The sequence below is a fragment of the Labrenzia sp. R5_0 genome (assembly GCF_017743835.1).
GTDB classification, from domain to species: Bacteria; Pseudomonadota; Alphaproteobacteria; order Rhizobiales; family Stappiaceae; genus Roseibium; species Roseibium algicola.
The window spans coordinates 112,395-170,065 of record NZ_JAGHRK010000008.1 but is presented as its reverse complement, the minus strand read 5'-3'; the positions used below and the strand labels follow the sequence as shown (position 1 = coordinate 170,065).

Sequence of the window (57,671 nt, the reverse complement as noted above, 5' to 3'; positions counted from 1 at the left end):
GGCCGGCACTCAACTACTATCTGGTTTCCGACTGGCCGGATGAATATGCGGATGATTACCAGTCCCGTTTCATCAACGAGCGTGTCCACGCCAACATCCAGAAGGACGGCACCTATTCGGTGGTCCCGCGCATGTGGGGCGGGATGACCTCGTCCAAGGAACTGCGGGCGATTGCCGATGTGGTCGACAAGTTCAACATTCCGGCGGTGAAATGCACCGGTGGCCAACGCATCGACATGCTTGGCATCAGGAAGGAAGACCTGCCGGCAGTCTGGGCAGACCTCGGCAAGGCCGGGTTCGTTTCCGGGCAGGCCTACGCCAAGGGTCTGAGAACGGTGAAGACCTGCGTCGGCACGGACTGGTGCCGGTTCGGCACGCAGGATTCCACCGGTCTCGGCATCAAGCTGGAAAAGTTCATGTGGGGCTCCTGGACCCCGGCGAAGTTGAAGATGGCGGTGTCCGGCTGCCCGCGAAACTGCGCGGAAGCCACTTGCAAGGATATCGGCATCATCTGCGTCGACAGCGGTTACGAGATCCACTTCGCCGGAGCTGCCGGTCTCGACATCAAGGGCACGGAAGTTCTGGGCCTGGTGAAGACCGAGGATGAGGCGATCGAGCATGTTGCTGCGCTCACCCAGATGTACCGCGAGCAGGGCCACTACCTGGAGCGGATCTACAAGTGGGCGAAACGCATAGGTCTGGAGGAGATCCGTCGCCAGATCATGGACGATGAGGCGATGCGCGTGGCGTATTTCGACCGTTTCGTCTTCTCCCAGAAATTCGCCCAGGTCGACCCATGGTCGGAGCGTGTCTCCGGCAAGGACAAGCATGAATTCAAGCCGATGGCTGTTCTGACGAAGGAGGCTGCCGAATGACTGCCGACATCCGTAACTGGGTCCATATCGGCACCCTTGAAGACATTCCCAGGGAGGGAGCGCGGTGCGTGAAGAATGGCGACATGACCATCGCCATCTTCCGCACCGCCAAGGACGACGTCTTTGCGCTGGAAGACAAGTGTCCGCACAAGAACGGGCCTCTCAGTCAGGGCATTGTGCATGACGGATGTGTGACCTGCCCGTTGCACAACTGGGTGATCTCCCTGGAAACGGGAGCCGCGCAAGGAGCTGACGAAGGCCGCACGGCAGCTTTCCCCGTCCGGCTGGAGGACGGCCGGATCCTTGTCGACCTTTCCTATTCCCACGAAGCCGTCTGACCGGCCGAGCACTCTCGCGAAAGGAATTCAGATGTCATATGTAACGCCACAGGAATTTGCCACCAAGATGATCGACGCCGGTGAAGCGAAGATCTTCATGTCCACAAAGGACACGCTCATCCGGGCCTATATGGCAGGCGCCATCCTTGCCCTTGCCGCCGCCTTCGCCGTGACCATCGCCGTCAATACCGGTAATTTCCTGGTCGCCTCGATCCTGTTCCCGGTCGGCTTCTGCATGCTCTATCTGCTCGGCTTCGACCTTCTGACGGGCGTGTTCACGCTGGCGCCACTGGCCGTGATCGCTAAACGTCCGGGCTGCACCTGGGGCGGTGTGTTCCGGAACTGGGGCCTGGTCTTTACCGGCAACTTTGCAGGTGCCCTGACCACGGCGGTGTTCATGGCGATCATCTTCACCATGGGTTTCAGCCAGGAACCGAACGCCGTCGGCCAGAAGATTGGCCAGATCGGTGAAACCCGGACGCTCGGCTATGCCGCCGCCGGCTGGGCGGGACTGCTGACGGTCTTTATCCGCGCAGTGATGTGCAACTGGATGGTTTCGACCGGTGTCGTGGCCGCGATGATGTCGAACTCTGTCTCCGGCAAGATCATGGCGATGTGGATGCCGATCCTGGTGTTCTTCTATCTCGGCTTCGAGCACTCCATCGTGAACATGTTCCTGTTCCCCTCGGGCATCATGCTCGGCGGCAACTTCACCTGGTTCGACTACTTTGCCTACAACGAAATTCCGGTTGTTGTCGGCAATCTGGTCGGCGGGCTGACCTTCGTCGGCGGCATGATCTACGCCACCCACTACAAGACGTCGCCATCCCGCAAAGCAGGCTACGAAAAGGCGCCGGTCGCAGCGCCTGCCGAATAAGTGCGACGCTCCGCCGTCACTGGCGGCGGAGCGTCTTTTCCCGAGGAGCCTTTTCCCGTGCTGATGCAAGTCCGCCATACCACCTTGAGCGTCGAAACCGGCCAGTATTCGTCTGCCGGACGGAAAGCCCTGAACCAGGACTTTCATGGCGCCATGGTGCCGGACGGCCCGGCCCTGGTGCACAAGGGCATCGCACTTGCTGTCGCGGACGGCATTTCCTCCAGTCCGGTTGCGCATGTCGCAGCCGAAACGGCCGTCAAATCCTTTCTCTCCGATTACTATTGCACCTCTGAAGCCTGGACAGTGAAGACCTCTGCCGTTCGGGTGATCTCTGCCGCCAATTCGTGGCTTTTCAGCCAGACGAAACAGGTCGACGATCTCGACAGGGGCCATGTCTGCACCTTTTCTGCCCTGGTCCTGAAGGGGCGTAAGGCACATCTCTTCCATGTCGGTGACAGCCGCATCTGGCGTCTTTCCGGCCAGAGCCTGGAACAGCTGACGGAAGACCACACTGTCCGGATTTCCGAACAAGAGAGTTATCTCGGCAGAGCTCTGGGGGTCGGGCAATCTGTCGATATCGATTATGCCGTGTTCGATCTTCGTCCGGGCGATCTGCTTGTTCTCACGACGGATGGCGTCCATGGCTTCTTGCGGGCTAAGGATATGGCCGACGCCGTGCTGGCTGGCGAAGTTCTCGACCAGACAGCCAGGACACTTGTCGAAAAGGCGCTGGCTGCAGGCAGCAACGATAATCTGACCGTTCAGATCGTGCGGGTGATCGACATTGCGGAACCCGGTGCAGATGATCTCTTGAACGGGGAAGGCACCTTGCCACCGGCGCCGCTGCCGAAGGTGCCTGGCACCCATGAAGGGTTTCGTTTGATGCGCGGCCTGCACGCCACCAGCCGCAGCCACATCTATCTGGCGGAAAATGAAGAAACCGGCGAACCGGTGGCGCTCAAGTTTCCGTCGCTCGATTTACGCGGAGAGGAAGACTATCTGCGCCGGTTCGCGCTGGAGGAGTGGGTTGCACGCCGGATTTCATCGCCGCATGTGTTGAAGGCTTCCACCTATCCGCAGGGCCGTCAGACGCTTTTTCTGGCAACGGAATTTGTCGAAGGCCAGACGCTTCGCCAGTGGATGATCGACAATCCTCACCCCAGCCTTGAGACCGTGCGCGGGATTCTGGAGCAGGTGGCCAGGGGATTGATGGCCTTCCACCGCAAGGAAATGGTCCATCAGGACCTGCGGCCGGAAAACATCATGATCGACACGTCCGGCACGGTAAAAATCATCGATTTCGGGTCGGTGCGGATCTCCGGCGTGATGGAAGCCGCTCCTTCGCTCGACAAGGGTGAGATCCTCGGCACTCACCAATATACCGCGCCAGAGGTGTTTCTCGGCTACCTCGGGACTGAGTACAGCGACCAGTTTTCACTCGGTGTGATCGCCTATGAAATGCTGACCGGGCGTTTGCCCTATGGTGCGGCCGTTGCCAGGGCAACCAGTGAGCGGGCTCAGGCTGCACTGCGCTATCGCAGTGCGACAGCTGTCACGGAACGAGTGCCGGACTGGGTCGATGGTGCGCTATGCCGCGCGGTTCATCCCGTGCCGGGCAAGCGCTACGAAGCGCTGAGCGCCTTCCTGGAAGATCTTCGTCGCCCGAACCCGGCCTTCAGTTCAGATCGTTTTGTCCCTCTGGCGGAACGGGATCCGGTCCGCTTCTGGCAGATCGTCTCTGCTGTTCTCGCGGTGCTCTGCGCCATCCTCTTGTTTCAACTCTTCGGCAATTCATAGGAGATTTTCATGTCCGCTCTTACCCGTGAAGACGTTACCAGCATGATCCTGTCGGCGAAGCGCCAGGCGGGGCTCACATGGGAAGGCATTGCCGAAGCGATCGGCATGTCGCCTGTCTGGACCCATTCGGCGGCCATGGGCATGAACGCCATGCCGGAAGACAAGGCGAAGGCAATCACGGAGACACTCGGTCTGCCGCAGGAAGCGGCTCTGGTTCTGCAGGAGAGCCCCACAAAGATCTGGTCGCAGACCGTGCCGACGGATCCATGCATCTACCGTCTTTATGAAATCGTCGGTGTCTACGGCCCGACAATCAAGGCTTTGATCCATGAGAAATTCGGCGACGGCATCATGTCGGCCATCGATTTCGACATGTCGGTAACCCGTGTTGAGAACCCCAAGGGAGACCGGGTGAAGATCGAGATGTCGGGCAAATACCTTGGCTACAACGCCTGGTAAATCAACAACCGGGATTGATGGCATGACCGAACAAGAAAAAACAATCCGGACCACCTGTCCCTATTGCGGTGTCGGCTGCGGCGTCCTCGCGACCCGGCACCCGGACGGGACGGTGACTGTTGCAGGTGACCCCAAGCACCCATCCAATTTCGGCCGGCTGTGTTCCAAGGGTTCGGCCCTTGGAGAAACGCTTTCGCTGGATGACAGACTGCTCTATCCGGAAATCGACGGCGAACGCGCCAACTGGAATGACGCGCTCGATCTTGTCGCGCGCAACTTTCAGGATGCCATTCGGGAACATGGACCAGATAGCGTTGCGTTTTATGTGTCCGGCCAGATCCTGACCGAAGACTATTACGTCGCCAACAAACTGATGAAAGGGTTCATCGGTTCGGCGAATATCGACACCAATTCCCGCCTTTGCATGGCATCTTCGGTTGCCGGGCACCGGAGGGCATTCGGCTCGGACACGGTTCCGGGAACCTATGAAGATCTTGAACTGGCAGACCTTGTTGTGCTGGTCGGCTCCAATCTCGCCTGGTGTCATCCGGTCCTGTTCCAGCGTCTTGAAGCGGCCAAGGCTGCCAACCCGGCGTTGCGGGTGGTCGTAGTGGACCCGCGCAAGACAGCGACCTGCGCCATCGCCGATCTGCACCTGCAATTGAAGCCCGACACGGACGTTGCCCTCTTTAATGGGCTGCTCGCCTTTCTGGCGGAAGCGTTTGTCGTGAATGACAGCTATGTCAATCGCTTCACTCAAGGACTTGAGAAGGCAGTTGAGGCTGCAGGACCCTGCGAGATCGGCCAGATCGCCGAAAAGACCGGCCTGTCACGCCAGGACATCGCGCTCTTCTACAAGATGTTTGCCCGCACGGAAAAGACGGTCACCGTCTATAGCCAGGGTGTCAATCAGTCAGTCGTCGGGACTAACAAGGTCAATTCCATCGTCAACACACATCTGGCAACTGGACGGATCGGAAAGCCCGGCATGGGCCCTTTTTCCGTCACGGGTCAGCCGAACGCCATGGGCGGCCGGGAAGTCGGCGGACTGGCCAATATGCTCGCCGGCCACATGGCTTTGGAAAATGCCGAGCACCGCGGGATCGTGCAGGATTTCTGGCAAAGCCCGGTCGTGGCTGATCGCTCCGGCTTGAAAGCTGTTGAGCTTTTCAAGGCCGTGCGGGAAGGCCGGATCAAGGCGCTCTGGATCATGGCGACAAGCCCGGTGGACAGCCTGCCGGATGCAGATGGCGTGGCAGAAGCCCTGGAAGCATGTCCCTTTGTTGTCGTTTCGGAAGTAACGCGGGCAGCCGACACGGTTCCTTATGCGAACGTGTTGCTGCCTGCAGCTGCCTGGGGTGAAAAGGACGGAACGGTTACCAACTCCGAGCGCCGGATCTCAAGACAGCGTGCGTTCCTGGAGCTTCCCGGCGAGGTTCGCCCCGACTGGTGGCACCTGAGCGAAGTCGCAAGACGCATGGGCTTTGCCGGGGCCTTTTCCTATGAAGGGGCTGCGGCGATTTTCCGTGAGCATGCGGAGCTTTCGGGCTATCGGAACGAAGGCAGCCGGGATTTCGATATCGGCGCTTATCGGGACGTGACCGATGCCGCTTTCGATGCCCTGGAGCCCTTTCAGTGGCCGCAACCGGCGGGGATGCCACCGGCCGATACGAGGTTCTTTGCCGGAGGTGGGTATTTCACGGAAAGCGGCAAGGGACAGTTCGTGCCTGTCGTTTTCAAGGCTCCGCGGCAAACAGAGCGCCGCTATCCGTTCTCCCTGAATACGGGCCGGATCCGCGATCAGTGGCACACCATGACGCGCACCGGCAAGACGCCGCGCCTGACCGCGCATTTCGCCGAACCTTTTGCCGAACTCAACCCGATCGATGCCGAAAAGCTCGGGATCGACCCGGCAGACCTGGTGACGGTCAAAAGCCCTTATGGAGCCGTGGTGGTGCGGGCGCTGCTGACAGACCGGGTCGCCCCGGGAGAAGTCTTCGTGCCGATGCATTGGACCGACCAGCTTGCATCGAAAGCCCGCATCGATGCGGTCATGGCGCCTGAGACAGACCCCCATTCCGGACAGCCCGGATCCAAGTTCACGCCTGTGGCGGTGGCAAAAGCGAAAATGGCCTGGTTCGGTTTTGCCGTCTTGCGCCAGCGACCGGAGAAAATCGCTGCCGACTACTGGGCCCTTGCTCCTGTTCCTGGCGGTTACCGGCTTGAGTTCGCGGCGAAAGCCGATGCGGATTTCGCGGAAATCGCAGCTGCGTTGACCTCGTCCAGCAACGAGACGACCGATATATCGGACGGTGCCGCTGGCTGGAGACGTTTGGCCGAGTGGCGGGACGATGTGCTGCAGGCAGCGTTCTTCTTTTCCGCATCCCCGGTGGAAGTTTCGCGCCAATGGGCTTGCGGGCTTCTGGATGAGGGGCCCGTTTCGCCGCAGGAGCGGGCACGGGTTCTTGCCGGACGCGTGCCGGCCGACAGGCCGGATCCGGGGGCGCTTGTGTGCTCCTGCTTCCAGATCGGCTGCAACCAGATTGCCGAAGCCGCACGCTGCGGTGCGACGAGTGTCGGTGCAATCGGTGAAACACTGAAAGCCGGCACAAATTGCGGCTCCTGCCGCTCGGAAATCCAGACGCTTCTCGATGAAATTGCAAAGGAAAGCCTCGATGATGCCGACATTGCGCAAGCCAGCTGAGGTAAAGCGCCGGAGCCGTCCGGCACGCGTGGGGGCTCTTGCAAGCCTGCCGCTGTTCTTTCCGCTTGAAGGAAGAAAAGTCCTGCTGGCAGGCGGCACGGAAGCTGCCGCCTGGAAGGCGGAGCTGCTGGCCGCTGCCGGGGCAGACGTGCATGTTCATGCACAGGAGCTGGAGCCGGCTTTCGAGGCACTTCTTGCGGCCGGCAGCATCAAGGGGCGTTTCGTACATCACCGGTCCTGCTGGTCGCAGCAAGACTTCGAGGGCGCAGCCCTTGCGATTGCCGATGCAGAGAGTGACGAAGAAGCAGAAGCGTTTGTTTTGGCCGCGCGGCGCACGGGAGTTCCGGTCAATGTGATCGATAACCCCGCCTATTGCGACTTCCAGTTCGGGTCCATCGTCAACCGGTCACCGGTCGTGATCGGAATCTCGACCAATGGGGTCGCGCCGATCCTTGGCCAGGCGATCCGACGGCGGATCGAGACGCTGATGCCTGAAAGTCTGCAAGGATGGGCGCAGCTGGCAAACCGTTTGCGGGAAAAGACGCTTTCCCTGCTGGACGCAGGGGCACAGCGGCGCCGGTTCTGGGAGCGGCTCTCCGATCTTGCCTTCTCGGGCAGTTCGGCGCCTGAAGAGGAAGAGCATCTCGCCGAAGCACTTCTGGAGGACGCGAGGACGTCTGGCGCAGGCAAAGTTACCCTTGTGGGGGCAGGGCCGGGCGATGCCGAATATCTGACACTGAAAGCCGTGCGTGCGCTGCAATCGGCTGATGTCATTCTCTTCGATGATCTGGTCGATGACGCGGTTCTCGAACTTGCGCGTCGAGAAGCCAGGCGGATGCTCGTCGGAAAAAGAGGTGGCCGGGAAAGTTGCCGCCAGGAAGACATCAACGACATGATGGTTTTGCTGGCACGACAGGGCAAACACGTGGTGCGGCTCAAATGCGGAGATCCGATGATCTTCGGTCGTGGTGGCGAGGAGCTCGACCGTCTTGCTGCCGAAGGCATCCCGGCAACCGTTGTTCCCGGCATCACGGCGGCTTCTGCCATGGCGGCACGCCTGGGCGTTTCCCTGACGCACCGCGACCATGCTCAGTCGGTCAGGTTTGTCACCGGCCACTCGCGCAAGGGAGACTTGCCGGAAACCGTAGATTGGGCTGCGCTCACAGACCCGGCCACCACGACCGTTTTCTACATGGGGGCGCGCATGGCCGGTCGTATCAGAGACCGGCTTGTTGCCGAAGGCTTGTCCGCTGCGACCCCCGTCGTTGCCGTTTCGGGAATATCCCGCACCGACGAAAAGCGTTGGTCGGGAACGCTGGACGAACTTGAACGCGGTGTCGATTGGCTTGGACTGGAAGGTCCGGTCCTCATCGGAGTGGGGCAGGTCTTTCGGGCAACAGGCCGTCAGATCGGGCAAGGTGAAGGATTTGAATTCCATCAGGTCTTCTCTGTGCGAGGGGAAATAGCCGGAGCTGAAAATCGAGGCATTCGGACACTTGGCAAATCTGCAGCTATTTGATTTGTTTGAGCGGCAAATCAGCTGGTGATCCGAAGCACTGATGAATCGTTCCGAACAAATTTGCGCAGCCCTGCGCAGTGCCATCCTTGAGCGTGCCCTGTTACCGGGCATGAAATTGCCGGAAGATTCGCTGGGTGAGCGTTTCGGGTCGAGCCGGACGATCGTGCGCCAGGCACTGGAACGGCTCGCAGCGGAAGGCCTTGTCGAACTGCGACGGAACAGGGGAGCCGTTGTCGCAACCCCCAGCCTGGAAGAGGCGCGGGATCTGTTTGACCTGCGATGCCAGATCGAAGACCTCGTGGTGTCCCGGCTGAGCGCTGAATTCTCCCAGAAGCACCTTGATGCACTGAATGCGCATCTCGACAAGGAAATCGCCGCTGAAAAGGGACCAGAGCCTGTCTCCATACGGCTTGCCACGGAATTCCACATTCTCATGGCGCAGCTCACGGAAAGTCCGGTTCTGATCCGCTACGTGGAAGATGTCGGCTATAGATGCGGGTTGACGCTGGCGCTTTACTCGCGGCCGCATTCCACTGATTGCGGGATCCAGGAGCACCGGGAAATTATTGATGCTCTTTCCAAGGGCGATGAGGATCGGGCCAGAGATCTCATGCGACACCACCTGGGGGCCGTGGCTGACCGGGCGCTGATCAAGCCCGAAAACAAGGGGCAGGGCATCTATCTCGATGCCCTGGAACCTTACGTTCGCGCGGTTCGAGGAGACGACTAGGCTTCAATGCCCATGCGGGTGAGAATTCGCTCCGCGCTGTCGTTCCAGACATCCATCTTTGTGATCTTGCCGTCATGCACTTCGAACCGGTCGACATACCGGTTGCCTTCGAAGGCGGTTCCGTCCGGCCATTCACCGTAAAGCGTCCCGACAGAGTAGACGACAACCCCGTCCGCCCCGCGGGCAACGTCGAAACGGTCCATCTTCTTCTTCACCCACTTGTACCGCTTCGCGTTAAAGCCGGTCGGACCTGAGGGATGGTTGAATACCCGTCCGCCCGTAAACGTGATCGTCACATCGTCGGCAACGTATGTCGCAGCGAGATCCGGATCGGGTTTCATGGAAGCGTCGAGATATTCCCTGACGATCTGCGCTTCCTCGGGAAGAGTGTCTTTGTTTTCGTCCTGCATGGGGCGTCCTTTTCAAAATGGCCTTCCGGAGCATAAATCCTGTCCGGTTTTTTGCATGCAAGTTTTGTATGCAAAGATTGCATGCAATTTAAGCGAAATTCTGATGTCATCGAAGGTCTGCAAAGGCCGAAATTAGATAAGTAATTGAAATATATAGAGATCAGTAAACTGGCATCTGACTTGCTCTTGATGTGGCGTTCGGACGTGTCGTCCGGAAAACCAGAGGAGCCGTTCATGAAATCCGCTTGCAAATTTCCGAAGGTGACACGCCGAGTCCTGATGTCAGGTGCTGTCGGCCTCGCCCTGGCCACCAGCCTGCCGGCCTTCGCCGCCGATACAATCAAGATCGGCCTTGTTGCCGCGCTCAGCGGTCAGTCCGCCAAGTCCGGACAGGCAATTACACGTGGCCTGACCATCGCAATTGACGAGATCAACGAGAAGGGCGGTGTCCTTGGCAAACCGCTTGAACTTGTAAGCCGCGATGATGAAAGCAACCCGGGCAAGGGGCTTGTCGCCGCACGTGAGCTTGTCCAGCGCGAAGGCGTTGCGGCTCTGATCGGCGGTCTGGACACGCCGGTCTCCTTTGCAATCGTTCCCTTTGCAAACCAGTCAAAGGTGCCTTTTGTCGGCCCGTGGGCTGCAGGCACCGGCATCACCAAGAACGGCGCTGAAGAGAACTACATCTTCCGCGTCTCCGCCGTTGATGAATATGTCGATGAAGCGATCACCGAGTATCTGGTCACCAAATACGGCTCCAAGAAACCGGGCATGATCCTCATCAACAACCCATGGGGCGAGTCCAACGAGAAGGGGCTTTTGAAAGCGCTCGAGAAGCGCGGCATGGAGCATGCGGGTATCGAGAAGTTCGAGTCCAATGACGTCGATGTCGTACCGCAGCTCACGCGCCTCAAGGAAAACGGCGCGGATGGCCTGTTTGTGGTGGCGAACGTTGCCCCGACCGCACAGGTGGTGAAATCACTCGACCGGATGGGCTGGGATGTTGCCATGGCATCGCACTGGGGCCCGGCAGGCGGACGGTTCACGGAACTGGCCGGCAAGAGCGGCGAGAAGCTCCACTTCATCCAGACCTACCTGTTCCGGGAGGGCGATGCGAAGGGCGAGGCCATGTTCTCGAAGCTTCAGGAAAGCTTTCCCGAAATCAAGACCATGGCCGATGTGACACCCGCAACCGGTATCGCCAATGCCTATGACGCCATGCTTCTGCTGGCTGCTGCCATCGAGAAGGCCGGTTCCACCGATGGTCCTGCTATCCGACAGGCGATGTACGATATCGAGAACATCGAAGGCCTGATCAAGACCTACACCGACCCGTTCTCGCCGGAAGACCAGGATGCGATCGCGCCTGAAGACTATGTCTTCGCGCAGTTCGTCGAAGGCGAAATCATCCCGATCGAAGATTGATGATGTCACCTCCCGCGGCAGGCCCGCGGGAGGTTTCTTTCCTTTGAATTAGCCCTGATCCCGTTTCACCCGCCAGGACCTACCCATGACCCTCTTGATCGCCGCCCTTGTCACCGGCATTGGCCTTGGAAGCATGTACGGGCTGATCGCGCTCGGCTTTCAGATCACCTATTCCGTTTCTTCCACCGTCAATTTCGCGCAAGGCAGCGTTGTCATGCTGGGCGCGGTTCTGGGCTTTGTCTTTACCGAACGGCTCGGCTTGAACTGGCTGATCGCCTATCCGCTTGCGATCGCCTGCTGCGGCCTTTTTGGCGTGCTTGTTGAAATACTTCTGGTTCGTCCCTTCGTGGAACGCAATTCGGAGGCCTGGCTGATGGCGACCGTCGCGGGCGGCATCTTTCTCGACAACGCCGTTCTCTTCAGCTTCGGCAACGAACCGCGGACATTGTTTTCGCCTTTGGCGCAGACCACCTGGCAGTTCGCCGGCACGGGCATCTATCCGCAGCAACTGCTTATTCCGATTGCCGCCATCGGTGTTGCTCTGGCGCTGCACTTCCTGTTCCGCAAGACCTTGCAGGGCAGGGCGCTGCTTGCCGTCGTCCAGAACAATCAGGCAGCACGGCTCATGGGGATCAACACAACCATGATGGTGTCCGGTTCCTTTGCGATTTCGGCCATGCTTGCCGGATGTGCCGGTCTTTTGATCGCGCCGCTGTTTTCTGTGCATTCGGACATGGGAACGCTCTTTGGGCTCAAGGCCTTCGCGGTGGCAATCCTGGGCGGCATGACATCGGCAGCCGGCGTCATGCTGGCAGGCTTTCTCTATGGGGTGACGGAAGCCCTGGTAACGGCCTACCTGGGCTCATCTTCCACCTACATCGTTGTCTTTGCGCTGATCATCCTTGCACTGACATTGAAGCCGGACGGTCTCTTCGGTCGTCCCGCCGTAAAGAAAGTCTGAGGAAGAGCCGTGCCCTTTCTGAACCAGCGAATTCTTCTCGACAGCGCGTTGCTCGTTCTGACTGTTGCAGCCTGTGCGATGGCCGTGACAAGCGGTGGCTACACGCAGTTCGTCATCGGCCTTGTTGCAATCACGACCATCCTGGGGACAGGTCTCAACGTTCTTTATGGTTTGACTGGTCTGGTCTCACTTGGCCAGGTGGGTTTCTTTGCCATCGGCGCTTATGGTGTGGCGGTGATGACCCTGTCTGGCCTGAGCTTCTGGCTGGCACTGCCCTTGTCCGCACTCGTGGCGGGGATCGCGGGCGTTCTGCTGGCGGTGCCTGCCGTCCGTATGGCGGGGCCGTTCCTGGCAATGGTCACGATTGCCTTCGCGTTCATTGTCGAACACGGCGCAGTGGAATGGCGTTCCCTGACCGGCGGTCAGAATGGCCTCATGGGCTTTCCGATGCCGGAGATCCTGGGCTTCGTGTTCAGCGAGCGGGAACTGGTGGTGCTGGCCATCCTGCTTGCCGGATTGTCTCTCTACCTGTTTCGCCGATTGGCCGAAAGCGGCTGGGGCATGGCAATGACGGGCGTACGCGATGCTGAAACCGCAGCTGCCTCGCTTGGATATCGGCCCTTCGCGGTCAAGGCGGCCGCGTTTGCCATTGCTGCGGCGATGGCCGGGCTTGCGGGCGGTCTGTTTGCACCGTTGATGATGTTCATCGCGCCGAGCAATTTCCCGTTCTCGCAGTCGATCCTGTTTCTCTTTGCAATCCTGATCGGCGGCGCCGGCACCGTGCTGGGGCCACTCGCCGGTGCGCTGGTAACCGTCCTGCTGCCGGAGTTCCTTTCAGATCTTGCAGAATACCGGCTGCTGTTCTTTGGTGGTTTGCTGGTGGGCGTGCTGCTGATTGCGCCTCGCGGGCTGGTCGGCACGGTAGCGTCTTACATTCCGAAGTCGAGCCGAAGCGTGGCACCGGTTTCTTCCGCAGACATCGAGCAGTTCCTCCAGGGCGGGCTTTCCTCAAGTGCACTGGAAATTGAAGACCTCGGCATTTCGTTCGGCGGCGTTCGGGCAGTCGATGGCGTCAGCTTCCGGATCGAGCCCGGCGAGGTAACATCCATCATCGGTCCGAACGGTGCGGGCAAGACCACGGTCCTCAACATGATAGGCGGGTTCTACCGTCCAACGCAGGGAAAGATCCTGCTTGGAAGCCGGGACCTTGCCGGGCTACCGGCCCATGCGGTTGCCCGATCGGGGATTGCCCGGACCTACCAGACGACCAAACTTTTCGAGAACCTGACGGTGCTTGCAAATGTCGTCTCCGGGCTGGGGCGCGGTGCCTTCGGCGACCCGTGGTCCGACATTCAGTCGCCAGATCGTTTGTCGCTGGCGGCAGGACTGTTGCGATACTGCGGCTATGAAGGTGACTTCGACAAGCGTGCCGGTGATCTGCCGCATGTCGACCGCAGGCTGGTGGAGATCGCACGTGCGCTTGCCCTGAAACCTGACATCCTTCTTCTGGATGAACCGGCAGCCGGACTGATGCGAGCCGACAAGGACAAGCTCGCCATGCTGCTGCGGGATATTGCCGATCTGGGACCTGCAGTTGTGCTCGTCGAACATGACATGGAGCTGGTCATGGGGATTTCGGACCGGATCCAGGCAGTTGACGCCGGCAAACCTATTGCCTTTGGTACCCCGGCAGAGATCCAGGCAAACGAAACAGTGATTGCAGCCTACCTCGGCAGCGGTGGCGCCACGGCCTTCCCGCGCATAAAACCGCTGCATACAGAAGAAACGCCTGTTCTTTCGACACAGAAGCTGACTGCAGGATATGGCGCGGCTCCGGTGTTGAAGGAGGTGTCACTCAAGGTGCGGACAGGCGAAATGGTGGCTCTGCTCGGGGCGAATGGTGCAGGAAAATCGACGTTTCTTTCTGCCGTTTCGGGTCTGCACAGGCCGGTCACCGGAAGCATAATCCTGAATGACGAGCAGACACAGGCCATGCAGCCGCATGAACTCGTCGGGCGTGGTCTTGTGCTGGTTCCCGAAGGCCGCCAGGTGTTTCCGGAACTGACAGTGCGCGAGAATATCGAACTGGGTGCCTACAAGCGACATTCAGATGTCAACAGCTCGGAACTGGAAGCTCATCTGAAGCGGTTTCCGCGCCTGCGTGACAGGTTGCACAGCCGCGCAGGGCTTCTTTCGGGCGGTGAGCAGCAGATGATGGCAATTGCCCGCGGTCTCATGGCGAAACCCAAGATCCTGCTCCTGGACGAACCTTCGCTTGGATTGGCACCGGCGATGGTTGAGGAGCTTTATGCGATCCTTGGTGAGTTGCGGGACGAAGGCATCACCATTCTGCTTGTCGACCAGATGGCGACGCTTGCTCTTGCCGTTGCAGATTACGCCTACGTATTGGAGCAAGGCCGTATCGTGATTGAAGGCAAGGCTGCGGATCTGGCTTCGGACCCGCGGCTGACGGCGGCCTATCTCGGCGCCGCCAATGAACAGGAAACTCGCATGGAGGCGAGGGTATGAGCGGGCTAGTAATCCGGAACGTCCTGCTGGAGGGCGCTGATGCGGCTGTCGATATTGCTGTTAGGGCCGGAAAGATTTCGGCGATAGGAGCCGACCTGCCCACGAGTGCGGAAGAATTGAATGGCAACGGCGTTCTCCTGGTGCCGGGATTTGTCGAGAGCCATCTTCATCTCGACAAGGCCTGCATTCTCGACCGCTGTCGGAACGAGACAGGCACGCTGGAAGGAGCGATCTCGTCAGTTGCGGAGGCAAAGAAAGGGTTTTCGGAAGACGACGTCTACGACCGTGGTCGAAAGGTTCTCGAAAAGGCCATTACCCAGGGCACCAACGCCATCCGGACGCATGTGGAGATTGATCCGGGCATCGGCCTGACGGGGTTTCACGCCATTCAGCGGCTGAAGCAGGATTTCGCCTGGGCGCTGGACCTGCAGATTTGTGTCTTTCCGCAAGAAGGGCTGATCAACAACCCGGGTACTGCCGAATTGCTGGAAGAGGCGCTCACCGCCGGAGCGGACCTGCTGGGCGGGTGTCCCTATACGGACAGCGATCCGAATGGCCAGATTGCCTGTCTGTTCGAAATGGCCGAACGCCATGATGTCGATCTCGATTTCCATCTGGATTTCGATCTCGATCCATCCTGGCGTCATCTTGATGAAATCGCTCGCCAGACAGTCGCCTTCGGCTGGCAGGGAAGGGTCGCGATCGGCCATGTCACCAAGCTGTCGGCCCTTTCCCGAAAGGACCTTCTGGAGGCGGTGCAAATACTGAAAAGCGCTGAAATCGCGCTTACCGTCCTGCCGTCGACGGATCTGTTTCTGATGGGGCGTGGCAGCGAAAGCCTGGTGCCACGCGGGGTCGCGCCGGCGCATGTCTTTCATGAACACGGCGTTTGCTGCACGGTCGCAACAAACAACGTGCTCAATCCCTTCACGCCCTATGGCGACTGTTCCTTGCCGCGCATGGCCAATCTTTATGCCAATGTTCACCAGCTCGGATCAGCGGAAGACCTGAAGGCTTGTTTTGACATGGTAACGGCTGCACCACGGCGGCTGATCAACAAGGCTCACCGGATCGAAGTCGGCGAAGCGGCCACCTTCGTGGCGCTGCCGGCCATGAGCGGACATCAGATCGTTTCGGAAATCATCCGGCCGGTCTGGGGGATGAAGAATGGAACATTCACGTTCGAGCAGGCTCCGGCCAGGTTGATGGGCCCATTGGCAGCGCAAGGCCGGACCGAGGAAAGGCGAGCGGCTTTTGTGCCCTAGCTGCTCGTGGACGAGATCACTTGCGCCGTTGTGCTGCCGCGTGTGCGCATGGCGGCACGTTCCTTCATGTATTTTTCCGCCTCGATCATATGACCACGCATGATCATGCGGCAGAGTTCGGCATCACCCGATTTTATCGCCCGCAGCAACTGCACCTGATAGTGCAGTCCCGTTTCGCGCAGGGCAGGGTTCGGTTCCTTGTAGATCGAGCGGCAGACCGTCATGTCGCGTAGCAGGCTGAGCAGGAAGGAACATGTGAAGGCCAGGATCGGGTTCTTGCAGTGCCGGGCCAGTTCTTCGTGAAAATCAAGCTCGGCCAGGCGCTGCGAATATTCTTCTTCCGCCGTCTTCGGCTCGTCCTCGTAAAGCCGGATGCAGCCCTGCAAGGCCTGGAAACCCTCGTCTGTCAGTGTTCCGGCAACCGAGGCGGCAAGTTCCGGCTCAAGCTGTTTCCGGAGTGTGTAGATGTCGGCAATCGTCGGCTGGTCGAACAGGAACAGATTGTCCAGCATACGGATGGCTTCACCCGGCTCCACCGATGCGACGAAGACACCACCGCCCGGGCCGCTGCGCGTTGAAATCAACCCCTGGAACTCCAGTACCTTCAAAGCCTCACGCAGTGAACCACGTGACACCCTGACCGTTTCCGGCTGAAGCCATTCGGCGGGAATCCTGTCACCGGGGCGCAGACCGGCTTCGACGATCTGTTCGCGGATCTGCTGGGCGACCATGTCGGGCCGCCGCAGGCGTTTCCGTGTCTTGGGATCTGTCGCTCCTTCGGGAATTCTCATGACCGGTTAAACTGCATTGCCTTGTTTTTTGGGGAGCCTATGCCTTCCCGAGTGGGTGATAGCAAGCCGCAACGTGATTGTTGCCGCCTTTGGCCTCGTCTGGTGACGGTTTGCCGGCAACGCAGATATCCGTGCGGTGCGCACAGCGCGCGGCAAAGGCGCAGCCTTCAGGGGGATTGTAGGGATCCGGCAATTCGGCAGAGGCGTCTTCCGACATCAGGTCGTGCCGCCCGGGGGCGGGCGCGGAGCGCATTAGAAGATCCGTATAGGGATGTAGCGGTTTGCGGAAGATTTCTCTGGCTGGACCCAGTTCGGCCATCCGGCCGAAGTACATCACCGCCACGCGGTCGCTGACACTTTCCACCACCGAAAGATCGTGGCTGATGAAGATGTAGGTGAGGCCGAAGTCGTCCTTCAGCTTGTCCAGCAGGTTCAACACCTGGGCCTGCACCGACACATCGAGGGCAGACACGGGCTCATCAAGCACGATCAGCTCCGGCCCGGCCGCAAGGGCCCGCGCAATGCCGATCCGCTGCGCCTGGCCGCCAGAGAATTCATGGGGGTAGCGTTCCAGAAACTCCGGCGCCAGGTTGACCGCCTGCAGCAGCTCTGCAAGGCGCTTCTCGCGACCATCGGAATTCAGGTTTGTCAGGTGCTTGAGCGGCGCTTCCAGGATGGTCCTGATGGTCTTGCGCGGATTGAGCGAGGCAACCGGATCCTGAAAGACATATTGAACCTTGCGGGCGAGAGCGTTGCGGTTTTTTTTTGCCAGTGCCGCAAGATCCTCGCCGTTGAAGGTGATCGAGCCGGATGTCGGCAGATCGAGACCGACGACGAGGCGCGCGAGGGTGGACTTGCCGCAGCCCGACTCTCCGACGACACCGAGGGTCTCTCCCTTCTTTACATCGAGACTGAGACCCTGAACCGCGTGCACGGCGGGAAGATGACCGCCAAAGAGCTTCCGACCGCCGCCGAAAATGCGCTCGACATCCTGAATGGTCAGAAGGGCTTCGCTGTCCAAGTGGTTCTGGCTTATCTCGTTCATGCGGTCGCTCCGGAATTCAGCGGAAAGAGGCAGCGCACACCGCGGGTTTCGGAAGACATCTCAAGCTTGATCTCGCCGGTCCGGCAGGAGGCCTGTGCGTGCGGACACCGTTCGGCGAAGGCACAACCGTCCGGCAGGTTGTTGACCACGGGCGGGCGGCCCTCGATTGCATCCAGACGACGGTCCGGCTCGCCCAGAACAGGCACGCATTCGATCAGCTTGGCGGTGTAGGGATGACGCGGGTTCGCCAGAACCTCCTCCGTCGTTCCCGTTTCGACGATCCGGCCCGCATACATCACCGCGACACGGTCACAAAGGGCGGAGACAACGCCAAAATCGTGGGTGATGAACAGGATTGCAGCGTTCCGTTCGCGGCGCAGGCCGTTCATCAGCGTCAGGATTTGCGATTGCACGGTGACGTCGAGCGCGGTGGTCGGCTCGTCCGCAATCAGCACCTTGGCATCGTTGGCGAGCGCCATGGCAATGCAGACCCTTTGGCGCATGCCACCGGAAAGCTCGTGCGGGTAGGCGGACAAGCGCTCCTTCGCATTCGGGATCCGCACAAGCGAAAGCAGTTCAACGGCCTTCTCCCGGGCTTTCGAGCCGGACATGGGCTGGTGGGTGGTTATCGCTTCCGTCAACTGATCGCCAACGGTGAAGAGCGGGTGCAGCGTCGACAGCGGATCCTGGAAGACATAGGCAACCGAACCGCCTCTGAGGTCCCGGATACGCCGGTCGCTTGCCGCAAAAAGATCTTCGCCGTCGAGATAGGCGGCACCGCCTGCAATCCGGCCGGGTGGTGTCGGCACAAGGCCCATGATGGACATGGCTGTTACCGACTTGCCGGATCCGGATTCTCCGACCACGCCCAGGCATTCGCCCTCTTTCAGGTTCAGATCAACACCGCCGACTGCCTTGTAAACGGAGCTGCCTATCTGGAATTCGGTGCGCATCTGACGGACATCCAGCACACCGCCCTTTTCCGAAGGCGCGGGGATCTCGTCCGCCTTGCGATGCACCGCTGTTCGTGAGACCGGCCGGGTGAGGGACCCGGCACGCAGGCGCGGGTCGAGGATATCGCGAACACCGTCGCCGAAGAGGTTGATACTCATGACCAGCGCAAAGATCATCAGGCCCGGAATGATGGAGACATGCGGCGCGGTAAAGAGGATCTTGCGGCCTTCACCCAGCATGGAGCCAAGGTCTGCCTGTGGCGGCTGGGCCCCCAGGCCGAGGAAGGACAGGCCAGCCGTTTCGAGGATCATCCAGCCGACGGTCGTCGACATGGTGATGACGATCACCGGCAAGACGTTGGGCAGAATTTCCAGAAACAGGATTTGTACCGGTGATTTGCCGGACAGCCGTGCCGCGTCAACAAACTCTCTTCGGGATAGCCCGAGCGTGATACCGCGAATGTTGCGGGCAAAGAACGGTATGTTGACGAGCGCGATGGCGTAAAGCGCGTTGAGCAGCCCAGGGCCGAGCACGGCGACGATGGCCAGTGCCAACAGAATGTAGGGAAACGCCATCACCATATCGATGCCGCGCATGATCAGAGTGTCCGTTCGCCCGCCTGCGTATCCGGCGACCAGTCCCAGAAGTGAGCCGAAGAAGGCAGCGATTATTGTTGCCGACAGACCGACGGCAAGCGATATGCGTGTCCCCCAGATCAGCCGCGAAAGGATGTCCCTGCCCAAGTGATCGGTGCCAAGCAGGTGTCCTTCGGTAAGGACCGGCAGAAGACGGTCTGCCGGGGCGGTAACGTCCGGGTTCGCCAGCGGCAGGATCGGCGCTGCCAGAGCGATAAGACAGATCAGCACCAGAACGACAAGGCCGCTGGTTGCCAGCGAATTGTTGAGCAGCAGCGCAAGTGTCCCCGGGCGCGAGGATTTTGCCTTCTCCTTGGAAGGGGCGCTCATGGTCGTGTCACTCATCAGCGCAACCTCGGATCAAGAATGGTCTGCACCACGTCTGCGAGCAGATTGAAGAGAACATAGGCGGCGGCGACCACCAGAACCCCGCCCTGGACCAGCAGCAGATCGCGGGTGGAAATGGCGGTCACGAGCATGGATCCGATGCCCGGCCACTGGAACACCGTCTCGATATAGACAGCGCCGCCGATGACAAAGCCGGCCTGGATGCCAATGACCGGCACAACGCCGACGAGGGCCGACTTGAATGCGTGCTTGTAGATGACCTTGCGTTCCGACAGGCCCTTGGCGCGAGCGGTGCGGATATAGTCCTGACGCAGCACTTCCAGCATGGCGGTGCGCGTCAACCGGGCGATGACACCGGTCGCGACCACCGAAAGCGTCAGCGCAGGCAGGGTGAGGTGATGGATCAGGTCGGGCAAGTCGCCGCCACCATAGATCGCGTACATGCCGGACGCCGGAAACAGGCGCAGATTGACGGCAAACACCAGGATCAGCAGCAGGCCGAGCCAGAAAGACGGGGTCGAGATACCGATCAGAACGAGCAGCGTGATGATCTTGTCCGCCCAGCCGTACTGACGGACAGCAGAGACAATACCGGCAAGAAGGCCGAAGATCGAGCACAGGATGAGCGAGGTTCCGGCCAGAATGAGGGTTGCTGAAAAGCGCTCCATCACTTCATCCAGCACCGGACGATTGAGCGTGTAGGAGCGGCCGAGATCCCCATGGAACAGGTTGCCGATCCAGATGACGTATTGCTCGAACAGGGTTTTGTCGAGGCCGAGATCGCGGTTGAGCTTGGCGACATTTTCCGGTGTCGCGTAGGAGCCGAGAATGGCAGTTGCCGGGTCTCCCGGGATCATCGCCATGATCAGGAAGACGATGATCGTCAGCCCGAACAGGACCGGAATGGCAGCCAGCAGACGCTTGGCGATATAGGAAGCCAATGGTCTCTCCCTCTTTCTGAGTGCGGCCGGCCATTTCCTGAAGCCTTGCCGCCTCCGCAACCTCATCCTGAGGAGCGCATTTATGCGCGTCTCGAAGGATGGGCGGCACACTCCGGAGCAAGTGGCCCATCCTTCGAGACAGCGCCTTGCGCTTCCTCAGGATGAGGGAGTGTTGTGTCGCCGGGGTGCGCCTTTACGTTTCCTTCGGCACTTGCTGCGTGCAGGTCCGAATACGACAATCCCGGCGAACCGTTCAAGGTCCGCCGGGAGACGTGTCGTCTTATTGAGGCTTCTTGACATCCTGAAGCATCAGGAAGAAGGACGGTTGCAGCTTGAAGTCTTCAACCGATGCCTTGGTGACGGCATTCTGTTTCCAGTTGGCAACGAAGACCCAGGGGGCGTCCTCCTGGACGATTTCCTGCATTTCCTTGTAGAGCCTTGCACGTTCTTCCTGGTTGGTTTCCTCGCGGGCATTTTCCAGAAGTTCGTCCACCTTGGCGTTGGAATAGTAGCCGGAGTTGAACCCGCCCTGTTCGGGCATCGCTTCGGTGCGCAGGGCCAGGAACGGAAGCGTGTCCGGGTCATTGGTCATCCATGCCATTTCCGCCATGGAAGCCTTGCCTTGCAGACCCGGGTTCACCTTGCCGAGGAAGGTGTTCCATTCATAGGTCTCGATCTTGACCTTCATGCCGACGGCCTGGAGATCGGCCTGGATGGCCGTGCCCATGGCAACCGGGTCGAGCATGCCGGAGCCGCCTTCGGTGACATAGAAAGTAACTTCCTGTCCGGCGTATTCAGCTTCCTTCAGGAGTTCCTTGGCCTTTTCCGGATCGTAGGGATAGGGCTCCAGGCTCTCGTTGTAGGCCCAGGCAAAGGCAGGAGGTGTCGGCCCTGCTGCGACGTCGGCCGTACCTTGCAGGATGTTTTCCACCAGAGCCTTCTTGTTGATGGCGTAGTTGGCGGCCTGGCGTGCAGCCTTGACGTCAAACGGTGCTTCGCGGGTGTTCAGGATCAGGAACCAGACGTGAGGTCCGGCCTGTTCCAGCACCTTGAACGTTGAATCGTCCTTGAACTGCTGCAGGCTGTCCGGCGGGACTTCAACCATCACGTCCAGTCCACCGGAGAGCATTTCGGCGATGCGGGTGTTGGCGTCGGTGATCGGACGGTAGATCAACGCTTCCAGGTCCGGAGCGCCATCCCAGTAGTCTTCGTTCTTGACGGCAACCACCTTGGCGTTGGCTTCCCATTCGGCAAACTTGTAGGCGCCGGTACCGGATGGATTGCGGCCGAAATCCTTGCCGTATTGCTTGACGGCCTCGGGGGAGACAATCAGACCCGTCGGATAGGCAAGGTTCGACAGGAACGGCGCGTAAGGGGCACTGAGGTTGAAGGTGACGGTGGTTTCGTTGTCGACGACCACGTCCTCAACAGTGGAGAAGAAGAACGCGAGCGGGAAGGGACCCGTATCGTGATAAGGGTTTTCCTCGTTCAGCATACGGTCGAAGTTGAACTTCACCGCTTCCGCGTTGAAGGGGGAACCGTCGTGGAACTTGATGCCTTCACGCAGCTTGAACGTGTAGGTCTTGCCGTCTTCCGAAATGGTCCAGCTTTCGGCAAGGGACGGTTCGACTTCCAGGGTGCCGTCCTTGTAGCGCACAAGTCCGTCATACAAGTTCACCAGAATGCGGAAATCGTTCACCGCGGTGACGGCGTGCGGGTCGAGTGACTTGGGTTCCGCGATCTGGCCGACAACCAGAACATTGGGCGGAGTTTGCGCCTGCACCTGGGGTGCAAAGGCGAGGAAGGCCGAGGCGAAAGCCGCGGCTAGGAATCTTTTCATGACCATTCCCCTCGTTGTTTCTGACGAATAATTAATCATGATTAATTGCAATGCTGCAATAATTATTTCATATTTATTTTCGCTCGAGGGTTGTGCTCTCGATGCCAGATAAACGCTTAAGCGCTGATAAATAAGGGGGAAACAAGGATGCCGCAGCACGCAATCCGTATCGACCCGGAGCGTCTCAAAACGCTTCTCAACGGAGTGAATCGCTTCGGCTTTGTTCCTGAAACCGGCGGCTACACGCGACCAGGCTTCACTCGGGTCGATCTGGAGTGTAGGGATTGGTTCGAGGCACAGATGAGGGCCGACGATCTGCAGGTGTGGAGAGACGGCGCACTCAACCTGTTTGGCCGGTATGGACCTGAGGACGGGCCGTGCGTCATGGCCGGATCGCATCTCGACACCGTGGTCAATGGCGGGGCTTTTGACGGAGCACTCGGCGCATGTGTTGCGCTGGAATGCGTGCGAACGATGAAGGATGCCGGAATAACGCCCCGGACAGCGATCGAAGTTGCCGCGACTTCCGAAGAAGAGGGCCGTTTCGGGGGCATGCTCGGCTCACAGGCCATATCCGGGGCGATCACTCCGGCATGGATCGAGCAGGCGATTGATGCCGACGGGATCCGGCTGCGCGATGCCATGAACAGTCTGGGTCTCGAGCCGATGGACATCCTGAAAGCAGCCCGGCCGGCCGGTTCGATAAATGCCTTTCTGGAACTCCATATCGAGCAGGGGCCGGTTCTTGAAGCCGAAGAATTTCCTATCGGCATCGCCGAGGAGGTTTCCGGTGTCTGTTATCTGGAGTTGGAACTGACGGGAATCGCCAATCATTCCGGGACAACACCCATGCATCTGCGGGCGGATGCATTTGCCGGGCTTTCCGAGCTTGCCGGGACAATTCCGGATCTGATCCAGATGCACGGCACCGACCAGAGCCGGTTTACCATTGGTCATGTCGAACTTTCGCCGAACCATCCCCACACGATTCCAGGTCGCGCAGTCTTTTCGGTGATTCTGCGTGACACGTCGGAAGAGATAATGGTGGGGCTGAAATCGCGTTTTCTGGAAAGCGCCGACATTGTCGCCAACCGGCACCGACTGAAATTGAACAAGACCGAGAGGAGCTGGTTGTCACCGGTCTCGCTGGATAGCGAGCTTGCCGAAAAGCTCGCCGACCTTGCCGAACGCAACGAATTACCGGCGCGGCGTATGCCTTCCGGAGCCGGTCACGATGCCCAGACAATGCAGTCTTTCTGCCCTTCCGGGCTGATCTTCGTTCCCAGCCGGGCCGGCATAAGCCATGCTCCCGAAGAACACAGCGACTGGTCGGATATCGAGAAGGGGGCGAACCTCATGCTGCAGGCGTTGCTCGACTTGTCCGGCTAACCTGTTTGCTGGTGTCTGCCGGCTTCTGCAACTTTCGCTCTTTCAATGCCGCGCGGGCTCGGCTAGGCTTTTCAAAAGTAAAGCATATCGTTCCCGGCGGGCGCGCCGCCACAAGTGTTGCAAACAGACAGTCCCTATCCATTTTTCAACGGGGGTGCCATGGTTGATCGGATTGCCGGACTAAGGGTCCGTATTGCCTTGAGGTCTGCCGCGACGGTCGGCCTCGTATGCCTTTTCCCGTTGTTACAAGGTTGTGCGCTTTCCGATGCGCCGGTGCTCTTCCCGAAAGGGCCTATCGCGTTGGCGGAACGGGATCTGCTGTTCACGGCATTCGGCATCATGATGATCGTCGCCATTCCCGCGATCATACTAACGCTGCTGTTCGCCTGGCGATATCGCAAGCGTAATGGCAACACCGCGGATTATGCGCCCGAGTGGGATGGTTCCTGGGGCATTGAAGCCGTGGTCTGGCTGGTTCCAGCTGCGATCGTGATTGTCATCGGAACCATTGTCTGGGATGCGACCCACAGACTTGACCCTTACAAGGCCCTGGCGTCCGACAAGCCGGCTTTCAAGGTGCAGGCCGTCGCGCTCGACTGGAAATGGCTGTTCTTATACCCGGAACTTGGCACGGCCAGCGTGAATGAACTGGCCTTTCCCGCAGACAGGCCGCTGACCATCGAGATCACTTCCGACACGGTCATGAATTCGCTGATGATCCCCGCACTTGGTGGCCAGATCTACGCCATGGCGGGCATGCGCTCCGAACTTAACCTGATCGCAGATGGTCCAGGCACCTTCAACGGCCGCAACACAATGTATTCCGGCGATGGTTTTTCCGACCAGCACTTCAAGGCTCATGCCATGAACGAAGCGGATTTCGCCGCCTGGAAGGAAAAGGCAACAGGATCCGCTGATGTGCTGGACGCCAAGACGTATGTGGACCTGCACAAGCAGAGCGTTGCCGATCCAGTCCGGCATTATTCGTCTTACGAGACGGATCTCTTTTCGATCATCCTGCGCAAATACGCGCCGATTGTCGGCCCTTACGAAAGCAAGGCCGCCGAACTCATCTGCCGGGGGGCTGTTTGATGCTGGGACGTCTTACGATTGAGGCCCTGCCGTTCTATTCCTGGGTGGCCATGGGTGGGGCGGCAGTAACCGTTGGCGGCGGTATTGCCGTGTTCCTGCTGATCACCTGGCTGCGCGCTTGGAAAGTTCTCTGGACAGACTGGCTGACCAGCGTCGATCACAAGAAGATCGGCATCATGTATGTGGTGCTGGCTCTGGTGATGCTGGTGCGCGGGTTTGTCGATGCTCTCATGATGCGCGCGCAACAGGCGGTTTCCCTGAACAGCGAAGGTTACCTTCCGCCGGAGCATTTCGAGCAGATCTTTTCCTCTCACGGCACCATCATGATCTTTTTCGTGGCGATGCCGTTCCTGACCGGGCTCATCAACATCATCGTGCCGCAACAGATCGGCGCGCGGGATGTCGCCTTTCCGTTCCTGAATTCCGTCAGCCTCTGGATGACGGCCGCCGGTGCGGCTCTGGTGCTGATATCGCTTGTGGTCGGCAAGTTCTCTCAAGCCGGCTGGACCGGGTATCCTCCATATTCCGGGGCTGAATACAGTCCGGGCGTGGGGGTCGATTACTGGCTATGGGCGCTGATCATCAGCGGGGTGGGCAGTACGCTTTCAGGCATCAACTTCATCGTGACCATCGTCAAGAACCGCTGCCCGGGCATGACTTTCATGCGCATGCCGATGTTCACCTGGACAACACTGTGCATTTCCATCCTGATTGCCTTCGCCTTTCCGGCGCTGACGGTGGTCGCCGGTCAGTTGACACTCGATCGCACGCTTGGCTTCCATTTCTTCACCAACGGTGACGGCGGCAACATGATGATGTTTGCCAACCTGCTGTGGATCTGGGGTCATCCGGAGGTCTACATCCTGATCTTGCCGGCCTTCGGTATCTTTTCCGAAGTGGTGGCGACATTCTCGCGCAAGCGGCTGTTCGGTTACACTTCACTGGTCTATGCGACCGCCTGTATCGCGCTGCTGTCGTTCACAGTCTGGCTGCACCACTTCTTCACGATGGGCTCGTCTGCCAATGTGAATGCCATATTCGGCATCGCGACGATGATCATCGCGGTGCCGACGGGGGTGAAGATCTTCGACTGGCTGTTCACCATGTACAAGGGCCGGATCGAGTTTCACACGTCCATGGTCTACACCATCGGCTTCATGGTGACCTTCGTCATCGGTGGCGTGACCGGGGTGCTGCTGGCCCTGCCGCCCGCCGACTACCTGATGCACAATTCCACCTTCCTGGTGGCGCACTTCCACAACATGCTGATCCCGGGCGCTCTTTTCGGTTATTTCGCCGGCATGAACTACTGGTTCCCCAAAGCCTTCGGTTTCAAGCTGGACGCCAAATGGGGCATGCGGTCCTTCTGGTGCTGGATCATCGGGTTCTATCTCGCCTTCATGCCGCTCTACGTCCTTGGCTTCAAGGGCATGAGCCGGCGGATGGAGCATTATGCCGACCCCACCTGGCAACCCTATCTGATCGTCGCTGCGATCGGGGCTCTGTTCGTCCTGTGTGGCATCGCCTGCATCGCCATCCAGCTTTACGTTTCGGCCAGGAAATGGGGATCCGCCAGGGACATCACGGGGGACCCGTGGAACGGACGTACCCTGGAATGGGCGACGTCCTCTCCGCCAGCTGCCTATAACTTCGCGGTTCTGCCCGAGGTGACCGATATCGACGCGTTCCACGACATGAAGATCCGGGGGGAGGCCTATCAGCCGCCGCAGCATTACGAAGACATCGTCATGCCGAAAAACACCTGGATCGGCCCGGTGCTTGGTGCGCTGGCCTTTGTGCTCGGTTTTGCCTTCATCTGGTACATCTGGTGGCTCGTCGCCCTGAGCTTCGTGCTGTCCCTCGTATGTGTCGGTATCCGGGCGTCCGACGACAACAGCGAATTCGTGTTGCCTGCAGCAGAAGTCGCCCGGATCGAGCGTGAACGCCTCGCTCAGATCTCGCCGGCCGACCTGCACGACATGCGCGATTTTGTGCCGCGCGGTGCCGCCTCTGGCGCACCGTTGTCCGGAACGGTTTGAGGGAGGGGCCGATGTCTGCTGCAACCATCCTTGAAGAGGAAGAGAAGCACTCCCTTCATTCCAGGGAATTCGGGTTCTGGATCTATCTGATGACCGACGCGGTCATCTTCGCGCTGTTGTTTGCGACCTACGCTGTCCTGTCGGAAAACTCCGCAGCCGGTCCGACGTCAAAAGAGCTCTTCGATCTCAGCAGGACTGCCGTTGAAACCGGCTTGCTGCTGGTCTCCAGCCTGACCTTCGGGATGGCGAGCATTGCGCTGATGAATGACCAGAAGGGCCGCGTGGTCCAATGGCTCTTTGTGACCCTGCTGCTCGGCTTCGCGTTTCTGGCAATGGAGCTGAGTGAATTTGCCGGAATGATCGAAAAAGGTGCGGGTCCGGAGGTAAGCGGCTTTCTGTCCGCCTTCTTCACGCTGGTGGGCACACACGGACTGCACGTTGCGTTCGGGGCACTCGGGATCGTGGTTATGATTGGCCAGATCATGGTCAAGGGCCTGACGCCGCCCGTTCGTTCCCGGTTGATGCGGCTCGGGCTGTTCTGGCATTTTCTCGATATTGTCTGGATCGGGATCTTTTCGGCGGTCTATCTGCCGGGCGTTCTATAGGGGGCACATATGAACCATTCCGCTGAACGCAGCCTGTCTACCTATCTCACCGGGTTTGTGCTTGCAGTTGTGCTGACGGCAATTCCCTTCGCCCTGGTCTGGGGCGGACTGCTCACAGGCAGTGCCGTATATTTCGTCATCGCCGTTGCCGCGGTTCTGCAGGTGATTGTTCACCTGGTCTTTTTTCTACACATCGACCTGAAATCCACCCCGGTCGAAAACCTGTTCTTTCTGGCCTTTGCCGCGGTGCTCATTTTCATCATGGTCGGCGGCAGTCTCTGGATCATGATGGATCTGCACCACCGCATGCAGTGAATGCCTGGTCGCCATTGAGGCGTCTCGCCGCAATCGACGACCAGCCTGTCCGAAAGGGAGAATGACATGAGATGCAATCGCAACCCGCTTGCCGGAAGTCTTCTGGCCGCAGGGCTGATGCTGGCCGCTACCAACGGTGCACTTGCCGACTGTCAGGCGGACATCGACAAGGTTGAAAATGCCGTTACCCACTCCGAGAGGGAGGGTATCGACATCACTGTTGCAGAGAAGATGCGCGCACTGCTCCAGGAAGCGAACAAGGAACGGCACGCAGGCAACGAAGCAAAATGCCAGGAGCTGATCAACCAGGCAAAATACATCGGCGACGTGGAGTGACGACCGATAATGTATCTGTTCCACTGGTCGGTTTGCTGCGCTTGAGGTAAGAGAACCCGTTCCGGAACAGGTGTGGGGAAACATGATTTCGGTCGTTCTTGGATGAAATCGTGCCGGGACATGGCGATTGTGGGCGCCGGCATTGCCGGCTCGATCGCAGCTCTGGAGCTTGCTGATCGCGGTAACCGCGTCGTGCTTTACGATGCCGGAGCAGAACCGCTGACTGCGGCATCGCTGGTCAACGAAGGCAAGATCCATCTCGGGTTCGTTTACGGCGGGGACAGTTCAGGTCTGACCGCACGGCGCATGATCGACGGCGCGCTTCAATTCCGGTCCATCGTGTGCCGGTGGATGGCGCAAGACCTTTTCGCTTCTTCCGTAACGCAGCCATTCGATTATGCCGTTCCCGAGGGGTCTCAGCTTTCCGCGGGTGCGGTAGAACAGCACTTTGTGCTGGTGCAGGATATCCTCCGCGAGCGGCTAGCGGCACCAAATGCAGACTACCTCGGCGAAATGGATCTGCCGGCCTTCCGGCGTCTGACCTCCCATCCTTATGCCTCCGAAGCTGGCAAGATCGAGGCGGCCTTCGGAACGCCGGAACGATCCGTCGACACGCGAGCCATTGCTGCTTCACTGCGCGCAGCGGTTCTTTCTCACCCGCGAATCGAGTTCAGGTCCATTCACAGGGTGACGCGTTTCGAGACACGCCGGTCCGGATGGCAAGTGGTTGGTGAACATCGCGCTGACGGACCATTCGACCGGGTGCTCAACGCCGCCTGGGAGCAGCGCCGCTTTCTTGATCATGCCAGCGGCTTTGCTGATGATGCCTCGTGGTTCCTGCGCTACAAGATGGCGGTGCTGCTGCCGGATGTTGTCGAAGATCTGGCGAATGTTACGCTCATGTTGGGGCGATACGGGGATGTCGTGCGGTATGAGACAGGCCGGGTGTATCTGTCCTGGTACCCGTCGATGATGCTCGCCAGCACACGCGACCTTTTGCTTCCGCACCCAGAGATCACTTCTTCCCGAAAGGCCGAAATTGTGCGCAGTTCCGTTGCCGCACTTGCAGCCTACTATCCGAAGTTAGCTGAGTTCCTGCGCTTTCCCGAAACGGACGAAGCACCGTTGATCGGCGGAGTTATCGACGCAAGAGGCGCAAGTGATATCGACGATCGCGTGAGCGATCTGCACAAGCGCAGCAGAATAGGCCCCAGCCTCCTGGCCGATGGTTATTGCAGCCTTGATCCGGGCAAATACACGACCGCACCGATGTTTGCGCTTGAAGCGGCGGACGCGCTGGCATCTTCAAGCCGGGTTCATCAAGTCATCGCCTCATGAAGTTTCCTGCAATATGGCCATGGAAACGGCCTCGTCTGACAATCTGTATTCCTGCCTACCGGCCGAACGGGTTTCTGGAACGGGTGCTTGCGTCGGTGCAGGAGCAGAGCTTTCGCGACTTTCGTGTTGTCATTTCCAATGATGGCGGTTTCGAACGGGAAACCTTCGAACCGTTCCGGCGCATGGCAAACGTGCGTATCTACCATCAGCGGAGACGACTCGGCTGGGTGGAAAACGCCAATTGGCTGATCAGAAGGGTAAGGACGCCGTATTTTGCCATCCTGCCGCAAGACGACACCATTGAGCCGGACTATTACGCCGCTCTTGTGGATCTTCTGGAAAAGACACCTGCTGCCGGAAGCGCTTGCACCGCAATTCAGACCGTCGGCAGGCCGGATGAACACATCATCCGCAGCAAAAGCGTGAGCGGAGACCTGGAAGCGCGGATCAGTCAGGTGTTCGGGATGAGTTATGCCGGCGTCAGTTTTCGGGCGGTCAATCGGACACCGCCAAACCTTCGTGATCTGACCGTTCCCGGAAACCGGTTCGACAACATGTTCGCCGACAGTACCTGGATCATGCGCCAGGCGATTCAGGGAGAAATGCTTTATCTCGACCGGCCGCTCTACAGGAAGCTCTACCACGGCGGCAACACTCACACGGGCTGGCTGGAAACACCGGCCAAAACCCTTGCATCCGCCTGGATGCGTTATTGCCAGCAGATGGCACTCTATGCGGCACGGTCCGTGGCTGACGAGTACCAGCGCGAGGCCATATTCGATCTTGCCTGCGAGCGGGTCTTTTCCAGAAACAGCGAGTTGAGACCGCTAGCCGTCGGCACGGCATTCGACGCGATCTGGAGCCAGAGTGAACTGGATCTGCGCCAGGAGGGAATGAAGAAGATGCTGCGGCGTTCATTGATGCAGCGCCAGGGTGGCTGCAACGCGTGGCGAGAACATATGGTCCGCGTCGCCCGAGGCACGCGATAGCAAAGTGCCTGCGGCGAGCGGCACAATAGAGATTCAAGCTGAATGGGGAAGATGGTGCCGGCAGCAGGATTCGAACCCGCGACCCCGAGATTACAAATCACGTGCTCTACCAGCTGAGCTATACCGGCGCCGGGGATGGCTTCTACCAGATTGGGCGCACTTGTCCATGCCCTGATTTGCATTTTTCGATTCTGATTCCGAAAAACCAGCTAAACCTCTCTGATAATTTCGAAAGTTGGGTAACCGCTGTGGATAGTTTCGCGTGCGCAGGGTTTATGCGACCCAGAAATTCAAAATCGCGACGTCTCGATTCCAATGTCGTTCCTGCAAATTGAGGGAAGCAGTTGTGGCGTAGGCGCAATCAAGAGGCATCGTGTTCGTTCAGTGGGGTAGCGCACGGCCATCTTGCAAGTTCCCTGGAACGGAATCATTTCCTTGCCTTGGCATAATATGCTCGCGCAGCACATCAAGCACTGATCCGTATAGCCGATGTGCCCCTGATCAAGGCGGACGCTTGGCGACGTCCAAACTGCGGCATTCGCCAATCCAGCGTTCGCAAGCGCTGAAGGGGCTCTGCGAAGAGGGGGCGGCAGCTTGCATGAACCGGGTTTTGCACCCATAAATGCGCACTCTGAATATCAGCCTGTCGCTTCCAGCGCGGGCTCCTCTGGTTTTACCGGAAGGCAGGCTGGATAGACCAAACACTGTTCGGTCCCGTCATCACTTCCGTTTCACCCTCAGTGGAAAATCTGCCGTGACACATGTGGTTCTGCCCGAAATCATGTGCGCCAATTGGATCGATTTAAATGACTGAAGCGCAGCGCATCTGCCTCATTTTCTATCTGCAGCCGATCGCACTCGGCGCTTGGCTGCCGCATATTCCAGGCGTCCAGACCACGCTCGGACTGACCAACAGTGAGTTGGCGATTGCGCTCGTCGGGGCGCCGGTCGGCACTTTGACAACCTTGACGATCGCGGGGCGCATTGCAGGCTGGATCGGCGCCAAGCGGATCACGCTGGTCTTTTATCCGGTCTTTCTTCTCGCCATGCTGTTGCCCTTCATGGCGACAACCCAGTGGCTTTTGATGGCCGCGCTCGCGCTTGTCGGCGGATCGATGTCCATCCTGGAACTCGGGCTCAACGTTCTGGCTGACGATTACGAGACGCGCACCCATCACAAGATCATGAGCAGAGCACACGGCTGCTGGAGCTTCGGACTGCTGTCTGGAACGCTGATTGGCTCGGCTGTGGCGGGTTTTGCCCTGTCGCCCTTTCTGGCCGGTATCGCGATCGCGATCCTGGTTCAGGCCCTGGTGCTGCCTGTAATCCTGCGGTTGCCTTTGCCGCCCGAAGGGCAGTCGACCAAACCCGAGCAGAGCGGTTTCCGGTTGCCACATCCGGTTTTGCTTGGCGTCTGTTTTTTCACTTTTGGAACGACATTGGTGGAAGGGGCCGTTGCGGATTGGGCTGCGGTCTATCTCCGGGACGCCTTTGCCGCCAATCCGGGCCTCGCCGGGCTGGGCATATCGATCTTTTCGCTGTGTCTGGCTTCGACCCGGCTCATGGGAGACCGCTTGCGCCAGGTTGCGGCGCCAGGACGCCTGGGGCAGGTGCTTGCGTTCATAGGACTGATTGGTCTGAGCCTGATATGGTTTGCACCGAACGCGCCGATTGCACTTATCGGTCTGGGAGTTCTGGGATCGGGAGCAGCGCTCGCGTTTCCCCTTGGAGTGACCGCGGCATCCGCAGCGCCAGGAGGAAGTGCGGCTTCCAATGTCGCCGTGCTTTCCTTTGTGGCTCTGCTTGGCTTTCTGGTCGGGCCGCTCACCATCGGACCGCTCGCCGATGCCTTCGGTATTCGGGCGGCGCTCATGGTGCTGGCACCGATGATCGGTATCAGTCTGCTATTGGCGCCTTGCCTGACCCGATCGGAGGCGACGCGGGCGAACAGAACTGCCGCCAGCTCCGTGACTGCAGCGCGCGGAGAGGCGCTTTGAAACGGATGGTGAAAGGAGAGGGGCCTTACAGCCCCATTTTCATCCGCGCCACATAGAGTGACAGTACAGCGGCATTTGAAACATTGAGCGAGCGAATCTCGCCCGGCATGTCGAGGCGGGCCGTCAGGCCGCAGGCTTCGCGCACACCCTGACGCACGCCTTTTCCCTCTGAGCCCAGTACCAGAACTGTCCTGTCGCTGAACGTTGTCTCTTCAAGACTTGCCGGGCCATCGCTGTCGAGGGCAATGCAGGAAAAACCTTCGTCCTTCATCTCGGCGATGAAGCGGGCCATGTTTTTCACCCGGACATGTTTGATCATGTCGAGTGCACCGGAAGCGGATTTCGCCAGAACGGAGCCTTCTTCGGGTGCATGGCGTTCAGTTGTTACCACCGCATCGGCATCAAGCGCGACAGCCGAGCGCAGGATTGCGCCGACATTGTGCGGATCTGTGACCTGGTCAAGTGCCAGCACGAGCCGCGCACCTTTCAGATGCTCGGCGCCATAAGCGGGCAGGGGATCGGCTTCCAGAATCATGCCCTGATGGACAGCATCCTTCGTCACCATCCGGTCCAGCGCGCGGGGCATCATGGATTCAACAGGGACATCGATTTTCACGCCACGTTCTTCGAGGCGGCGAACGGCATTGTCCGTTGCGAATAGCTTCAGCCGCTTGCGATCCTTGTTGGCAAAGGCTGCTTCAACGGTGTGGAGGCCGTAAAGCAGCACCGGGCCTTCCGGGGGGAGGCCCGGACGGCGCGGCGTAGGTTTGCCACCGAACTTCTTGTTGCCACGAAAGCCCGGCTTGCCGGCTGGGCGCGAAGGTTTCTTGTCGTCACTCATGGCGCAGCTCTACCGGGATTTCCACGTCAGGAAAAGAGGGAAAGACAGTGCGACTGTTCCATATCCATTGCTTCAAGATGGCTTCAGGATCATGCAGCTGACGGTGCCATGGGCGATCAGTTTGCCGTTCGCGTCCCGCAGATCGCCTTCGGAGGTCGCCAGGCGGGAGCCGCGGTGGACGATCCGCCCCTCGCAAACCACTTCGCCGCTGGTTTCAAGCAGCGGGCGAACCATGTTCACGTTGAGCGATGTGGTGGTGTAGAATTCGCCGGGCTGCAGCGTGGTGTGTACCGCGCAGCTCAGCGCCGTGTCGATCAGCGTCGAAATCCAGCCACCATGGACCGTACCGAGCGGGTTCAGGAACTCGCGTGCTGGCAGGCCGGTGAAGACGGCCCGGCCTTCGGAGAATTCCTTCATCCTGATATTGGAATGCACCATGATCGGCGGGGCAGGCAGATCGCCTGCCATCATGCGCTCGAAGATATCAAGCCCGGTCATGGTGGCAAAGGCTGCCTTTGGAAGCGCGCCAAGGGTGTGGGTCTTGCCGTTTTCGGTCAGGGTCTGGGGATCGCTCATGATTGGTGTCCTGAAAGGGTGGTCTCGTCGGGGTCTGATTGGGAGGCAGTGTCTGCGGCGGTTTTTTCCTGGCTGTCCAGAATGTGAACCGCCTTGCGCAACTTGGACATCTGGGTGCGAACGGCATCTGCGCCGTCCGGGCCGAGCAATGTGCTGACCTCTTCCTGTGCCTTGAGCCAGGTGCGGTGGATCTCAATCACCTTTGTCTCGCCCAGTTGTGTCAGCACTGGAAGAACCTTTCGGCCTTTGCCATCTTGCCGGGTTACAAGACCGGCAACTTCCAAAGGCTTGAGGTTTCGGGCCAGCGTGGATCGATCGATGCCGAGGAAACGGGCGATCTCTGCCGCCGAACTTGCAGACCCGTCGGCAATCGCAGCCAAAAGCTGGGCCTGGGTCAGTTCAAGACCAAGCGCTGCCATGTGCCTATTATAATGACGGGTCAGAAGATTGGCGGTGCGCCGGGCAGCGTGACCGAGGCAGGTTCGGCCCATGTGCTGGAAATCGATATTTTTGAGAGAAGATGGCATTTGTTGTAGATACAACAACCAAAGAATCTGCTCAAGAGTGCAGTTGTGTCCGACTGGTTTTTCAAAAGGGCAGCAGGTGCAGGCATTGGCACAAATGGCCTCGTCAAAGGAAAGGGCTCGTTGATGAAAGTTGTCCACAGGCTGGGGTCGCGTGATGCCGGATTTTCAGCAAAACGCAGGGGAACCGTGACATCACAGCCGTGCTGCGGCAATCTGGTGGTGCCGTCGGCCTTGGCAATAGCTCACGTTCGAAGCGTCTGTTTCGAGCGTCCTGCTGATTTTGTTCAATTCTTTGCAAAATCGACGTTGACAGGGCGGGGCCCTATCTGCATAACACGCGCCACGGGATTGCTCGCCCCTTCCGGGCGGGCTCTTCGGTAAGCCATCCTGATCGCTTCGGCGTGAAGCAGGACGAGATGGAGGAGTGCCCGAGTGGCTAAAGGGGACGGACTGTAAATCCGTTGGCTATGCCTACGTTGGTTCGAATCCAACCTCCTCCACCATCGTTCCTGGTTCTCTCGTTGTGCGGGTGTAGCTCAATGGTAGAGCAGCAGCCTTCCAAGCTGACGACGAGGGTTCGATTCCCTTCACCCGCTCCATCATGGGTGCTGATCGGAGTGTCCGGAACGGAAGGCTCTTTCGCCCGGAAATCCTGACAAGAAGTTCAACGGGAAGCAATTCGTCGCTCGCGGATCTGTCCAAGGCGCCGGAACGCGTCCCGCCTCGACCTAATTCGACCGAACCGAGTATTGGACAGAGAGCGACGCCGATGGCGAAGGAAAAATTTGAGCGCAACAAGCCGCACGTTAACATTGGCACGATTGGCCACGTTGACCACGGCAAGACGACGCTGACCGCAGCAATCACCATGACGCTGGCTGAAACCGGCGGTGCGACTGCAAAAGCTTACGACGAAATCGACGGCGCGCCTGAAGAAAAGGCTCGCGGCATCACCATCTCCACGGCACACGTTGAGTATGAGACGGAAAACCGTCACTACGCACACGTCGACTGCCCTGGTCACGCCGACTACGTCAAGAACATGATCACCGGTGCAGCGCAGATGGACGGCGCGATCCTGGTCTGTTCTGCCGCTGACGGCCCGATGCCGCAGACCCGCGAACACATCCTCCTGGCTCGCCAGGTTGGTGTTCCGGCTCTGGTCGTGTTCATGAACAAGGTTGACCAGGTCGACGACGAAGAGCTTCTCGAGCTCGTCGAAATGGAAATCCGCGAACTGCTGTCTTCCTACGAATTCCCGGGCGACGACATTCCGATCGTCAAGGGTTCTGCACTGGCAGCCGTTGAAAACCGCGATCCGGCCATCGGCCGCGATGCGATCCGTGAGCTGATGGCTCAGGTCGACGCGTACATCCCGACCCCGGAGCGTCCGAAGGACCTTCCGTTCCTGATGCCGATCGAAGACGTCTTCTCGATCTCCGGCCGTGGTACGGTTGTGACCGGTCGTGTTGAGCGCGGTATCGTGAAGGTTGGCGAAGAAGTCGAAATCGTCGGCATCAAGGACACGCAGAAGACCACGGTCACCGGCGTTGAAATGTTCCGCAAGCTGCTGGACAGCGGCGAAGCAGGCGACAACATCGGCGCGCTGATCCGCGGTATCGCACGTGAAGACGTTGAGCGTGGCCAGGTTCTTTGCAAGCCGGGTACTGTTACCCCGCACACGAAGTTCAAGGCTGAGGCTTACATCCTCACCAAGGAAGAAGGTGGTCGTCACACCCCGTTCTTCACCAACTACCGCCCGCAGTTCTACTTCCGTACGACGGACGTGACCGGTGTGGTGTCCCTGCCGGAAGGCACGGAAATGGTGATGCCGGGCGACAACGTCTCCGTCGAGGTTGAGCTGATCGTGCCGATCGCCATGGAAGAAGGCCTGCGCTTCGCTATCCGCGAAGGTGGCCGTACCGTCGGCGCTGGCGTCGTCGCATCCATCATCGAATAAGATGATTTCGGGCTGCCGGGCCTTGTGCCCGGCAGTCCCGCCTCTTAAGTCTTGCGATGTGCGGCTTCAGAGGGTATCAGGAGCAAGTTCGCCCAGGCGGACTTCTGAAGGGGTATAGCTCAGCTGGTAGAGCGACGGTCTCCAAAACCGTAGGTCGCGGGTTCGAACCCTGCTGCCCCTGCCAATTTGCTCTTGATTAATCTGCCTCGAGGGCTTAAAGAGTTTCCTCGAGTGAGGCGCGCGAAGTTTTTCGCGCGCCCACTCGTATTTAACAGACCGGAATCGGAATGGCGAAGACCAATCCCTTTAAATTCATCCAGGAAGTACGCGCGGAAACGTCCAAGGTAACTTGGCCGACGCGCAAAGAAACAGCAGTGACCACTGTCATGGTTTTCATCATGGTTGTGATCGCGGCGATCTTTTTTCTCGTGGCAGATCAGTTGATGGGCTTCGGGATCGGCTATCTTCTGGGTGTCGGCGGCTAATTTCAGTCAGCCGCCCGGGCGACTGTCCGGTTTGAAGACAAAGAACAAGAAACGGAACTGAGATCCATGGCCAAGCGCTGGTACATTGTGCACGCCTACTCCAATTTCGAGAAGAAGGTCGCCGAGTCCATCCGCGAAAAGGCCGAGCAGAAGGGTCTGTCCGACCTGTTCGAAGAGATTCTCGTTCCGATGGAAAAGGTCGTTGAAGTGCGCCGTGGCCGCAAGGTCGATGCAGAGCGCAAGTTCTTCCCGGGCTACGTCCTGGTGAAGATGGAAATGACCAACGAGGCTTTCCACCTCATCAAGGATACTCCGAAGGTAACCGGGTTCCTGGGCGCGGATCAGAAGCCGATGCCGATCCCGGAAAAAGAAGCAATGCGCATCATCAACCAGGTGCAGGAAGGCGTGGACCGGCCGAAGCCGTCCGTGACTTTCGAGGTTGGCGAGCAGGTGCGTGTTTCCGACGGTCCGTTCGCGTCCTTCTCCGGCCTTGTCGAGGAAGTGGACGACGAGCGTGCGCGTTTGAAGGTGGCCGTGTCCATCTTCGGCCGTGCAACGCCGGTGGAACTGGAATTCGGTCAGGTCGACAAGCTCTGATCGTTTGCTGCCCCGAGGGGTGGCGTGAGAGCCCGGTCGCAGTGTCCACAAGGATGCGGCATCCGGGGTGAAAGGGTGGAAGGTTCCGGAACTCTTCGCCGGGTTCCAACAGGGCCGAACCACCAACTCCCAATCAGCTGAAGAGCCATTCAGCTGTTAATGACTGGAGAGAAACATGGCGAAAAAAATCGAAGGTTTCCTGAAGCTTCAGGTGCCGGCAGGTTCCGCTACTCCGTCGCCGCCCATTGGTCCGGCGCTCGGTCAGCGTGGTCTGAACATCATGGAATTCTGCAAGGCCTTCAACGCCGCTACGCAGGATGCTGAAAAGGGCGCACCGTGCCCGACCGTGATCACCTACTACTCCGACAAGTCCTTCACGTTCGAAGTGAAGACGGCTCCGGTCAGCTTCTTCCTGAAGAAAGCTGCCAAGCTGCAGAAGGGCTCCCAGACCCCGGGCCGTGGCACGGTTGGTTCTGTGACCAAGGCGCAGGTGAAGGAAATCGCCGAAGCCAAGATGAAGGACCTGAACGCCAACGACATCGACGCAGCTATGCTGATGGTCGAAGGCTCCGCCCGCTCCATGGGCCTCGAGGTAACGGAGTAAGATCATGGCGAAGGTTGGAAAGCGCATCCAGGCAGCTCGTGAAGGTATCGACCGCAACAAGCTGTATTCCCTGAACGAAGCCATCGGCCTCGTGAAGGACCGTTCCAAGACCAAGTTCGACGAAACCGTTGAAGTTGCGATCAATCTCGGCGTTGATCCGCGTCACGCAGACCAGATGGTCCGCGGCGTGTGCATCCTGCCGAACGGCACCGGCAAGACCGTTCGCGTTGCTGTGTTTGCTCGCGGCGACAAGGCCGAAGAAGCCAAGGCTGCTGGCGCCGACATCGTCGGTGCAGAAGAGCTGGTTCAGGAAGTTCAGGGCGGCAAGATCGACTTCGATCGCTGCATTGCAACTCCGGACATGATGCCGCTCGTCGGTCGTCTCGGTAAGGTTCTCGGCCCGCGCGGCCTGATGCCGAACCCGAAGGTTGGTACCGTGACCCCGGACGTCAAGTCCGCCGTCAACGACGCCAAGGGCGGCGCTGTTCAGTTCCGCGTTGAAAAGGCCGGTATCGTTCATGCTGGCGTTGGCAAGGTGTCCTTCTCTGAAGAAGCGATCACCCAGAACGTCAAGGCTCTGCTGGACGCCGTTCAGAAAGCCAAGCCGACTGGCGCAAAAGGCACCTACCTGAAGCGCATCGCCGTGTCCTCCACGATGGGCCCGGGCGTAAAGGTAGATCTCGCCACCGTTGCTGGCGAATAATCCGGTCTTTCCGGATTGATACGAGATTTCGGCTGAAAGGCCGAATAGACCCGGCGGCTTGCTGCCGGGTTGCCCTGTCCGAGACTGCAGGTGCCGGGAAACCGGCTTAAGCCGAACAAGGCCTGCATAGATGGGTGAGAACCGAATTTCCCACCGATCCGGTGGAAAACCTGGTTCGAACCAGACCTTGCCGAGCGCTTCTGGCGCGAAGGTGAGGGGACAGGACCCTGAGCGTCGCCAGGACAGGCGGTACCGGGTTCGGGACCATCTGCCAGGCGGCAAGGTAAACCGGCGGCGTCACAGCCGCCAAATGGAGAAGGCAAGTGGAAAGAGCGGAAAAGCACGAGTTCGTGTCGGCCCTCAACGCCGAGCTGGGTAACACCGGTGTTGTCGTCGTCGCGCACTATGCAGGCCTTTCGGTAGCTCAGATGACCGCACTGCGGGCATCCGTGCGCGAAGCCGGCGGCACTGTAAAAGTCGCAAAAAACCGCCTTGTCAAACTCGCCCTTCAAGGCACCGACCTTGAGCACATCTCCGACCTGTTTCAGGGCCCGACCGTTATCGTCCATTCCGACGATCCGGTAGCCGCTCCGAAAGCAGCCGTCGATTTCGCCAAGGCAAACGATAAGTTTGCGATCCTTGGTGGTGCTCTTGGCTCGACCAACCTGAACCCGGATGGGGTCAAGTCTCTGGCAACCATGCCGTCGCTCGATGAGCTGCGTGCGAAACTGGTTGGCATGATCCAGACCCCGGCTTCCCGGATTGCACAGGTTGTCAACGCTCCGGCCGGGCAGCTTGCCCGCGTCTTCGGCGCTTACGCCAAGAAGGACGAGGCCGCATAAGGCGTCCAAAACACACTGTCTCACGTAACCAAAACTGGTTCGAACTTAAGGTACTGAAAAATGGCTGATCTTGAAAAGCTCGTTGAAGAACTGTCCGCACTGACCGTTATGGAAGCTGCTGAACTCAGCAAGCTTCTGGAAGAAAAGTGGGGCGTTTCTGCTGCTGCTCCGGTCGCAGTTGCTGCTGTTGCTGCTGGTGGCGGCGATGCAGCTGCTGCTGAAGAAAAGACCGAATTTGACGTTATCCTGGCTTCTGCCGGCGACAAGAAAATCAACGTCATCAAGGAAGTCCGTGCAATCACCGGTCTTGGCCTGAAAGAAGCTAAGGAGCTCGTCGAAGGCGCTCCGAAGCCGGTCAAGGAAGGTGTTGGCAAAGACGAAGCAGAAGAGCTGAAGAAGAAGCTCGAAGAAGCTGGCGCATCTGTCGAGCTGAAATAATAGAGGCCTACCGGCCTTTTGAACGGTCCCGGGCAACCGGGACCGTACCTAGCCCCGGCGGGATTTTCCCGTTTCCGGGGCAAACGTACCACTAGGGCATCCTGCTTTCGCAAGACGGCAGATGAAGATGTTCTAGGCCCCTAAGACCGGTCAACTTGTCTGGTTTCAGGTGAGGGCACCTGAAGCAGGTTGATCCAGGGGGGACGGTTTTCCGAAGCGCCCGGGCGCTCGCCCGATTGGAAAAGGGGCGTTTCGGGAAGCCGTTACCCGGCCGATACGAGGAGCGACAATGACCCAAACGTTCAACGGTCGCAAAAAGGTCCGTAAATATTTCGGATCGATCCGCGATGTCGCGGCTATGCCTAATCTCATCGAGGTTCAAAAAGCATCCTACGACCAGTTTCTGCAGGTCGACGAGATGCCGGGCGGTGGCCGCAAGAATGAAGGCCTTGAAGCGGTCTTCCAGTCCGTATTTCCGATCTCCGATTTTGCGGGCACTTCCCTTCTGGAATTTGTTTCCTTCGAATTTGAAGCTCCCAAATACGACGTCGATGAGTGCCGCCAGCGCGACATGACCTTCGCGGCTCCGCTGAAGGTTACCCTGCGCCTGATCGTGTTCGATGTCGATGAAGACACCGGCGCGAAGTCCGTGAAAGACATCAAGGAACAAGATGTCTACATGGGCGACATGCCGTTCATGACCGACAACGGCACTTTCATCGTCAACGGCACCGAGCGTGTCATCGTTTCCCAGATGCACCGTTCTCCGGGTGTGTTCTTCGACCATGACAAGGGCAAGACCCATTCTTCCGGCAAGTTGCTGTTCGCAGCACGCGTGATCCCGTATCGCGGTTCCTGGCTCGATATCGAATTCGACGCCAAGGACATCGTGCATGCGCGTATCGACCGTCGCCGCAAGATCCCGGTTACGTCCCTGCTGATGGCGCTTGGCCTCGATGGTGAGGAAATCCTCAACACGTTCTACAAGCGTATCGATTACACCCGTCAGAAGGACGGCTCCTGGCGCATGCCGTTTGACGGCAACCGTCTGAAGGGCACCAAGGCGTCCTACGACCTGATCGACGCCGACAGCGGCGAAGTGGTGATCGAGGGTGGCCGGAAGATCACTCAGCGCACCATCAAGCAGCTTGAGGAAAAAGGCGTCATCGCCCTGAAAGTGACCGACGAAGACCTTCATGGCCAGTATTTGGCTGAAGACATCGTCGACATGAAGAGCGGTGAGATCTACGCTGAAGCAGGCGACGAGATTTCCGGCAAGCTGCTGGAGGAACTGGTCGATCGTGGTTACCACGAGCTGCCGATGCTCGACATCGATCATGTCAACACCGGTCCGTACATCCGCAACACCCTGTCGGTCGACAAGAACGAGTCTCGCGAAGATGCTCTGTTTGACATCTACCGGGTGATGCGTCCGGGCGAGCCGCCCACCATCGACACTGCCGAGGCGATGTTCCAGTCGCTGTTCTTCGACGAAGAGCGCTATGACCTGTCCGCCGTTGGCCGCGTGAAGATGAACATGCGTCTCGACGTGGAGTGTGCCGACACCGTTCGCACGCTGCGCAAGGACGACATCCTGGAAGTCATCCGGGTTCTTCTTGAACTGCGCGATGGCAAGGGCGAAATCGACGACATCGACAACCTCGGCAACCGCCGTGTTCGTTCTGTCGGCGAGCTGATGGAAAATCAGTACCGCGTCGGTCTGCTGCGCATGGAACGTGCGATCAAGGAACGCATGAGCTCTGTCGAAATCGACACGGTCATGCCTCAGGACCTGATCAACGCGAAGCCGGCTGCTGCTGCCGTTCGTGAATTCTTCGGCTCCTCGCAGCTGTCGCAGTTCATGGACCAGACCAACCCGCTGTCGGAAGTCACCCACAAGCGCCGCCTGTCGGCACTTGGCCCGGGCGGTCTGACCCGCGAACGCGCAGGCTTCGAAGTCCGCGACGTTCACCCGACGCACTACGGCCGTATCTGCCCGATTGAAACGCCGGAAGGCCCGAACATCGGTCTGATCAACTCGCTGGCAACCTTTGCCCGTGTGAACAAGTACGGCTTCATCGAAAGCCCGTACCGGAAAGTGAAAGACGGCGCCGTTACCAACGAAGTCGTTTATCTTTCCGCCATGGAAGAAGCCAAGCACTACGTGGCCCAGTCCAACGCCGTCTACGACGACGAGGGCCGGTTCACCGAAGAGCTGATCACCTGCCGTCACGCCGGTGAAAACATGATGGTTCCGTCCGACAAGGTCGACCTCATGGACGTGTCGCCGAAACAGCTCGTGTCCGTTGCGGCCGCGCTCATTCCGTTCCTTGAGAACGATGACGCCAACCGCGCACTGATGGGCTCGAACATGCAGCGTCAGGCCGTTCCGCTGGTTCGTGCCGAAGCACCGTTCGTCGGTACAGGCATGGAGCCGATCGTGGCACGCGATTCCGGTGCAGCCATCGGTGCCCGCCGCGCTGGCGTTGTCGATCAGGTGGATGCGACCCGTATCGTTATCCGTGCGACCGAAGACCTCGATCCGGGCAAGTCCGGCGTCGATATCTACCGGCTGCAGAAGTTCCAGCGGTCCAACCAGAACACCTGCATCAACCAGCGTCCGCTGGTGCGTGTCGGTGACCGGATCCACAAGGGCGACATCATTGCCGACGGTCCGTCGACCGATCTCGGTGATTTGGCGCTCGGCCGGAACGTGCTCGTCGCGTTCATGCCCTGGAACGGCTACAACTTCGAGGATTCCATCCTCCTGTCCGAACGCATCGTCTCCGACGACGTGTTCACCTCCATCCACCTCGAGGAATTCGAAGTGATGGCGCGTGACACCAAGCTTGGGCCGGAAGAAATCACCCGCGACATTCCGAACGTTTCGGAAGAAGCGCTGAAGAACCTCGACGAAGCCGGTATCGTCTACATCGGTGCCGAACTGAACCCGGGCGATATCCTGGTCGGCAAGATCACTCCGAAGGGCGAAAGCCCGATGACGCCGGAAGAAAAGCTTCTGCGTGCCATCTTCGGTGAAAAGGCGTCCGACGTTCGCGATACTTCCCTGCGCCTGCCGCCGGGGGTTTCCGGTACCGTTGTCGAAGTGCGCGTCTTCAACCGCCACGGCGTTGAAAAAGACGAACGCGCGATGGCGATCGAGCGCGAGGAAATCGAGCGTCTCGCAAAGGACCGCGACGACGAACAGGCGATCCTCGACCGCAACGTCTATGGCCGTCTGGCCGAGATGCTGATGGACAAGACCGCTATTGCCGGCCCGAAGGGCTCCAAGAAGGACACCGTACTGACCGGGGACGTTCTCAACGACTTCCCGCGCTCGCAGTGGTGGCAGTTCGCCACCGACGACGAGAAGTTCATGTCCGAAATCGAAGCTCTGCGTGGTCAGTATGACGACAGCCGCAAGCGTCTCGAGCAGCGTTTCATCGACAAGGTCGAGAAACTGCAGCGCGGTGACGAACTGCCGCCGGGCGTCATGAAGATGGTCAAGGTCTTCGTTGCCGTGAAGCGCAAGCTTCAGCCGGGCGACAAGATGGCCGGCCGTCACGGCAACAAGGGCGTGGTCTCGAAGATCAACCCGTGCGAAGACATGCCGTTCCTTGAAGACGGCACGCATGTCGATATCGTGCTGAACCCGCTCGGCGTTCCGTCGCGCATGAACGTCGGTCAGATCCTTGAAACCCACCTGGGTTGGGCCTGCCGCGGCATGGGTAACCGGATCGGCGAAATGTACGACGAGTACAGGAAGTCAGGCGAGATCGGCGAATTGCGCGGCAAGATTGTCGAGATCTACGGCGACAACATGAAGGGCGACAACGTCAAGGAATACGATGACGAAGGTATCGTACGCCTGGCGGAGCAGCTGAAGAAGGGCGTCAGCATCGCGACGCCGGTCTTCGATGGTGCTCGTGAACCCGATGTCGTCGAGGCGCTCAACATTGCCGGCTACGACCCGAGCGGCCAGTCCGTTCTGTACGATGGCCGGACCGGTGAAGAGTTCGACCGCAAGGTAACCGTGGGCTACATCTACATGCTGAAGCTCCACCACCTTGTCGACGACAAGATCCATGCCCGTTCCATTGGCCCGTACTCGCTCGTCACCCAGCAGCCGCTCGGTGGTAAGGCACAGTTCGGTGGCCAGCGCTTCGGGGAAATGGAGGTCTGGGCGCTTGAAGCTTACGGTGCAGCCTACACGCTGCAGGAAATGCTCACCGTCAAGTCGGATGACGTTGCCGGCCGTACGAAGGTCTATGAGGCCATCGTTCGTGGCGACGACACCTTCGAGGCAGGCATTCCGGAAAGCTTCAACGTGCTTGTGAAGGAAATGCGGTCCCTGGGTCTCAACGTTGAACTGCAACGAACCGATGTCCCCGTGATCGGCGAGGAAGAAACTGCGGACGCCGCAGAATAACCCCGCCTACGGACCACAAATGACTTGGAATGCCGGTTGCGGGGAGGGGCGCAAGAGCTCGCTCCCCCACCGCGCATCGAAGGAGATGGATCATGAATCATGAGGTCATGAACCTGTTCAATCAGCAGGCTCCCGCACAGACCTTCGACAATATCCGGATTTCGCTTGCGAGCCCGGAAAAGATCTTGTCCTGGTCTTTCGGCGAAATCAAAAAGCCGGAGACCATCAACTACCGTACGTTCAAGCCTGAGCGCGACGGTCTGTTCTGCGCGCGCATCTTTGGCCCGATCAAGGACTACGAATGTCTTTGCGGCAAATACAAGCGCATGAAATACAAGGGCGTCATCTGCGAAAAGTGTGGCGTTGAAGTCACACTGTCGCGGGTTCGCCGTGAGCGCATGGGCCACATCGAACTGGCTGCGCCCGTCGCGCACATCTGGTTCCTGAAGTCCCTGCCGAGCCGTATCGGTCTTCTGCTCGACATGACGCTGAAGGACCTGGAACGCGTTCTGTATTTCGAGAACTACGTTGTTCTCGAGCCGGGCCTGACCCCGCTCAAGCAGCACCAGCTTCTATCGGAAGAAGACTTCATCGCCGCTCAGGACGAGTATGGCGAAGATGCCTTCACCGCCATGATCGGTGCCGAGGCGATCCGCGAAATCCTGATGAGCATGGATCTGGAACGCGAGAGCGAGAAGCTGCGTCAGGAAATCGCCGAGGCGACCACTGAACTGAAGCCGAAGAAGCTTGCCAAGCGCCTGAAGGTTATCGAAGCATTCATGGAATCGGGCAACCGCCCGGAGTGGATGATCATGACCGTGGTTCCGGTTATCCCGCCGGATCTGCGCCCGCTGGTACCGCTTGACGGTGGCCGTTTCGCGACGTCCGATCTGAACGATCTCTACCGCCGCGTGATCAACCGTAACAACCGTCTGCGTCGCCTGATGGAGCTGCGTGCTCCGGATATCATCATCCGGAACGAAAAGCGCATGCTTCAGGAGTCCGTTGACGCCCTGTTCGACAACGGCCGCCGCGGCCGCGTCATCACCGGCGCCAACAAGCGTCCGCTGAAGTCGCTGTCCGACATGCTGAAGGGCAAGCAGGGCCGGTTCCGTCAGAACCTGCTTGGCAAGCGCGTCGACTATTCCGGCCGTTCGGTTATCACCGTGGGTCCGGAACTGAAGCTGCACCAGTGCGGTTTGCCGAAGAAGATGGCGCTCGAGCTTTTCAAGCCGTTCATCTATTCGCGCCTCGACGCCAAGGGTTTCTCCTCGACCGTCAAGCAGGCCAAGAAGTTGGTTGAAAAGGAACGTCCGGAAGTCTGGGACATCCTCGACGAAGTCATCCGTGAGCACCCGGTTCTCCTGAACCGCGCGCCGACGCTGCACCGTCTTGGTATCCAGGCCTTCGAACCGACCCTGATCGAAGGCAAGGCCATCCAGCTCCATCCGCTCGTCTGCTCGGCCTTCAACGCCGACTTTGACGGTGACCAGATGGCTGTTCACGTACCGCTTTCGCTGGAAGCCCAGCTCGAAGCGCGTACGCTGATGATGTCGACCAACAACATTCTGCATCCGGCAAACGGTGGCCCGATCATCGTTCCTTCGCAGGATATCGTTCTGGGTCTCTACTATCTGTCCATCATGGCAGAAGGTGAGCCGGGCGAAGGCATGGTCTTCGGCAACACTGGTGAGATCCACCATGCGCTGGCCAACAAGGTCATCACGCTGCATACCAAGGTGAAGGGCCGGTATCGGTCCATCGATGCGGAAGGCAATCCGACTTCCGAAATCATCGAGACCACTCCGGGCCGCATGCTCATCGCGGAGCTTCTGCCGAAGCACCACGAAGTGCCGTTCGAGGTCTGCAACAAGCTGATGACCAAGAAGGACATCTCCAAGATGATCGACACGGTTTACCGTGCCTGCGGTCAGAAGGAGACGGTTATCTTCTGTGACCGGATCATGCAGCTTGGCTTCAAGAACGCCTGTAACGCCGGCATCTCCTTCGGCATGGACGACATGGTCATTCCGGACACCAAGCACAAGCTGGTGGCCGAAACCTCGTCGCTCGCGACCGAATACGAGCAGCAGTACAACGACGGTCTGATCACCCAGGGCGAAAAGTACAACAAGGTTGTCGATGCCTGGGCGAAATGTACCGACAAGATTGCTGACGAGATGATGGCCCGCATCAAGGCGGTCCAGATCGATGAGGAAACCGGTCGTCAGAAGCCGATGAACTCGGTCTACATGATGTCGCACTCCGGTGCTCGTGGTTCGCCCCAGCAGATGAAGCAGCTGGCCGGCATGCGCGGCCTGATGGCCAAGCCGGACGGTTCCATCATCGAGAACCCGATCATCTCGAACTTCAAGGAAGGCCTGTCGGTTCTGGAGTACTTCAACTCCACCCACGGTGCCCGTAAGGGTCTGGCCGATACCGCTCTGAAGACCGCAAACTCCGGTTACTTGACCCGCCGTCTGGTGGACGTCGCGCAGGATTCCATCATCCTGGAACCGGATTGCGGATCCACGCGCGGCATCACCGTTGCTCCGATCGTCGATGCCGGTAACGTCATCGCTTCGCTCGGCATGCGCGTTCTGGGCCGTACGACTGCGGAAGATGTCTACAACAACCAGACCGGCGAACTGCTTGTCCCCAAGGGCACGCTGATCGACGAGAAGGATGTTGATGCCATCGAGGCTGCCAAGGTTCAGCAGATCAAGATCCGCTCGGTTCTTACCTGTGAAACCGAAACCGGCGTCTGCGCGACCTGCTATGGTCGTGACCTTGCTCGCGGTACGCCCGTGAACATGGGTGAAGCTGTCGGCGTCATTGCCGCACAGTCGATCGGTGAGCCTGGCACGCAGCTGACCATGCGTACCTTCCACATTGGTGGTACCGCACAGGTTGTCGACAGCTCGTTCATCGAGTCCAACGTCGACGGCACGGTCAAGATCCGGAACCGTTCGGTCAATCGCGACAGCGACGGCAACCTGATTGCCATGGTTCGCAACATGTCCATCGTTGTCATCGACAGCGACGGCAACGAGCGTGCCGTGCATCGTGTGGCCTACGGCTCCAAGCTGCATGTCGATGAAGGCGATGCGGTCAAGCGCGGTCAGCGGATTGCCGAGTGGGATCCGTATACCCGTCCGATGCTTGCTGAAGTCGATGGTATCGTGGACTTCGAGGATCTGGTCGATGGTGCGTCCGTTCAGGAAACGGCCGACGAAGCGACCGGCATCACCAAGCGTGTCGTCATTGACTGGCGTTCTTCGCAGCGTGGTCAGGATCTGAAGCCGGCTATCGTCGTCAAGGACGAAAAAGGCAGCATTTCCAAGACCGATCGTGGCTCCGATGCCCGTCTCATGCTTTCCGTTGACGCGGTTCTGTCCGTTCAGCCGGGAGCTTCGGTCAAGGCTGGTGACGTTCTGGCCCGTATCCCGCTGGAAAGCGCCAAGACCAAGGACATCACCGGTGGTCTGCCGCGTGTTGCGGAACTGTTCGAGGCTCGCCGTCCGAAGGATCATGCGATCATCGCCGAAATCGATGGTACGATCCGCTTCGGTCGCGATTACAAGAACAAGCGTCGCGTCATCATCGAGCCGGCGGAAGAAGGTGTCGAGCCCGTCGAATACCTCATCCCGAAAGGCAAGCACTTCCATCTTCAGGAAGGCGATGCCATTGAAAAGGGTGAGTACATCCTCGACGGCAACCCGGCTCCGCACGACATCCTGGCGGTTAAAGGCGTGGAGGCCCTTGCGGCTTACCTCGTCAACGAGATCCAGGAAGTCTACCGCCTGCAGGGCGTGACCATCAACGACAAGCACATTGAAGTGATTGTCCGCCAGATGCTGCAGAAGGTCGAGATCACCGATCCGGGCGATACGGAGTTCTTCTCCGGCGAACAGATCGACAAGATCGACTTCGAGGAAGCCAACCGCCGGGCGATCGACAATGCACGCGATCCTGCCAAGGGGACGCCGGTTCTGCTCGGCATCACCAAGGCGTCGCTGCAGACGCGCTCGTTCTTCTCCGCCGCCTCCTTCCAGGAGACGACCCGCGTCCTTACCGATGCGGCAGTCAACGGCAAGACCGATCCGTTGGTCGGCCTCAAGGAGAACGTCATCGTCGGCCGCCTGATCCCGGCCGGTACCGGTGGGGTGATGAAGCGGATCCGTCAGATCGCGACACATCGCGACGACCTGATCCAGGAAGCTCAACGTCAGCAGTCTTCGGACAGTGCAGCGGAAGGCCTTCTGGAAGATATGACCGGTGCAGCCGAGTAATCGGTTTCCCGTCGAACTGTCGAAAGGCCGCCCTCGGGCGGCCTTTCTTGTATAATGAGGCAAAAGAGGCCTGATGATATGAACGACAATGAACTTGAACTGGACCCGGTGGTCTACATCGTCATTGGCAGGGTCTGGGAAAATGAAGACGCTTCGCCGGATGACGCCATCACCATTCACGCGCTGCTGACAGCGCCGGATGACGACGATGCGGTTCGCAAGACACTTGAATCTCTCTCGGCTCAGGGCTTTGCGGAAGCCGAGCTCGACCAGATCGGCGTGATGGATGGCGAACCGGATGATCCGGTTTACGAAGGTGCCTACCAGGATGCGCTTGCCGGGAACGTTGCGATCGTGACTTTCACGGCCTGAGGAGACTGAAAGATCGCTCGCCCGCAAATACCTGCCGTGCGTCAGACGCATATTGGCGGGTGAGGGGCTATGGCCGGCGAATCCGGAATGCGCTTATGGCGGGTCCGTCTGGAATCGGTCCCATGAATCAAGGGCCTGTGTTGCCCGATGACCTGGCAAAACCCACAGATCTGACCTGATTTGAGTCATTCCGGTTAGAGTTGATTCAGAATTCTGCCGGAATGCGGAATCTGCCAGCGCAATAAAATTACCGAAAAGGTGCTGAAAACTACCGTTTGGCGCTGGTAAGTTGCGGAAATCGTGTCGGAAATTCAGATGGCGAAACAGTAACCCGCACAAACGCTGTTTTTTCGACAAAGCACTTGACGCAATGGGTGCATATGAGTAGTTTCCGCGCATCCCAAGGGCAGGCGGTAAGTGTGAACCCGTCCAGCGCCACCAAGGCGCAGGACCCAGTCCTCTTAAACGCTGCCGGGTTATATAGGCGAATACGCGTCGATTGCATGACCGCGGGGTAACTCGTGGTCCTCTGGTTTTTCGCAGCGCCGGCCGCTCTTCATTGAGCGCGCGGGCGCGATTTTGCATGTCTTCACGGCTCAAACCGGGGAGGGGTCAAGGTCAGCGAGGGACTGCAGTTGCATACGAATTTTTGGATGGACAAGGTAAAGGGCAAAGAATGCCGACCATCAACCAGTTGATCCGCAAGCCGCGGAAAGATCCGCCGAAGCGGAACAAGGTGCCGGCCATGGAGGCCTGCCCCCAGAAGCGTGGTGTTTGCACCCGCGTTTACACGACGACGCCGAAGAAGCCGAACTCGGCTCTGCGTAAGGTGGCCAAAATCCGCCTGACCAACGGCTTCGAAGTCATTGGCTACATCCCGGGTGAAGGTCACAACCTTCAGGAACACTCGGTGGTTATGATCCGCGGCGGTCGCGTAAAGGACTTGCCGGGTGTGCGCTACCACATCATCCGTGGTGTGCTCGATACCCAGGGCGTCAAGGATCGTAAGCAGCGCCGTTCGAAGTACGGCGCGAAGCGGCCGAAGTAAGGAGCACATCAGATGTCCCGTCGTCACCGCGCTGAAAAACGCGAAATTAACCCGGATCCGAAGTTCGGGGATATCGTCGTAACGAAGTTCATGAACTCCATCATGTACGACGGTAAGAAGTCGACTGCCGAGCGCATCGTTTACGGTGCTTTCGACGTCGTCGAAAACAAGACCCGCGAGAACCCGATCGAAGTGTTCCACGCTGCTCTTGAGAACGTTATGCCGCAAGTGGAAGTTCGCTCCCGCCGTGTTGGTGGTGCGACCTACCAGGTCCCGGTCGAGGTTCGTACCGACCGCCGTCAGGCGCTGGCTATTCGCTGGCTGATCACTGCGGCTCGCAATCGTAACGAAACCACGATGGTTGACCGTCTTTCCGGCGAGCTGCTCGACGCAGCAAACAACCGTGGTACCGCAGTCAAGAAGCGCGAAGACACGCACCGGATGGCAGACGCCAACCGCGCATTCTCGCACTATCGCTGGTAATTTGTGACTTCGAAGGGCTGACGCAATGGCGCGCACGCATAAAATCGAGGACTACCGCAACTTCGGCATCATGGCTCACATCGATGCTGGAAAGACCACTACGACTGAGCGGATCCTCTTCTACACTGGTAAGAGCCACAAGATCGGCGAAGTTCATGACGGCGCAGCCACCATGGACTGGATGGAGCAGGAGCAGGAGCGTGGCATCACGATCACCTCTGCTGCAACCACCGCTTTCTGGAAAGAAAAGCGCCTGAACATCATCGACACCCCGGGCCACGTTGACTTCACCATTGAAGTTGAACGTTCCCTGCGCGTGCTCGACGGTGCCGTCGCCCTTCTGGATGCAAACGCTGGCGTTGAGCCGCAGACTGAAACTGTTTGGCGCCAGGCCGACAAGTATCATGTCCCGCGGATGATCTTCGTCAACAAGATGGACAAGCTGGGCGCCGATTTCGATCGCTGCGTCAAGATGATCAAGGAACGCCTCGGCGCAACTCCGCTGGTCATGCAGCTTCCGGTTGGCGCTGAAAGCGAATTCGCTGGCTGTATCGACCTTCTGGAAATGAAGGCTCTGATCTGGCAGTCCGAAAACCTTGGCGCTGCCTGGGACGTTGTCGACATTCCGGCCGATCTCGTTGATCGCGCTCAGGAAGCTCGCGATGCTCTGATCGAGACTGTTGTCGAAGTCGACGAAGCTGTCATGGAAGCTTATCTGGAAGGCGAAGAGCCCTCCATCGAGACGCTCAAGAAGCTTATCCGCAAGGGTACGATCAGCACCGAATTCGTGCCGGTCTTCTGCGGTTCCGCGTTCAAGAACAAAGGCGTTCAGCCGCTTCTCGACGCAGTTGTCGACTACCTGCCGAGCCCGGTTGAAGTTCCGGACATCAAGGGTATCGACCCGAAGACAGAAAGCGAAATCGTTCGCAAGTCTTCCGATGAAGAACCGCTCGGCCTGCTGGCGTTCAAGATCGCCAACGACCCGTTCGTTGGTTCCCTGACGTTCTGCCGCATCTATTCCGGCGTTCTGAACAAGGGCGTGTCCCTGCTGAACACCGTGAAAGACAAGCGTGAGCGCGTCGGCCGGATGATGCAGATGCACTCCAACTCCCGCGAAGACATCGATGTAGCCTATGCAGGCGATATCGTTGCTATCGCTGGTCTGAAGGACACCACGACTGGCGACACCCTGTGTGATCCGCTGAAGCCGGTGATCCTGGAGCGCATGGAATTCCCGGAGCCGGTCATCGAGATCGCTGTCGAGCCGAAGACCAAGGGCGACCAGGAAAAGATGGGCCTCGCGCTCAACCGCCTGGCTGCTGAAGATCCGTCCTTCCGCGTCAAAACCGACGAAGAATCCGGTCAGACCATCATCGCCGGCATGGGCGAGCTGCACCTGGACATCATCGTCGACCGCATGAAGCGTGAGTTCAAGGTCGAGGCCAACATCGGTGCGCCGCAGGTGGCTTACCGCGAAACCATCACCAAGGTTTCTGAAGTGGATTACACCCACAAGAAGCAGTCTGGTGGTTCCGGTCAGTTCGCTCGCGTCAAGCTTGTCATCGAGCCGGCCGAGCCGAACGAAGGCTATGTCTTCGAAAGCAAGATCGTCGGCGGGTCCATTCCGAAGGAATACATCCCGGGCGTTACCAAAGGTATCGAAAGCGTCATGTCTTCCGGTCCGCTGGCAGGCTTCCCGATGCTCGATATCAAGGCAACCCTGATCGATGGTGCCTACCACGACGTTGACTCCTCGGTTCTCGCCTTCGAAATCGCCGGCCGTGCCGGTTTCCGCGAAGGTATTGCCAAGGCCGGCCCGAAACTGCTCGAGCCGATCATGAAGGTCGAGGTTGTTACACCGGAAGACTACATGGGTGACGTGATTGGTGACCTGAACTCCCGCCGCGGCCAGATCGCCGGCACGGAGAACCGGGGCGTCGTTACTGTCATCACCGCAATGGTCCCGCTGGCCAACATGTTTGGCTACGTGAACAACCTGCGTTCCATGTCTCAGGGCCGCGCACAGTACTCGATGGTGTTCGATCACTACGAGCAGGTGCCGCAGGCTGTCGCCGAAGAGGTTCAGGCGAAATACGCCTGAGCCCATCCTCTTAACGTCAAGAAGAACTAGAGAAACGGAGTAATCCGATGGCGAAAGAAAAATTTGAGCGCAACAAGCCGCACGTTAACATTGGCACGATTGGCCACGTTGACCACGGCAAGACGACGCTGACCGCAGCAATCACCATGACGCTGGCTGAAACCGGCGGTGCGACTGCAAAAGCTTACGACGAAATCGACGGCGCGCCTGAAGAAAAGGCTCGCGGCATCACCATCTCCACGGCACACGTTGAGTATGAGACGGAAAACCGTCACTACGCACACGTCGACTGCCCTGGTCACGCCGACTACGTCAAGAACATGATCACCGGTGCAGCGCAGATGGACGGCGCGATCCTGGTCTGTTCTGCCGCTGACGGCCCGATGCCGCAGACCCGCGAACACATCCTCCTGGCTCGCCAGGTTGGTGTTCCGGCTCTGGTCGTGTTCATGAACAAGGTTGACCAGGTCGACGACGAAGAGCTTCTCGAGCTCGTCGAAATGGAAATCCGCGAACTGCTGTCTTCCTACGAATTCCCGGGCGACGACATTCCGATCGTCAAGGGTTCTGCACTGGCAGCCGTTGAAAACCGCGATCCGGCCATCGGCCGCGATGCGATCCGTGAGCTGATGGCTCAGGTCGACGCGTACATCCCGACCCCGGAGCGTCCGAAGGACCTTCCGTTCCTGATGCCGATCGAAGACGTCTTCTCGATCTCCGGCCGTGGTACGGTTGTGACCGGTCGTGTTGAGCGCGGTATCGTGAAGGTTGGCGAAGAAGTCGAAATCGTCGGCATCAAGGACACGCAGAAGACCACGGTCACCGGCGTTGAAATGTTCCGCAAGCTGCTGGACAGCGGCGAAGCAGGCGACAACATCGGCGCGCTGATCCGCGGTATCGCACGTGAAGACGTTGAGCGTGGCCAGGTTCTTTGCAAGCCGGGTACTGTTACCCCGCACACGAAGTTCAAGGCTGAGGCTTACATCCTCACCAAGGAAGAAGGTGGTCGTCACACCCCGTTCTTCACCAACTACCGCCCGCAGTTCTACTTCCGTACGACGGACGTGACCGGTGTGGTGTCCCTGCCGGAAGGCACGGAAATGGTGATGCCGGGCGACAACGTCTCCGTTGAGGTTGAGCTGATCGTGCCGATCGCCATGGAAGAAGGCCTGCGCTTCGCTATCCGCGAAGGTGGCCGTACCGTCGGCGCTGGCGTCGTCGCATCCATCATCGAATAATCGACAGCCGGGCCTGCCGGTGACTTTCAAGTGAAACGCGGGCAGGCCCGCAGTCTTATTGGGAACAACAACAATGAACGGTCAGAATATCCGGATCCGCCTGAAGGCGTTTGACCACCGTATTCTCGACGCCTCCACCAAGGAGATCGTCAATACGGCCAAGCGGACCGGTGCTCAGGTACGGGGTCCCGTGCCGCTGCCGACGCGGATCGAGAAGTACACGGTGCTTCGCGGGCCGCATATCGATAAGAAAAGCCGCGATCAGTTCGAGATGCGTACGCATAAGCGCCTTCTCGATATCGTTGATCCGACGCCCCAGACGGTGGACGCGCTCATGAAGCTCGACCTCGCCGCTGGTGTCGACGTCGAGATCAAGCTCTAAGCCGGGTCGAAGGGGACACATCCATGCGTTCTGGAGTGATCGCTCAGAAAGTGGGCATGACCCGCATCTATAACGATGCAGGCGAGCATGTTCCGGTCACCGTTCTGCGGCTGGAAAATTGCCAGGTGGTTGCCCACCGCACTGACGAAAAAAATGGTTACACTGCGCTGCAGCTCGGTGCAGGTACCCGTAAAGTAAAGAATACGCCGAAGGCACTGCGTGGCCACTTTGCTGTTGCAAAGGTCGAGCCGAAGCGGACCGTGGCCGAATTCCGCGTTTCTGCGGAAAACCTGATCGACGTTGGCGCGGAAATGACCGCTGACCACTACGTCGAAGGCCAGTTTGTCGACGTGACCGGCACTTCTATCGGTAAGGGTTTTGCCGGTGCCATGAAGCGTCACAACTTCGGTGGTGGCCGTGCATCGCACGGTAACTCGATCTCGCACCGTTCGCACGGTTCTACCGGTCAGTGTCAGGACCCGGGCCGCGTGTTCAAGGGCAAGAAAATGGCCGGTCACATGGGTGATGCCCGCGTGACCACGCAGAACCTGAAGGTTGTGCGCACTGATGTTGAGCGTGGCCTGATCATGGTCGAGGGCTCTGTTCCGGGCGCCAAGGGCGGCTGGATCCTGGTCCGCGACGCGATCAAAAAGGCGCTGCCGGAAAACGTTCCGGTTCCGGGTGCTTTCAAAGCAACCGAAGCGACTGCGGCCGCCGGGAAGGAGAGTGAGTGATGGAACTCCAGGTCAAGACCCTCGAAGGTGGGGCGGCCGGTTCGATCACGGTGTCTGACGAGATCTTCGGTCTCGAGCCGCGCACCGATTTGATCCACCGTGTGGTGCGTTGGCAGCTGGCCAAGCGCCAGGCAGGCACCCACAAGTCGCTGGGCCGTTCGGAAGTTTCCGGTACGACGAAGAAATTCGTTCGCCAGAAAGGCTCCGGCGGCGCACGTCACGGCAACAAGAAGGCCCCGCAGTTCCGCGGTGGTGGTAAGGCATTCGGCCCGATCGTTCGCGATCACAGCCATGACCTGCCGAAGAAGGTTCGCGCCCTCGGCCTGAAGCATGCCCTGTCTGCGAAAGCCAAGACAGACAGCATCGTTGTTGTCGAAGACGCGAAGGCAGCCGAAGCAAAGACCAAGGCACTCAAGGCACAGCTGACCAAGCTCGGCTTGACCAGCGCCCTGATCATTGACGGCGCCGAGGTCGATGCAAACTTTGCTCTGGCATCCCGCAACATTCCGCATCTGGATGTGCTGCCGGTTCAGGGCATCAACGTTTACGACATCCTGCGTGCCAACACCCTGGTGTTGACCAAGGCTGCGGTGTCCGCACTTGAGGAGCGCTTTAAATGAGCAAACTTCCTCACTACGACAAAATCGTCGGCCCGGTAATCACCGAAAAGTCGACGATGGCTTCCGAAGAGAACAAGGTTGTCTTCAAAGTTGCTAACGATGCAACGAAGCCGGAAATCAAGGCCGCAGTCGAAGCGCTGTTCGGTGTAAAGGTCACGGCAGTGAACACCCTGGTCCGCAAGGGCAAGGTCAAGCGCTTCCGCGGTCGCATCGGCCGTCAGTCCGACTACAAGAAGGCCGTCGTTACGCTGCAGGAAGGTCACGCAATCGACGTGACCACCGGGCTCTAAGACGGGGACTTAAGAAAAATGGCACTTAAGACATTCAACCCGACGTCCCCAGGCCGCCGTCAGCTGGTTCAAGTTGATCGCTCTGGTCTGTGGAAAGGCAAGCCGGTCAAGACCCTGACCGAAGGCCTGTCCAAGTCCGGTGGCCGCAACAACGCCGGCCGCCTGACGTCTCCGAACCGCGGTGGCGGTCACAAGCGGTCTTACCGTCTTGTCGACTTCAAGCGCCGTAAATGGGACGTTCCGGCAACGGTCGAGCGCCTTGAATACGATCCGAACCGGACCGCGTTCATTGCACTCATCCGTTACGAAGACGGTGAACTGAGCTACATCCTGGCGCCGCAGCGCCTGGCTGCTGGCGATACCGTCATCGCCGGTGAATCCGTCGACGTGAAACCGGGTAATGCCGCGCCGCTGGCTCGCATTCCGGTTGGCACGATCGTGCACAATGTCGAGCTGAAGCCGGGCAAAGGCGCCCAGATCGCTCGTTCGGCAGGCGCGTTCGTTCAGATCGTCGGCCGCGACCAGGGCTACACTACGCTGCGCCTTATGTCTGGCGAGCAGCGTCGTGTGCTCGGAACCTGCATGGCTTCCATTGGCGCCGTGTCCAACCCGGACCACGCCAACGTTAACCTGGGTAAAGCAGGCCGTTCCCGCTGGCTTGGCATTCGTCCGCATACCCGCGGTGTTGCCATGAACCCGATCGACCACCCGCACGGTGGTGGTGAAGGCAGGACCTCCGGCGGTCGTCATCCGGTTACTCCTTGGGGTAAACCGACCAAAGGTAAGCGTACGCGGCGCAATAAGCAGACTGATAAGTTTATCGTCCGCAGCCGTCACGCGAAGAAGTAAAGGGCAAGGATCGTGGCACGTTCGATCTGGAAAGGTCCGTTTGTCGACGGGTATCTGCTGAAGAAAGCGGACAAGGTCCGTGAGTCCGGCCGGAACGAGGTCATCAAGACCTGGAGCCGCCGCTCTACCATCCTGCCGCAGTTCGTCGGTTTGACCTTCGGCGTCTACAACGGTCAAAAGCACGTTCCGGTGCTGGTGTCTGAGGAAATGATCGGTCACAAGTTCGGTGAGTTTTCGCCGAGCCGGACCTATTATGGACACGGCGCCGACAAGAAGGCGAAGAGGAAGTAACGATGGGCAAGCCGAAGCGTGAGCGGACGCTCGCTGACAATGAGGCCCGGGCAATGACCCGCATGCTGCGCGTTTCCCCGCGCAAGCTGAACCTCGTTGCGGCTTCGATCCGTGGCAAAAAGGTTGGTTCCGCGATTGCGGACCTGACATTCTCCCGCAAGCGCATTGCGCAGGACGTCAAGAAAACCTTGATGTCGGCCATTGCCAACGCGGAAAACAACCATGACCTGGACATCGACAACCTGGTGGTTGCTGAAGCACATGTCGGCAAGGCATTTGTGATCAAGCGGTTCCAGGCCCGTGCACGCGGCCGCGTTGGCCGGATCGAGAAGCCGTTCTCGAACCTGACCATCGTCGTGCGCGAAGTTGAGGAGACTGCCTGATGGGACATAAGACAAACCCGATCGGCATGCGCCTCGGGATCAACCG

52 protein-coding genes and 4 tRNA genes (2 of these 56 cut by a window edge) are annotated in these 57,671 nt (G+C 59.0%); 46 read left to right on the top strand and 10 right to left on the bottom strand.

The features are described 5' to 3' along the window. The 8 genes from nirB to J7447_RS28625 all read left to right on the top strand — a co-directional run. Window positions 1-875, top strand: partial view of a nitrite reductase large subunit NirB gene (nirB, locus tag J7447_RS28660; protein WP_209171600.1) — the final stretch only. The gene continues 1,579 nt to the left of window position 1, outside the view; the window shows 875 of its 2,454 coding nt (coding positions 1,580-2,454); the start codon falls outside the window, past its left edge; its stop codon occupies window positions 873-875. Continuing rightward, window positions 872-1,213 carry a nitrite reductase small subunit NirD gene (gene nirD / locus J7447_RS28655; protein WP_023001123.1) on the top strand — a complete coding sequence of 114 codons (342 nt, stop codon included), beginning with the start codon at window positions 872-874 and terminating at the stop codon, window positions 1,211-1,213. Before nirB ends, nirD begins: the two co-directional genes overlap by 4 nt. A gap of 31 nt (window positions 1,214-1,244) precedes the next feature. Beyond that, window positions 1,245-2,090, top strand: a complete 846-nt coding sequence (locus tag J7447_RS28650; RefSeq protein ID WP_055654787.1) for a formate/nitrite transporter family protein — start codon at window positions 1,245-1,247, stop codon at window positions 2,088-2,090. A gap of 63 nt (window positions 2,091-2,153) precedes the next feature. Continuing rightward, entirely contained in the window at window positions 2,154-3,887 is a 1,734-nt protein-coding gene (locus J7447_RS28645; RefSeq protein WP_209171623.1) for a bifunctional protein-serine/threonine kinase/phosphatase, read from the top strand. A gap of 9 nt (window positions 3,888-3,896) precedes the next feature. Further along, entirely contained in the window at window positions 3,897-4,346 is a 450-nt protein-coding gene (cynS, locus tag J7447_RS28640) for a cyanase (protein WP_152510545.1), read from the top strand. Window positions 4,347-4,368: 22 nt separating this feature from the next. After that, complete coding sequence (locus J7447_RS28635) at window positions 4,369-7,050, top strand: nitrate reductase (protein ID WP_209171599.1); 2,682 nt, start codon at window positions 4,369-4,371, stop codon at window positions 7,048-7,050. After that, window positions 7,025-8,569, top strand: coding sequence for a siroheme synthase CysG (cysG, locus tag J7447_RS28630; RefSeq protein WP_209171622.1), 1,545 nt, complete (start codon window positions 7,025-7,027; stop codon window positions 8,567-8,569). Before J7447_RS28635 ends, cysG begins: the two co-directional genes overlap by 26 nt. Window positions 8,570-8,609: 40 nt before the next feature. Next, entirely contained in the window at window positions 8,610-9,299 is a 690-nt protein-coding gene (locus J7447_RS28625) for a GntR family transcriptional regulator (protein ID WP_023001129.1), read from the top strand. Here the strand turns inward: J7447_RS28625 and J7447_RS28620 are convergent. Beyond that, window positions 9,296-9,709 (bottom strand): nuclear transport factor 2 family protein, encoded by a 414-nt coding sequence (locus tag J7447_RS28620; protein WP_168688140.1) that lies wholly within the window; start codon window positions 9,707-9,709, stop codon window positions 9,296-9,298. The genes J7447_RS28625 and J7447_RS28620 overlap by 4 nt on opposite strands. Before the next feature lie 234 nt (window positions 9,710-9,943). On the opposite strand from J7447_RS28620, the gene J7447_RS28615 reads away from it, so the two are divergent. The 4 genes from J7447_RS28615 (at window position 9,944) to J7447_RS28600 (ending at window position 15,886) form a co-directional block, all read left to right on the top strand. Then, window positions 9,944-11,131, top strand: coding sequence for an ABC transporter substrate-binding protein (locus tag J7447_RS28615; RefSeq protein ID WP_055656609.1), 1,188 nt, complete (start codon window positions 9,944-9,946; stop codon window positions 11,129-11,131). A gap of 85 nt (window positions 11,132-11,216) precedes the next feature. Further along, window positions 11,217-12,092, top strand: coding sequence for a branched-chain amino acid ABC transporter permease (locus J7447_RS28610; RefSeq protein ID WP_023001132.1), 876 nt, complete (start codon window positions 11,217-11,219; stop codon window positions 12,090-12,092). A gap of 78 nt (window positions 12,093-12,170) precedes the next feature. Further along, window positions 12,171-14,621 carry a branched-chain amino acid ABC transporter ATP-binding protein/permease gene (locus J7447_RS28605; RefSeq protein WP_209171621.1) on the top strand — a complete coding sequence of 817 codons (2,451 nt, stop codon included), beginning with the start codon at window positions 12,171-12,173 and terminating at the stop codon, window positions 14,619-14,621. After that, window positions 14,618-15,886, top strand: coding sequence for an amidohydrolase family protein (locus J7447_RS28600; RefSeq protein WP_209171598.1), 1,269 nt, complete (start codon window positions 14,618-14,620; stop codon window positions 15,884-15,886). Before J7447_RS28605 ends, J7447_RS28600 begins: the two co-directional genes overlap by 4 nt. Here the strand turns inward: J7447_RS28600 and J7447_RS28595 are convergent. The 5 genes from J7447_RS28595 to J7447_RS28575 form a co-directional block, all read right to left on the bottom strand. Then, window positions 15,883-16,677: an FCD domain-containing protein gene (locus J7447_RS28595; RefSeq protein WP_075284205.1), complete on the bottom strand. Its 795-nt coding sequence runs from the start codon at window positions 16,675-16,677 to the stop codon at window positions 15,883-15,885. The genes J7447_RS28600 and J7447_RS28595 overlap by 4 nt on opposite strands. Window positions 16,678-16,714: 37 nt before the next feature. Then, window positions 16,715-17,722, bottom strand: coding sequence for an oligopeptide/dipeptide ABC transporter ATP-binding protein (locus J7447_RS28590; protein WP_209171597.1), 1,008 nt, complete (start codon window positions 17,720-17,722; stop codon window positions 16,715-16,717). Further along, entirely contained in the window at window positions 17,719-19,656 is a 1,938-nt protein-coding gene (locus tag J7447_RS28585) for a dipeptide/oligopeptide/nickel ABC transporter permease/ATP-binding protein (protein WP_286189685.1), read from the bottom strand. Before J7447_RS28585 ends, J7447_RS28590 begins: the two co-directional genes overlap by 4 nt. Beyond that, a complete protein-coding gene (locus J7447_RS28580; protein ID WP_209171596.1) occupies window positions 19,656-20,600 on the bottom strand; it encodes an ABC transporter permease in 945 nt (314 codons plus the stop codon). Before J7447_RS28580 ends, J7447_RS28585 begins: the two co-directional genes overlap by 1 nt. A 280-nt stretch (window positions 20,601-20,880) precedes the next feature. Further along, window positions 20,881-22,440 carry an ABC transporter substrate-binding protein gene (locus tag J7447_RS28575; protein ID WP_035908743.1) on the bottom strand — a complete coding sequence of 520 codons (1,560 nt, stop codon included), beginning with the start codon at window positions 22,438-22,440 and terminating at the stop codon, window positions 20,881-20,883. A 147-nt stretch (window positions 22,441-22,587) separates the two neighbouring features. Between J7447_RS28575 and J7447_RS28570 the strand changes: the two genes are divergently transcribed. From J7447_RS28570 to J7447_RS28535, 8 genes are all read left to right on the top strand, one after another. Then, window positions 22,588-23,829, top strand: coding sequence for a Zn-dependent hydrolase (locus tag J7447_RS28570; RefSeq protein WP_209171595.1), 1,242 nt, complete (start codon window positions 22,588-22,590; stop codon window positions 23,827-23,829). A gap of 159 nt (window positions 23,830-23,988) precedes the next feature. After that, a complete protein-coding gene (gene cyoA / locus J7447_RS28565) occupies window positions 23,989-24,921 on the top strand; it encodes a ubiquinol oxidase subunit II (protein WP_075284754.1) in 933 nt (310 codons plus the stop codon). Next, window positions 24,921-26,960 carry a cytochrome o ubiquinol oxidase subunit I gene (cyoB, locus tag J7447_RS28560; protein ID WP_152506381.1) on the top strand — a complete coding sequence of 680 codons (2,040 nt, stop codon included), beginning with the start codon at window positions 24,921-24,923 and terminating at the stop codon, window positions 26,958-26,960. The genes cyoA and cyoB overlap by 1 nt, the downstream gene beginning before the upstream one ends. Window positions 26,961-26,971: 11 nt before the next feature. Next, entirely contained in the window at window positions 26,972-27,565 is a 594-nt protein-coding gene (gene cyoC, locus J7447_RS28555) for a cytochrome o ubiquinol oxidase subunit III (RefSeq protein ID WP_023001143.1), read from the top strand. A gap of 9 nt (window positions 27,566-27,574) precedes the next feature. Beyond that, window positions 27,575-27,880, top strand: coding sequence for a cytochrome o ubiquinol oxidase subunit IV (gene cyoD / locus J7447_RS28550; RefSeq protein WP_023001144.1), 306 nt, complete (start codon window positions 27,575-27,577; stop codon window positions 27,878-27,880). Window positions 27,881-27,946: 66 nt separating this feature from the next. Beyond that, a complete protein-coding gene (locus tag J7447_RS28545) occupies window positions 27,947-28,216 on the top strand; it encodes a hypothetical protein (protein ID WP_209171594.1) in 270 nt (89 codons plus the stop codon). Between the two features lie 120 nt (window positions 28,217-28,336). Then, the gene (locus J7447_RS28540; protein ID WP_209171593.1) at window positions 28,337-29,554 is read left to right on the top strand and encodes an FAD-dependent oxidoreductase; all 1,218 of its coding nucleotides are present in this window, start codon (window positions 28,337-28,339) and stop codon (window positions 29,552-29,554) included. After that, entirely contained in the window at window positions 29,551-30,543 is a 993-nt protein-coding gene (locus J7447_RS28535) for a glycosyltransferase family A protein (protein WP_209171592.1), read from the top strand. Before J7447_RS28540 ends, J7447_RS28535 begins: the two co-directional genes overlap by 4 nt. A gap of 52 nt (window positions 30,544-30,595) precedes the next feature. Here J7447_RS28535 and J7447_RS28530 read toward each other — a convergent pair. Beyond that, window positions 30,596-30,671 (bottom strand) — tRNA-Thr (locus J7447_RS28530). Window positions 30,672-31,349: 678 nt separating this feature from the next. On the opposite strand from J7447_RS28530, the gene J7447_RS28525 reads away from it, so the two are divergent. Beyond that, complete coding sequence (locus tag J7447_RS28525) at window positions 31,350-32,540, top strand: MFS transporter (RefSeq protein WP_209171591.1); 1,191 nt, start codon at window positions 31,350-31,352, stop codon at window positions 32,538-32,540. Between the two features lie 25 nt (window positions 32,541-32,565). On the opposite strand, the gene J7447_RS28520 is transcribed toward J7447_RS28525, so the two are convergent. The 3 genes from J7447_RS28520 to J7447_RS28510 form a co-directional block, all read right to left on the bottom strand. Beyond that, the gene (locus J7447_RS28520; protein ID WP_209171590.1) at window positions 32,566-33,381 is read right to left on the bottom strand and encodes an RNA methyltransferase; all 816 of its coding nucleotides are present in this window, start codon (window positions 33,379-33,381) and stop codon (window positions 32,566-32,568) included. A 72-nt stretch (window positions 33,382-33,453) separates the two neighbouring features. Next, window positions 33,454-33,957 carry a PaaI family thioesterase gene (locus J7447_RS28515; RefSeq protein ID WP_023001152.1) on the bottom strand — a complete coding sequence of 168 codons (504 nt, stop codon included), beginning with the start codon at window positions 33,955-33,957 and terminating at the stop codon, window positions 33,454-33,456. Next, entirely contained in the window at window positions 33,954-34,448 is a 495-nt protein-coding gene (locus tag J7447_RS28510) for a MarR family winged helix-turn-helix transcriptional regulator (protein WP_209171589.1), read from the bottom strand. Before J7447_RS28510 ends, J7447_RS28515 begins: the two co-directional genes overlap by 4 nt. A gap of 454 nt (window positions 34,449-34,902) precedes the next feature. Between J7447_RS28510 and J7447_RS28505 the strand changes: the two genes are divergently transcribed. From J7447_RS28505 to rpsC, 25 genes are all read left to right on the top strand, one after another. Then, window positions 34,903-34,987: transfer RNA gene (locus tag J7447_RS28505), tRNA-Tyr, on the top strand. 22 nt (window positions 34,988-35,009) lie between these two features. Beyond that, window positions 35,010-35,083: transfer RNA gene (locus tag J7447_RS28500), tRNA-Gly, on the top strand. Between the two features lie 170 nt (window positions 35,084-35,253). Further along, on the top strand, window positions 35,254-36,444 hold the full coding sequence (gene tuf, locus J7447_RS28495; RefSeq protein WP_006936456.1) for an elongation factor Tu: 1,191 nt from the start codon (window positions 35,254-35,256) through the stop codon (window positions 36,442-36,444). 108 nt (window positions 36,445-36,552) lie between these two features. Beyond that, window positions 36,553-36,628: transfer RNA gene (locus J7447_RS28490), tRNA-Trp, on the top strand. A gap of 103 nt (window positions 36,629-36,731) precedes the next feature. After that, window positions 36,732-36,929 (top strand): preprotein translocase subunit SecE, encoded by a 198-nt coding sequence (gene secE / locus J7447_RS28485; RefSeq protein WP_006936470.1) that lies wholly within the window; start codon window positions 36,732-36,734, stop codon window positions 36,927-36,929. Between the two features lie 66 nt (window positions 36,930-36,995). Beyond that, a complete protein-coding gene (gene nusG, locus J7447_RS28480; protein ID WP_006936469.1) occupies window positions 36,996-37,526 on the top strand; it encodes a transcription termination/antitermination protein NusG in 531 nt (176 codons plus the stop codon). Window positions 37,527-37,701: 175 nt separating this feature from the next. Continuing rightward, a complete protein-coding gene (gene rplK / locus J7447_RS28475; RefSeq protein WP_023001581.1) occupies window positions 37,702-38,130 on the top strand; it encodes a 50S ribosomal protein L11 in 429 nt (142 codons plus the stop codon). Between the two features lie 4 nt (window positions 38,131-38,134). Beyond that, the gene (gene rplA / locus J7447_RS28470) at window positions 38,135-38,833 is read left to right on the top strand and encodes a 50S ribosomal protein L1 (RefSeq protein ID WP_055654723.1); all 699 of its coding nucleotides are present in this window, start codon (window positions 38,135-38,137) and stop codon (window positions 38,831-38,833) included. 323 nt (window positions 38,834-39,156) lie between these two features. Next, on the top strand, window positions 39,157-39,675 hold the full coding sequence (rplJ, locus tag J7447_RS28465; protein WP_209171588.1) for a 50S ribosomal protein L10: 519 nt from the start codon (window positions 39,157-39,159) through the stop codon (window positions 39,673-39,675). Between the two features lie 60 nt (window positions 39,676-39,735). Further along, window positions 39,736-40,113, top strand: coding sequence for a 50S ribosomal protein L7/L12 (gene rplL / locus J7447_RS28460; protein ID WP_023001584.1), 378 nt, complete (start codon window positions 39,736-39,738; stop codon window positions 40,111-40,113). Window positions 40,114-40,402: 289 nt separating this feature from the next. Further along, on the top strand, window positions 40,403-44,542 hold the full coding sequence (gene rpoB / locus J7447_RS28455; RefSeq protein ID WP_209171587.1) for a DNA-directed RNA polymerase subunit beta: 4,140 nt from the start codon (window positions 40,403-40,405) through the stop codon (window positions 44,540-44,542). Between the two features lie 92 nt (window positions 44,543-44,634). Further along, window positions 44,635-48,834 carry a DNA-directed RNA polymerase subunit beta' gene (gene rpoC / locus J7447_RS28450; protein ID WP_023001586.1) on the top strand — a complete coding sequence of 1,400 codons (4,200 nt, stop codon included), beginning with the start codon at window positions 44,635-44,637 and terminating at the stop codon, window positions 48,832-48,834. A 78-nt stretch (window positions 48,835-48,912) separates the two neighbouring features. After that, window positions 48,913-49,206 (top strand): hypothetical protein, encoded by a 294-nt coding sequence (locus tag J7447_RS28445; protein ID WP_023001587.1) that lies wholly within the window; start codon window positions 48,913-48,915, stop codon window positions 49,204-49,206. A gap of 676 nt (window positions 49,207-49,882) precedes the next feature. After that, window positions 49,883-50,254 (top strand): 30S ribosomal protein S12, encoded by a 372-nt coding sequence (rpsL, locus tag J7447_RS28440; protein ID WP_006936459.1) that lies wholly within the window; start codon window positions 49,883-49,885, stop codon window positions 50,252-50,254. 12 nt (window positions 50,255-50,266) lie between these two features. Beyond that, on the top strand, window positions 50,267-50,737 hold the full coding sequence (rpsG, locus tag J7447_RS28435) for a 30S ribosomal protein S7 (RefSeq protein WP_023001588.1): 471 nt from the start codon (window positions 50,267-50,269) through the stop codon (window positions 50,735-50,737). A 25-nt stretch (window positions 50,738-50,762) separates the two neighbouring features. Continuing rightward, window positions 50,763-52,838 (top strand): elongation factor G, encoded by a 2,076-nt coding sequence (gene fusA / locus J7447_RS28430; RefSeq protein WP_023001589.1) that lies wholly within the window; start codon window positions 50,763-50,765, stop codon window positions 52,836-52,838. Between the two features lie 47 nt (window positions 52,839-52,885). Continuing rightward, window positions 52,886-54,076, top strand: a complete 1,191-nt coding sequence (gene tuf, locus J7447_RS28425; protein ID WP_006936456.1) for an elongation factor Tu — start codon at window positions 52,886-52,888, stop codon at window positions 54,074-54,076. A gap of 73 nt (window positions 54,077-54,149) precedes the next feature. Further along, window positions 54,150-54,458, top strand: coding sequence for a 30S ribosomal protein S10 (rpsJ, locus tag J7447_RS28420; protein WP_006936455.1), 309 nt, complete (start codon window positions 54,150-54,152; stop codon window positions 54,456-54,458). Window positions 54,459-54,481: 23 nt separating this feature from the next. Beyond that, entirely contained in the window at window positions 54,482-55,192 is a 711-nt protein-coding gene (rplC, locus tag J7447_RS28415; protein WP_209171586.1) for a 50S ribosomal protein L3, read from the top strand. Beyond that, entirely contained in the window at window positions 55,192-55,812 is a 621-nt protein-coding gene (gene rplD / locus J7447_RS28410) for a 50S ribosomal protein L4 (RefSeq protein ID WP_022998241.1), read from the top strand. Before rplC ends, rplD begins: the two co-directional genes overlap by 1 nt. After that, complete coding sequence (locus tag J7447_RS28405; RefSeq protein ID WP_006936452.1) at window positions 55,809-56,102, top strand: 50S ribosomal protein L23; 294 nt, start codon at window positions 55,809-55,811, stop codon at window positions 56,100-56,102. Before rplD ends, J7447_RS28405 begins: the two co-directional genes overlap by 4 nt. Window positions 56,103-56,120: 18 nt before the next feature. Next, window positions 56,121-56,951: a 50S ribosomal protein L2 gene (rplB, locus tag J7447_RS28400; protein WP_055654715.1), complete on the top strand. Its 831-nt coding sequence runs from the start codon at window positions 56,121-56,123 to the stop codon at window positions 56,949-56,951. A 12-nt stretch (window positions 56,952-56,963) separates the two neighbouring features. Continuing rightward, a complete protein-coding gene (gene rpsS / locus J7447_RS28395) occupies window positions 56,964-57,242 on the top strand; it encodes a 30S ribosomal protein S19 (protein ID WP_022998243.1) in 279 nt (92 codons plus the stop codon). A gap of 2 nt (window positions 57,243-57,244) precedes the next feature. Next, a complete protein-coding gene (rplV, locus tag J7447_RS28390) occupies window positions 57,245-57,625 on the top strand; it encodes a 50S ribosomal protein L22 (protein WP_006936449.1) in 381 nt (126 codons plus the stop codon). After that, window positions 57,625-57,671, top strand: the 5' end (the start) of a protein-coding gene (gene rpsC, locus J7447_RS28385; RefSeq protein WP_006936448.1) for a 30S ribosomal protein S3. 682 nt of this gene lie beyond the right edge of the window; 47 of the gene's 729 nt are visible here — the first part of the coding sequence; the start codon lies at window positions 57,625-57,627; its stop codon lies beyond the right edge, outside the window. Before rplV ends, rpsC begins: the two co-directional genes overlap by 1 nt.

Excerpts from the sequence above, each read along its gene's own strand:
- cynS (WP_152510545.1), top strand. The coding sequence starts at position 3,897 with ATGTCCGCTCTTACCCGTGAAGACGTTACCAGCATGATCCTGTCGGCG.
- J7447_RS28615 (WP_055656609.1), top strand. The coding sequence starts at position 9,944 with ATGAAATCCGCTTGCAAATTTCCGAAGGTGACACGCCGAGTCCTGATG.
- J7447_RS28570 (WP_209171595.1), top strand. The coding sequence starts at position 22,588 with ATGCCGCAGCACGCAATCCGTATCGACCCGGAGCGTCTCAAAACGCTT.
- rpsL (WP_006936459.1), top strand. The coding sequence starts at position 49,883 with ATGCCGACCATCAACCAGTTGATCCGCAAGCCGCGGAAAGATCCGCCG.
- J7447_RS28585 (WP_286189685.1), bottom strand. The coding sequence starts at position 19,656 with ATGAGTGACACGACCATGAGCGCCCCTTCCAAGGAGAAGGCAAAATCC.
- J7447_RS28645 (WP_209171623.1), top strand. The coding sequence starts at position 2,154 with ATGCAAGTCCGCCATACCACCTTGAGCGTCGAAACCGGCCAGTATTCG.
- J7447_RS28595 (WP_075284205.1), bottom strand. The coding sequence starts at position 16,677 with ATGAGAATTCCCGAAGGAGCGACAGATCCCAAGACACGGAAACGCCTG.
- rplC (WP_209171586.1), top strand. The coding sequence starts at position 54,482 with ATGCGTTCTGGAGTGATCGCTCAGAAAGTGGGCATGACCCGCATCTAT.
- rplB (WP_055654715.1), top strand. The coding sequence starts at position 56,121 with ATGGCACTTAAGACATTCAACCCGACGTCCCCAGGCCGCCGTCAGCTG.
- J7447_RS28515 (WP_023001152.1), bottom strand. The coding sequence starts at position 33,957 with ATGAGCGATCCCCAGACCCTGACCGAAAACGGCAAGACCCACACCCTT.
- cysG (WP_209171622.1), top strand. The coding sequence starts at position 7,025 with ATGCCGACATTGCGCAAGCCAGCTGAGGTAAAGCGCCGGAGCCGTCCG.
- J7447_RS28545 (WP_209171594.1), top strand. The coding sequence starts at position 27,947 with ATGAGATGCAATCGCAACCCGCTTGCCGGAAGTCTTCTGGCCGCAGGG.
- J7447_RS28520 (WP_209171590.1), bottom strand. The coding sequence starts at position 33,381 with ATGAGTGACGACAAGAAACCTTCGCGCCCAGCCGGCAAGCCGGGCTTT.
- J7447_RS28510 (WP_209171589.1), bottom strand. The coding sequence starts at position 34,448 with ATGGGCCGAACCTGCCTCGGTCACGCTGCCCGGCGCACCGCCAATCTT.
- J7447_RS28620 (WP_168688140.1), bottom strand. The coding sequence starts at position 9,709 with ATGCAGGACGAAAACAAAGACACTCTTCCCGAGGAAGCGCAGATCGTC.
- rpoC (WP_023001586.1), top strand. The coding sequence starts at position 44,635 with ATGAATCATGAGGTCATGAACCTGTTCAATCAGCAGGCTCCCGCACAG.
- nirD (WP_023001123.1), top strand. The coding sequence starts at position 872 with ATGACTGCCGACATCCGTAACTGGGTCCATATCGGCACCCTTGAAGAC.
- cyoB (WP_152506381.1), top strand. The coding sequence starts at position 24,921 with ATGCTGGGACGTCTTACGATTGAGGCCCTGCCGTTCTATTCCTGGGTG.
- J7447_RS28610 (WP_023001132.1), top strand. The coding sequence starts at position 11,217 with ATGACCCTCTTGATCGCCGCCCTTGTCACCGGCATTGGCCTTGGAAGC.
- J7447_RS28650 (WP_055654787.1), top strand. The coding sequence starts at position 1,245 with ATGTCATATGTAACGCCACAGGAATTTGCCACCAAGATGATCGACGCC.
- rpsG (WP_023001588.1), top strand. The coding sequence starts at position 50,267 with ATGTCCCGTCGTCACCGCGCTGAAAAACGCGAAATTAACCCGGATCCG.
- J7447_RS28575 (WP_035908743.1), bottom strand. The coding sequence starts at position 22,440 with ATGAAAAGATTCCTAGCCGCGGCTTTCGCCTCGGCCTTCCTCGCCTTT.
- rplK (WP_023001581.1), top strand. The coding sequence starts at position 37,702 with ATGGCGAAAAAAATCGAAGGTTTCCTGAAGCTTCAGGTGCCGGCAGGT.
- J7447_RS28525 (WP_209171591.1), top strand. The coding sequence starts at position 31,350 with ATGACTGAAGCGCAGCGCATCTGCCTCATTTTCTATCTGCAGCCGATC.
- J7447_RS28605 (WP_209171621.1), top strand. The coding sequence starts at position 12,171 with ATGGCCGTGACAAGCGGTGGCTACACGCAGTTCGTCATCGGCCTTGTT.
- rplA (WP_055654723.1), top strand. The coding sequence starts at position 38,135 with ATGGCGAAGGTTGGAAAGCGCATCCAGGCAGCTCGTGAAGGTATCGAC.
- cyoD (WP_023001144.1), top strand. The coding sequence starts at position 27,575 with ATGAACCATTCCGCTGAACGCAGCCTGTCTACCTATCTCACCGGGTTT.
- J7447_RS28535 (WP_209171592.1), top strand. The coding sequence starts at position 29,551 with ATGAAGTTTCCTGCAATATGGCCATGGAAACGGCCTCGTCTGACAATC.
- J7447_RS28445 (WP_023001587.1), top strand. The coding sequence starts at position 48,913 with ATGAACGACAATGAACTTGAACTGGACCCGGTGGTCTACATCGTCATT.
- J7447_RS28405 (WP_006936452.1), top strand. The coding sequence starts at position 55,809 with ATGAGCAAACTTCCTCACTACGACAAAATCGTCGGCCCGGTAATCACC.
- cyoA (WP_075284754.1), top strand. The coding sequence starts at position 23,989 with ATGGTTGATCGGATTGCCGGACTAAGGGTCCGTATTGCCTTGAGGTCT.
- rplL (WP_023001584.1), top strand. The coding sequence starts at position 39,736 with ATGGCTGATCTTGAAAAGCTCGTTGAAGAACTGTCCGCACTGACCGTT.
- nusG (WP_006936469.1), top strand. The coding sequence starts at position 36,996 with ATGGCCAAGCGCTGGTACATTGTGCACGCCTACTCCAATTTCGAGAAG.
- cyoC (WP_023001143.1), top strand. The coding sequence starts at position 26,972 with ATGTCTGCTGCAACCATCCTTGAAGAGGAAGAGAAGCACTCCCTTCAT.
- J7447_RS28600 (WP_209171598.1), top strand. The coding sequence starts at position 14,618 with ATGAGCGGGCTAGTAATCCGGAACGTCCTGCTGGAGGGCGCTGATGCG.
- rplV (WP_006936449.1), top strand. The coding sequence starts at position 57,245 with ATGGGCAAGCCGAAGCGTGAGCGGACGCTCGCTGACAATGAGGCCCGG.
- fusA (WP_023001589.1), top strand. The coding sequence starts at position 50,763 with ATGGCGCGCACGCATAAAATCGAGGACTACCGCAACTTCGGCATCATG.
- J7447_RS28590 (WP_209171597.1), bottom strand. The coding sequence starts at position 17,722 with ATGAACGAGATAAGCCAGAACCACTTGGACAGCGAAGCCCTTCTGACC.
- rpoB (WP_209171587.1), top strand. The coding sequence starts at position 40,403 with ATGACCCAAACGTTCAACGGTCGCAAAAAGGTCCGTAAATATTTCGGA.
- J7447_RS28635 (WP_209171599.1), top strand. The coding sequence starts at position 4,369 with ATGACCGAACAAGAAAAAACAATCCGGACCACCTGTCCCTATTGCGGT.
- rplD (WP_022998241.1), top strand. The coding sequence starts at position 55,192 with ATGGAACTCCAGGTCAAGACCCTCGAAGGTGGGGCGGCCGGTTCGATC.
- secE (WP_006936470.1), top strand. The coding sequence starts at position 36,732 with ATGGCGAAGACCAATCCCTTTAAATTCATCCAGGAAGTACGCGCGGAA.
- J7447_RS28540 (WP_209171593.1), top strand. The coding sequence starts at position 28,337 with ATGGCGATTGTGGGCGCCGGCATTGCCGGCTCGATCGCAGCTCTGGAG.
- J7447_RS28625 (WP_023001129.1), top strand. The coding sequence starts at position 8,610 with ATGAATCGTTCCGAACAAATTTGCGCAGCCCTGCGCAGTGCCATCCTT.
- tuf (WP_006936456.1), top strand. The coding sequence starts at position 52,886 with ATGGCGAAAGAAAAATTTGAGCGCAACAAGCCGCACGTTAACATTGGC.
- rpsJ (WP_006936455.1), top strand. The coding sequence starts at position 54,150 with ATGAACGGTCAGAATATCCGGATCCGCCTGAAGGCGTTTGACCACCGT.
- tuf (WP_006936456.1), top strand. The coding sequence starts at position 35,254 with ATGGCGAAGGAAAAATTTGAGCGCAACAAGCCGCACGTTAACATTGGC.